This is a genomic window from Rufibacter ruber (assembly GCF_001647275.1).
Lineage (GTDB): Bacteria > Bacteroidota > Bacteroidia > Cytophagales > Hymenobacteraceae > Nibribacter > Nibribacter ruber_C.
The window spans coordinates 1-57,671 of record NZ_LRMM01000018.1 but is presented as its reverse complement, the minus strand read 5'-3'; the positions used below and the strand labels follow the sequence as shown (position 1 = coordinate 57,671).

At 44.6% G+C, this 57,671-nt stretch carries 51 protein-coding genes and 1 pseudogene (1 of these 52 running past the window's edge); 35 read left to right on the top strand and 17 right to left on the bottom strand.

The window, feature by feature from the left end; all coding sequences use genetic code 11:
• Nucleotides 1-258, top strand: partial view of a hypothetical protein gene (locus A8O25_RS09240; protein ID WP_066833940.1) — the 3' portion only. The gene continues 123 nt to the left of window position 1, outside the view; the window shows 258 of its 381 coding nt (coding positions 124-381); its start codon lies off the left edge, out of view; it ends in the stop codon at nt 256-258.
• A gap of 85 nt (nt 259-343) precedes the next feature.
• Nucleotides 344-2,305, top strand: coding sequence for a toprim domain-containing protein (locus A8O25_RS09235; RefSeq protein ID WP_066833938.1), 1,962 nt, complete (start codon nt 344-346; stop codon nt 2,303-2,305).
• 779 nt (nt 2,306-3,084) lie between these two features.
• Here A8O25_RS09235 and A8O25_RS09230 read toward each other — a convergent pair.
• From A8O25_RS09230 to A8O25_RS09215, 4 genes are all read right to left on the bottom strand, one after another.
• Nucleotides 3,085-4,071, bottom strand: coding sequence for a hypothetical protein (locus A8O25_RS09230; RefSeq protein WP_066833936.1), 987 nt, complete (start codon nt 4,069-4,071; stop codon nt 3,085-3,087).
• 332 nt (nt 4,072-4,403) lie between these two features.
• Nucleotides 4,404-5,345: a replication initiation protein gene (locus tag A8O25_RS09225; protein WP_066834033.1), complete on the bottom strand. Its 942-nt coding sequence runs from the start codon at nt 5,343-5,345 to the stop codon at nt 4,404-4,406.
• A 616-nt stretch (nt 5,346-5,961) separates the two neighbouring features.
• The gene (locus tag A8O25_RS09220) at nt 5,962-6,525 is read right to left on the bottom strand and encodes a hypothetical protein (protein ID WP_066833935.1); all 564 of its coding nucleotides are present in this window, start codon (nt 6,523-6,525) and stop codon (nt 5,962-5,964) included.
• Between the two features lie 4 nt (nt 6,526-6,529).
• A complete protein-coding gene (locus tag A8O25_RS09215; RefSeq protein WP_066833933.1) occupies nt 6,530-7,255 on the bottom strand; it encodes a ParA family protein in 726 nt (241 codons plus the stop codon).
• A 742-nt stretch (nt 7,256-7,997) separates the two neighbouring features.
• On the opposite strand from A8O25_RS09215, the gene A8O25_RS09210 reads away from it, so the two are divergent.
• The 5 genes from A8O25_RS09210 (at nt 7,998) to A8O25_RS09190 (ending at nt 13,806) form a co-directional block, all read left to right on the top strand.
• The gene (locus A8O25_RS09210) at nt 7,998-8,495 is read left to right on the top strand and encodes a BfmA/BtgA family mobilization protein (RefSeq protein ID WP_153042673.1); all 498 of its coding nucleotides are present in this window, start codon (nt 7,998-8,000) and stop codon (nt 8,493-8,495) included.
• Nucleotides 8,496-8,507: 12 nt separating this feature from the next.
• Nucleotides 8,508-9,530, top strand: a complete 1,023-nt coding sequence (locus A8O25_RS09205; RefSeq protein WP_066833929.1) for a DUF5712 family protein — start codon at nt 8,508-8,510, stop codon at nt 9,528-9,530.
• Nucleotides 9,531-9,755: 225 nt separating this feature from the next.
• Entirely contained in the window at nt 9,756-11,897 is a 2,142-nt protein-coding gene (locus tag A8O25_RS09200; RefSeq protein ID WP_161947725.1) for a TraM recognition domain-containing protein, read from the top strand.
• Nucleotides 11,898-11,962: 65 nt separating this feature from the next.
• Entirely contained in the window at nt 11,963-12,319 is a 357-nt protein-coding gene (locus tag A8O25_RS09195; RefSeq protein WP_153042672.1) for an antitoxin VbhA family protein, read from the top strand.
• Nucleotides 12,320-12,459: 140 nt separating this feature from the next.
• Nucleotides 12,460-13,806 (top strand): Fic/DOC family protein, encoded by a 1,347-nt coding sequence (locus tag A8O25_RS09190; RefSeq protein ID WP_066833919.1) that lies wholly within the window; start codon nt 12,460-12,462, stop codon nt 13,804-13,806.
• A 13-nt stretch (nt 13,807-13,819) separates the two neighbouring features.
• On the opposite strand, the gene A8O25_RS09185 is transcribed toward A8O25_RS09190, so the two are convergent.
• Both A8O25_RS09185 and A8O25_RS09180 read right to left on the bottom strand, forming a co-directional pair.
• Entirely contained in the window at nt 13,820-14,290 is a 471-nt protein-coding gene (locus A8O25_RS09185; RefSeq protein WP_153042671.1) for a beta-barrel fold lipoprotein, read from the bottom strand.
• A 69-nt stretch (nt 14,291-14,359) separates the two neighbouring features.
• The gene (locus tag A8O25_RS09180; protein ID WP_153042670.1) at nt 14,360-14,722 is read right to left on the bottom strand and encodes a hypothetical protein; all 363 of its coding nucleotides are present in this window, start codon (nt 14,720-14,722) and stop codon (nt 14,360-14,362) included.
• A 356-nt stretch (nt 14,723-15,078) separates the two neighbouring features.
• On the opposite strand from A8O25_RS09180, the gene A8O25_RS22475 reads away from it, so the two are divergent.
• The 13 genes from A8O25_RS22475 to A8O25_RS23500 all read left to right on the top strand — a co-directional run bounded on the left by A8O25_RS22475 (nt 15,079) and on the right by A8O25_RS23500 (nt 30,797).
• Complete coding sequence (locus A8O25_RS22475; RefSeq protein WP_074987959.1) at nt 15,079-15,402, top strand: four-helix bundle copper-binding protein; 324 nt, start codon at nt 15,079-15,081, stop codon at nt 15,400-15,402.
• A 476-nt stretch (nt 15,403-15,878) separates the two neighbouring features.
• Complete coding sequence (locus A8O25_RS09175; protein ID WP_066833912.1) at nt 15,879-16,127, top strand: hypothetical protein; 249 nt, start codon at nt 15,879-15,881, stop codon at nt 16,125-16,127.
• 193 nt (nt 16,128-16,320) lie between these two features.
• Nucleotides 16,321-17,211, top strand: a complete 891-nt coding sequence (locus A8O25_RS09170; RefSeq protein WP_066833910.1) for a cation diffusion facilitator family transporter — start codon at nt 16,321-16,323, stop codon at nt 17,209-17,211.
• Between the two features lie 9 nt (nt 17,212-17,220).
• Nucleotides 17,221-17,568, top strand: coding sequence for an SIS domain-containing protein (locus A8O25_RS24345; RefSeq protein WP_377047745.1), 348 nt, complete (start codon nt 17,221-17,223; stop codon nt 17,566-17,568).
• Nucleotides 17,569-18,259: 691 nt separating this feature from the next.
• Nucleotides 18,260-18,574, top strand: coding sequence for a DUF6660 family protein (locus A8O25_RS24340; protein ID WP_377047742.1), 315 nt, complete (start codon nt 18,260-18,262; stop codon nt 18,572-18,574).
• A 141-nt stretch (nt 18,575-18,715) separates the two neighbouring features.
• On the top strand, nt 18,716-23,125 hold the full coding sequence (locus A8O25_RS09165; protein ID WP_066833908.1) for a CusA/CzcA family heavy metal efflux RND transporter: 4,410 nt from the start codon (nt 18,716-18,718) through the stop codon (nt 23,123-23,125).
• 48 nt (nt 23,126-23,173) lie between these two features.
• The gene (locus A8O25_RS09160) at nt 23,174-24,352 is read left to right on the top strand and encodes an efflux RND transporter periplasmic adaptor subunit (RefSeq protein ID WP_161947724.1); all 1,179 of its coding nucleotides are present in this window, start codon (nt 23,174-23,176) and stop codon (nt 24,350-24,352) included.
• A 74-nt stretch (nt 24,353-24,426) separates the two neighbouring features.
• Nucleotides 24,427-24,642: a helix-turn-helix domain-containing protein gene (locus tag A8O25_RS23785; RefSeq protein ID WP_066833901.1), complete on the top strand. Its 216-nt coding sequence runs from the start codon at nt 24,427-24,429 to the stop codon at nt 24,640-24,642.
• Nucleotides 24,643-25,149: 507 nt separating this feature from the next.
• Nucleotides 25,150-27,174 (top strand): heavy metal translocating P-type ATPase, encoded by a 2,025-nt coding sequence (locus A8O25_RS09145; protein WP_066833894.1) that lies wholly within the window; start codon nt 25,150-25,152, stop codon nt 27,172-27,174.
• 53 nt (nt 27,175-27,227) lie between these two features.
• Entirely contained in the window at nt 27,228-27,560 is a 333-nt protein-coding gene (locus A8O25_RS09140; protein WP_066833891.1) for a hypothetical protein, read from the top strand.
• 198 nt (nt 27,561-27,758) lie between these two features.
• A complete protein-coding gene (lpdA, locus tag A8O25_RS09135) occupies nt 27,759-29,153 on the top strand; it encodes a dihydrolipoyl dehydrogenase (protein WP_066834030.1) in 1,395 nt (464 codons plus the stop codon).
• Between the two features lie 312 nt (nt 29,154-29,465).
• The gene (locus tag A8O25_RS22465) at nt 29,466-29,738 is read left to right on the top strand and encodes a hypothetical protein (protein WP_074987958.1); all 273 of its coding nucleotides are present in this window, start codon (nt 29,466-29,468) and stop codon (nt 29,736-29,738) included.
• Between the two features lie 702 nt (nt 29,739-30,440).
• Nucleotides 30,441-30,797, top strand: coding sequence for a cation efflux transmembrane domain-containing protein (locus tag A8O25_RS23500; protein WP_206598671.1), 357 nt, complete (start codon nt 30,441-30,443; stop codon nt 30,795-30,797).
• Nucleotides 30,798-30,911: 114 nt separating this feature from the next.
• Here A8O25_RS23500 and A8O25_RS09125 read toward each other — a convergent pair whose 3' ends face one another.
• Complete coding sequence (locus tag A8O25_RS09125) at nt 30,912-31,778, bottom strand: phosphatase PAP2 family protein (protein WP_153042669.1); 867 nt, start codon at nt 31,776-31,778, stop codon at nt 30,912-30,914.
• 601 nt (nt 31,779-32,379) lie between these two features.
• On the bottom strand, nt 32,380-33,210 hold the full coding sequence (locus A8O25_RS09120; protein WP_241498974.1) for a histidine phosphatase family protein: 831 nt from the start codon (nt 33,208-33,210) through the stop codon (nt 32,380-32,382).
• A 128-nt stretch (nt 33,211-33,338) separates the two neighbouring features.
• Here A8O25_RS09120 and A8O25_RS09115 point away from each other — a divergent pair, with 128 nt between their 5' ends.
• Nucleotides 33,339-33,701 (top strand): cation efflux transmembrane domain-containing protein, encoded by a 363-nt coding sequence (locus tag A8O25_RS09115; protein ID WP_066833883.1) that lies wholly within the window; start codon nt 33,339-33,341, stop codon nt 33,699-33,701.
• A gap of 220 nt (nt 33,702-33,921) precedes the next feature.
• Here the strand turns inward: A8O25_RS09115 and A8O25_RS09110 are convergent, their stop codons facing one another.
• The gene (locus A8O25_RS09110; protein ID WP_066833880.1) at nt 33,922-34,251 is read right to left on the bottom strand and encodes a YnfA family protein; all 330 of its coding nucleotides are present in this window, start codon (nt 34,249-34,251) and stop codon (nt 33,922-33,924) included.
• 126 nt (nt 34,252-34,377) lie between these two features.
• Here A8O25_RS09110 and A8O25_RS09105 point away from each other — a divergent pair, with 126 nt between their 5' ends.
• On the top strand, nt 34,378-35,259 hold the full coding sequence (locus A8O25_RS09105; protein ID WP_066833877.1) for a nucleotidyl transferase AbiEii/AbiGii toxin family protein: 882 nt from the start codon (nt 34,378-34,380) through the stop codon (nt 35,257-35,259).
• On the opposite strand, the gene A8O25_RS09100 is transcribed toward A8O25_RS09105, so the two are convergent.
• Complete coding sequence (locus tag A8O25_RS09100) at nt 35,246-36,112, bottom strand: type IV toxin-antitoxin system AbiEi family antitoxin domain-containing protein (RefSeq protein WP_066833875.1); 867 nt, start codon at nt 36,110-36,112, stop codon at nt 35,246-35,248. The two genes, A8O25_RS09105 and A8O25_RS09100, sit on opposite strands and share 14 nt — an antisense overlap.
• Before the next feature lie 432 nt (nt 36,113-36,544).
• Here A8O25_RS09100 and A8O25_RS09095 point away from each other — a divergent pair, with 432 nt between their 5' ends.
• Complete coding sequence (locus tag A8O25_RS09095) at nt 36,545-37,360, top strand: toll/interleukin-1 receptor domain-containing protein (protein WP_066833872.1); 816 nt, start codon at nt 36,545-36,547, stop codon at nt 37,358-37,360.
• Nucleotides 37,361-37,713: 353 nt separating this feature from the next.
• On the opposite strand, the gene A8O25_RS24095 is transcribed toward A8O25_RS09095, so the two are convergent.
• Nucleotides 37,714-37,845: a hypothetical protein gene (locus A8O25_RS24095; protein ID WP_277620012.1), complete on the bottom strand. Its 132-nt coding sequence runs from the start codon at nt 37,843-37,845 to the stop codon at nt 37,714-37,716.
• Between the two features lie 752 nt (nt 37,846-38,597).
• Between A8O25_RS24095 and A8O25_RS23205 the strand changes: the two genes are divergently transcribed.
• Entirely contained in the window at nt 38,598-38,747 is a 150-nt protein-coding gene (locus A8O25_RS23205) for a hypothetical protein (RefSeq protein ID WP_161947723.1), read from the top strand.
• A gap of 34 nt (nt 38,748-38,781) precedes the next feature.
• On the opposite strand, the gene A8O25_RS09090 is transcribed toward A8O25_RS23205, so the two are convergent.
• The 3 genes from A8O25_RS09090 to A8O25_RS09080 all read right to left on the bottom strand — a co-directional run bounded on the left by A8O25_RS09090 (nt 38,782) and on the right by A8O25_RS09080 (nt 43,678).
• On the bottom strand, nt 38,782-39,507 hold the full coding sequence (locus A8O25_RS09090) for a hypothetical protein (RefSeq protein ID WP_066833870.1): 726 nt from the start codon (nt 39,505-39,507) through the stop codon (nt 38,782-38,784).
• The gene (locus A8O25_RS09085; protein ID WP_066833867.1) at nt 39,507-42,500 is read right to left on the bottom strand and encodes an Eco57I restriction-modification methylase domain-containing protein; all 2,994 of its coding nucleotides are present in this window, start codon (nt 42,498-42,500) and stop codon (nt 39,507-39,509) included. Before A8O25_RS09085 ends, A8O25_RS09090 begins: the two co-directional genes overlap by 1 nt.
• A 455-nt stretch (nt 42,501-42,955) precedes the next feature.
• Entirely contained in the window at nt 42,956-43,678 is a 723-nt protein-coding gene (locus A8O25_RS09080; RefSeq protein WP_066833864.1) for a recombinase family protein, read from the bottom strand.
• A 271-nt stretch (nt 43,679-43,949) separates the two neighbouring features.
• On the opposite strand from A8O25_RS09080, the gene A8O25_RS09075 reads away from it, so the two are divergent.
• From A8O25_RS09075 to A8O25_RS09025, 11 genes and pseudogenes are all read left to right on the top strand, one after another.
• On the top strand, nt 43,950-44,333 hold the full coding sequence (locus tag A8O25_RS09075) for an ArsR/SmtB family transcription factor (protein ID WP_066833861.1): 384 nt from the start codon (nt 43,950-43,952) through the stop codon (nt 44,331-44,333).
• Nucleotides 44,330-44,980 (top strand): mercuric transport protein MerTP, encoded by a 651-nt coding sequence (merTP, locus tag A8O25_RS09070; protein ID WP_066833859.1) that lies wholly within the window; start codon nt 44,330-44,332, stop codon nt 44,978-44,980. Before A8O25_RS09075 ends, merTP begins: the two co-directional genes overlap by 4 nt.
• A 24-nt stretch (nt 44,981-45,004) precedes the next feature.
• Nucleotides 45,005-45,418, top strand: coding sequence for a heavy-metal-associated domain-containing protein (locus A8O25_RS09065; RefSeq protein ID WP_066833856.1), 414 nt, complete (start codon nt 45,005-45,007; stop codon nt 45,416-45,418).
• 29 nt (nt 45,419-45,447) lie between these two features.
• Nucleotides 45,448-47,103 carry a mercury(II) reductase gene (gene merA / locus A8O25_RS09060; protein ID WP_066833853.1) on the top strand — a complete coding sequence of 552 codons (1,656 nt, stop codon included), beginning with the start codon at nt 45,448-45,450 and terminating at the stop codon, nt 47,101-47,103.
• A gap of 121 nt (nt 47,104-47,224) precedes the next feature.
• Complete coding sequence (locus tag A8O25_RS09055) at nt 47,225-47,557, top strand: ArsR/SmtB family transcription factor (protein ID WP_066833850.1); 333 nt, start codon at nt 47,225-47,227, stop codon at nt 47,555-47,557.
• Between the two features lie 155 nt (nt 47,558-47,712).
• Nucleotides 47,713-48,180, top strand: coding sequence for a DUF6428 family protein (locus A8O25_RS09050; RefSeq protein WP_066833847.1), 468 nt, complete (start codon nt 47,713-47,715; stop codon nt 48,178-48,180).
• A 66-nt stretch (nt 48,181-48,246) separates the two neighbouring features.
• Nucleotides 48,247-48,684: an arsenate reductase ArsC gene (locus A8O25_RS09045; RefSeq protein ID WP_066833844.1), complete on the top strand. Its 438-nt coding sequence runs from the start codon at nt 48,247-48,249 to the stop codon at nt 48,682-48,684.
• 15 nt (nt 48,685-48,699) lie between these two features.
• Nucleotides 48,700-49,479, top strand: a complete 780-nt coding sequence (locus tag A8O25_RS09040; protein ID WP_066833841.1) for a metallophosphoesterase family protein — start codon at nt 48,700-48,702, stop codon at nt 49,477-49,479.
• Nucleotides 49,480-49,505: 26 nt separating this feature from the next.
• Entirely contained in the window at nt 49,506-50,594 is a 1,089-nt protein-coding gene (gene arsB, locus A8O25_RS09035) for an ACR3 family arsenite efflux transporter (RefSeq protein WP_066833838.1), read from the top strand.
• Between the two features lie 21 nt (nt 50,595-50,615).
• Nucleotides 50,616-51,455 carry a universal stress protein gene (locus A8O25_RS09030; RefSeq protein ID WP_066833835.1) on the top strand — a complete coding sequence of 280 codons (840 nt, stop codon included), beginning with the start codon at nt 50,616-50,618 and terminating at the stop codon, nt 51,453-51,455.
• A gap of 429 nt (nt 51,456-51,884) precedes the next feature.
• Nucleotides 51,885-54,067, top strand: a pseudogene (locus A8O25_RS09025) (heavy metal translocating P-type ATPase).
• A 69-nt stretch (nt 54,068-54,136) separates the two neighbouring features.
• Here the strand turns inward: A8O25_RS09025 and A8O25_RS09020 are convergent.
• The 3 genes from A8O25_RS09020 to A8O25_RS09010 all read right to left on the bottom strand — a co-directional run.
• Nucleotides 54,137-56,242 (bottom strand): copper-translocating P-type ATPase, encoded by a 2,106-nt coding sequence (locus A8O25_RS09020; protein ID WP_066833832.1) that lies wholly within the window; start codon nt 56,240-56,242, stop codon nt 54,137-54,139.
• An 81-nt stretch (nt 56,243-56,323) separates the two neighbouring features.
• Entirely contained in the window at nt 56,324-56,536 is a 213-nt protein-coding gene (locus tag A8O25_RS09015) for a heavy-metal-associated domain-containing protein (protein WP_066833829.1), read from the bottom strand.
• Between the two features lie 231 nt (nt 56,537-56,767).
• The coding region (locus A8O25_RS09010) for a multicopper oxidase domain-containing protein (RefSeq protein WP_153042667.1) at nt 56,768-57,671 on the bottom strand (904 nt) is incomplete at its 5' end.

Here is a 57,671-nt window from a genome sequence, read left to right as displayed (position 1 = left end):
AAGGCTTTCTGTAAGCAATATTTATTTCCCTATACCACCGTCGTGAATCTTAAGAACAGTACCCTGAAGAGAAAGGAACACCTTCTCTTGCAAAGGATTTTGGCAGCACTTTCATTTGAAACTACTGCTTCCCGAAACCCTTTATCCAACGGTGAAGAAGACCGTTATCTATTCCTTTTCCCGGGTAAGGAGGAACTAGGTAAGTTTAAAGAGCAGCTTGCCTATATTGATAGCTTGGCTAAGGCCCCGCCCCACTAAAGCCTGGGAAGGGTATTCATATTGGAGAGTATAGCGGGTTTACCCGCTATTTGTATTTTATGGATTATCAAAAGCTCATACAAGCATGGAACGACAAGTTTTGGAGAATGATCCGCAGGAACTGGAGCGGTTTAAGGAACGGATAGACTTAGTGGAATATGCCCTGAGGCAAGGTTATCAAATCAAAGCGCAGGGAAAGCGCGACGATTGGCAGCACCTGGAAAATGGGGGGGAGCATATTATCGTTAGCAGGAAAGACGATAAGCAGGTGTATTTCAACCCAGGTGATGACCGCGATAAAGGTACCATCATCGATTTCGTGAAAACCAGGCAGCATAAAAACCTGGGGGAAGTACGGCAACACCTGCGCGAATACCTGAATGAATACCCAGAGCCACAAAAAGCCTATGCTACAGCTCTTGTTCCAGCCCGGCTGGAGGGAAAGCCAAAGGAGCAGGGGGAAACAGCCACTGAAGCGGAAATAGAGGAAGAAAAAAGAACCAGACTGATTTCAGAGGTATTAGGCGTGAAAAGAGAGTTAACTGATCGGACTTACCTCTATAGCCGCTCCCTCACAGACGAAACCCTGGACAGCCCAGCCTTTCAAGGACGGGTATTCACGACCGAGAAAAACGAACACGGGTTCCGGAATACCGCTTTTCCCCTTTACAATGAGCATGGGCTGGCCAGTGTGGAACAGAAGAACACCGGCTATAAAAACCTGCTGGAGCTACCTAAGGATGGCATTTGGGTTTCCCACCCTACCCAGGGCAAAGGAACTCCTATTGAAAGGCTGGTTTTGAATGAAAGCGCCATCGATTCCATGAGTTACCACCAACTGAAAAATGACGGTAAGAATACCATGTACATTGCCACTGCCGGAACTGTAACCGAAAGACAGACGGCTTTGATCCAACGAGTCATCGATAAGCAAAACCCCCAGGAGGTAATACTGGCCGATGATAGGGATGTGGGGGGAAGAAGGTTCAATATCAATTACCTGAATGATCTGCAGCCTGCCCGACCATTCAAGGAATTGGCCAACCAGGAGGCTTACCGTGAGGCCAGCCGCCCGGTGCAATGGCACGCTACCGCCGGGAGGTACCATGCTAATTTGCGGGTGGAGTACCATCATGAAAACAGCCAGGAAGGGGCCGAACGCGTCAACTATCTAACCCGCCAGGTGGACCGTATCAATTCGGTACAGGAAGAGCCGAGTATTGAAATGAAGGTGCAACGCTCCACCGAAAAGGACACGGTCATAAAGCTTAGCGTAGCTAAGGCCGATACGGCCCAATTGGAAGTAATCAGCCAGGAGCTCTACCGGCAACGCGAGCAGCTTCGCCCGGAGCAGGAACGGCACCCGGTAAATTTCATCCGGGTAGAATATCCAATCGCAAAAGATTACAACCGTGATTTGGAACTAGCTACTCAGGGATTAACCACTTCAGAGATCCAGGCACAGGCCGCGCAAGATGAGCGGGAGCGTGAGGCGCAGCGGCTACAGAAAGAACAGCTTCGAGCGGAATCCCAACGCCTGGAACAAGCCCAGCACCTCCTGCAAGTGCAGCAGCCCAACGACACCCTGGAGAGACGGCAGCAGCCTAAAGAAGGCCAAAAGGGTAAAACAACTCTTGAAACATCAAGTGTGGTTCCGGCCAAAACGGATGCTGGTCAGCTGTTACCGGCTAAGGAACAATTGGCTGGGCCTGGTTCTGAAAAGGAGTTAATCATTAAAGTGGAGGAAAAAGATAAGGGGACGGGTGTGAAAGGCCAGGCAGAGGCTGTGAAAGATACGGTGGAACGGAGTGGGGCAAAGGTGGGCGATATTCAGAGTACGTCCACTAATGGCCTGAGGCACTCAGAAATGAAAGTTGCCTACCGGACGGATGACCCGGAAATAGGCAGGATATCCAAGACTTTGGACGCAATAGGTAACCAAAAAGGGAATGATGTGGTTGAGCATCATTCAGACCGTGCCGAAAGACGGGAGATAGCGGGAAAAGTTGAGAACCATAGGCTCTCCCAGCAAGAAATAACGAGGTAGTAAACCTGGTTAGATTTATTAAGCCGTATCAAATAACGAAAACCATGTCATTCTAAAAGCCTTCTCTAAATCTAGAGAGGCTTTTTAATTTAGGTTCATCGAGATAGTAGAGAGTATCCAAAATTACTTTTCCCTACCGCCCTTTAAAAAAAATGCCTGTCGTGGCAGTTTGAGTATTTTAAGGATTAATCAATATCTTGGGCGTTGCCTGGCGGCCGGGCTACTCCCCTACGGCGGCCACCTATAAAACTGGCTGAAAAATCCAGTTTTATGCGGACAAGTGGCCGGTATCCCTAACGCGGGTTCTTCCGGAAAACCGGGGAGCACCGTGTAAGTTAGGGCTGCTGGTGAAGGTTAACGGAGCCAGCAGCCCTAACTTACACCGTACTCCCCTACCCTATACCCAGGAGCCTTGTAAATGGAGTATGGCCGGTTCGCAGAAAAGGCGAACCCACCATACGGATGGAACACCGGCTAAGGCCGGAAGGGGGTTATTGAAGAAGCCGGGTACGCTGTATGCAGCGGGATGCGGAACCATTCCGTTTTACTCCATGGACCCGCATCCCGCTGCATACAGCGTCCCTCCCCCACTTCCAGAAAGGAAGAAGAAAGCAAATGGTGGGTTCGCAGATAAAGCGAACCCACCATTTGCAAAGAGTTGGGCGGTAGGGAAAAAATGGTTTGAAAAATCTTGCGATTGCAAAAGCGCCCTTCCCAATTAGGCAAAAAAATAGGTGAGGATTTCTTGGCCCCACCTATTTCTGTGAATTTCTTTTTAGTTATAAAGCCATTGCCGCAATATTATTAAAAGCCTTCTGGTCAGCTTTGAAGCGTTCGTTTATGGTTAAGGCAGATTTTCCGTTAAAAAGGGCAAAGTTCGCAGCATTGTAAACCAACCATAGATTCGCTTCGGTTTCCAATTCCTTTTCCTCAAACCTTAACCGCTCCACGGCCAGGGCGGCCAGCTTCTTTGGTAAACCGGCTTCGGTAATAACTTTTTGAATGTCGGCATCGGTAGGCATGGCCACCCCTACCAGTTTATTGTATACCGTGCCGGTAACTGAATCTTTCTGCGCTATGAAGTTCCGCAGAATTTTAGTTAAATGTTCCCTGAATATTTCCAGGTTCAGCCCTTTGTGATGGAATGTTTCCGCTAGGATTCTTTCTTCTTTTCTAATCCTCTCAATGTTCACGTGTTCTACTTTTTCCTTTAAAGCATCCAGGTATTTCTTAGGTTGACCATTGGCCAGCCAGCTAAAATATTCTTCAAAGGACATAAATTCATCTGCCCAGCCCATCAGGCCATTGGAACATATTTGCCGATAATAGGAAACCTTTACTTTTTCTTCGTTCGTTGATTCAATGGACGAACCTTGGATATTGAAAGGGCTTTTGCCAGTATATGAATTGTTTATAATTAAGTTCTTATATATCCGCTCATTGCCCACCTTCAGGCTGTCAGGAAGGATAACATTAATGCTGAAATCCCCACGGGTTGAATATCGGGCATCAACCGTGTAATCTTTTGCCACACTGTCCACCACCGAGCGCAGAAGCTGATTAGGAATCAGCGTATATTCATCGCTTTGCAGGGCAAATATATGCTGTGTACCGTCCGGCATAGTACCGACGATAGCCCGTTGCCTGTCCGACGGCAGCAGATTGTAGTTGTCAGGCAAAAGGCTTTGCAATTTTTCTTCTTTTACCGGAAAACAGATGTTGTCCCATGAAGTAGCTTTATCGAGGTTTGTGCTTTGAGTTGACATGGTTTCCTAGGTTTAAAGGTGAATGATGATTTGCAATTGCTATTCTATGTATATTATATTATACGTTAATGTATATTAACAGATACATAAAATAACAAAAAATACCCCCTTTTTTGGCCTTCTTTTACATCCAGTAAAACCTATGTTTATTTTGTGAGAAACAATTTCTCATTTTTTGGCCTTGGCAGTCTGCAATTGCAAAAAGCAGCTGCCATTGACCGCCCGGAGGGCGGGACGGTCAAAATTTATAATTCCTGTACTTTGTAAATTCTGTACCCTGGCCGTTGCTAATTTACCAATGCGCATATTTTTTGACTGATGAAACCTAGCTTTTAGACCAAACCAGCAATTTTTAGGAATAATCCCCCGGGATTGGATGTGGCTTTAATTTTGTCAGTTTTCAATTTATAGTTGAACTGGAAAAGCTTGTTCAGTAAATTCTCGTCCTGCAAGATTCTATTAACCAGTTTCTCTTCGATAATATTTAAATCGTCCAGGATAGTCCGGGCATTCTGTCTCCTTACATCTTCGGTTGGCAAATCGAAAGCTAACGGTAATTGCTGAATCGTCTGTTTGTTCACGTAGAACCGGATATGCGTGAAAACCCGGCCTCTTTTCGTCAACACATAGCTTATTCTCAGGTCGGTGAATTTATTGATTTGCTCCACAGCAATATCGAGAACGTTCTTTTTAAACAAGGAGATGGATGAATATTGCTCCTTTTCCTTGTTTTTGGGGTCTTTTAGGTGCAAGATTACCTTTAAATCATCTATGGAGTATATCTTGGTTTCTCCGATGTCCTTCCATTGACTTGCAATCTGATAGATGCGTTTAGCCCACTTGCTGGGTAGCATAAAGGCCGCCTGGAGCTGAAAGCTGGTAAAGTTGTTCTTTAAGTCTATCAGGTACGGCCTTATGTTCTCAGAGATTTCAAGTTCAATCAACCCCTCCCCTTTTCTATGCAAGGCAGAAGCTAATAACCCCACCTGTAAAACGGTTTTATTATCCTCAAAGACATATTCCCGGCTCCTAAGTGCAGATGTCGCCTCCAGAAATTGGCCATGGTGCCATTGTCTTCCAGTGACTTCCTGCAATTCCCTCACAGAAATTTGGTATTTTGTACCAGGTTTGTCATCGGCACGCAGTTTGGAAAGAAGGAAAAACGAAATATCCATCTCTATAGCTGACATCTCATAACGCGCCGTTGTAATAGCGTTATGTTGCCTAATTTCCAATTTATGCGGTTCTTTTGCCTCTGTTACCCCTTTTGCCATTGTCCACCAACTAGTAATTGCACAACTTTCGGTCAAATATAGAAAATTTATAAGGAAAAGCAAGTTTCTAAAACTCTACTAGCTTTTGACTGATGAAACCTTGCTTTTCCGCTTATCAAACCTTGCTTCTCACCTATCAAACCTAGCTTTTGACTGATGAAACCTTGCTTTAAACGGATAAAACCTAGCTTTAAGTACGCTTAATGAGCAGGGAACCAATCTCTTATGGCTCCTGCAAATACTAAACAAATAACATAAATACTACAAACTTGTAGTTAAAAAAAATAGGCTTTTAGAGGTTTGGTTTGGAGCAGATGTAAAAAAAGTGGGAAAGAAAGCAACAAAAAAATCCAATAAAGTAGGAGGTTTGGGCGCGCAGATTGTACTTTAAGCATAAAAAATATAAATAATAACATTAAAAGCTAGGTTTCATCAGTAGAGAGACCTTCTATTATACTAGATGCTAAAACAATTAGCATTAGGAAGGGAAAAGCCCGGTTTTACTGATAGAACCTAGCTTTTGGCTGATGAAACCTAGCTTTAACTTAATTAAGTTATAGAATAAGGGCATTAATTGGATAAAAGTGCAGGTTTGGTAACTACTTATAACCGCAGATTATTTATCTGTTCGAGATCTGTTGATCTTACCTGTTTTAAGAAGGTGTTTTTCATACAATCTGAATGCCTCTTCAGCATAATCTGTCAGATTGGATGGGCCACCACTTCCATTCAACTGCACCAGGTTGAATTTTGCGTCCAACCATAGAGAACTCAGCAGCCTGACATTCTTGGTTTCCTCTGGCTGATTTTCAGCACTTGGGGCTGCTTTCCTTGCAGCGGCGCGAGCTTTCTTTCCTTCTGGAGCGGGAGAGGCAGACTTCCCGGCATCCACCGGCTCACGGGCTGAATTATTTTCAGCCCGCTCTTCCCCCCTACTCTCACCCTTGGCACCCATGTCAACTAATGGCGTAATTTCCAATGCCGGTGTATCCGGTTCAGCAACTGGAGCCGTTTCCGTCTTCATGCTTTTTACCATCGCCTCCCCGGCCATGTTTGAACGGGCTGCTTCGCGTGAAGCTTGGGGAACCACGATGCGTGCTTTCCCGAATTTTGGCGCACCTTGCTTTTTAACCTCTTTTTTCTCGCTTTGGCTATTGCCGTTATTTTCTTGTTCTGCCATTTTCCTATTCTGTTACAGATTTTACGGGTAATTCCATGCGTTCAATTAATTCATTGCAGACCGCATGTATTTCTTCGGAGACATTTTTATCTCCACCTACATAGCGCAGATAAGCGGGTGTTGTCAGGCTGTACAGAGTAGATGCGCGCTTGTAAGCTGCCCGGTAGCTAAGGGAGGATTTAAAACGTGCTAATCCCAAAGCATCTACATAATCATCCATTTCCTGTTCCTCCTTATTGTTTGAGCGCTTAGTGGAAATGCCAAAATACTCAAAAGGTATTTCCGCCTTATCCGCCTCTGTTTTAATCGTTTGCAGGATGTGCATGAATTCAGCCGTACTTGCCCTATCCAGATAATCAGCAACTAGTGGAACTATGACCGCATCACAGGCAGTAAGCGCATTAAAAACATCATCGCCATCGGCCCGGCCCGGTACATCAATGAATACTAAGTCGTAATCATTGTCCGGATTATCCACAAAATCAAAAATTCCATTTAAGTCAATTGAAAAAATATCAAAGGGGTATGTAGCATCCGGGTTGGACTCTTTTAGCAATTGCAAACTTTCCTCATCTATCTGAACACGGGTTTTAACAATGCTTTGCTGGTAGTCACAGTCCAGAACCGCCACTTTAAGTTTATAGTCTACTGCCAACGCTGCTGCCAGGACTAGGGTCAACGTGGATTTACCTGACCCTCCTTTTTGGGTCGCAAAACTTATAATTTTCATAACTAACTTTTTTCTAAATCACTTAGCTTCTTTTTACAAAGTTATAATTATATAGGTTTATAGCTTTATCAAAGCGTAAAATTATATTTAAATAACTTTATAATGTTATTGTTTTATAAACACATAATATTATAAAAAAATAACATTGCAAACTTATAATATTATATTTCTATTATACAATAATCTTATAATAATATAAAACACAATTATTATATTTTTATACTAATATAGGCGAATGCAACAATAACATTATTGTTTTATTGTCTTATACAAATATGTTTTTATAAAATTATACTACTATAAGAATGTAAAAATATTAAACTATAATATTATAATAATAGTCCAGTCAATTTTAGAGGATAAGTTATAACAATATAATTTTATATTGTTATAACTTATCCTCTAACTACTAATTTTATTAAGGATACATTTTATAATCTTATAATATTATAAAATAATTAAAGTGTTTAGTGAGTAGTGGTAAGACCTGCAATACATTAATATTTGGTAACCATCACTTCCAAGTTCACCTCACTAAACAACTAATTATTAAGAACCTAAGTCCGATGCGTGGTAGTTTTTTCTTTTAGCAAGAAGAGCATTATAAATGCAATGCTAAGGCATTGATTTATAAACACTTATTTTTAAGCAGAGCTTAAAAATGTAGAGAATGAAACATAAGTGCTTAGTAATCAGTAATATTTTGTAGATGTATAGTAGAGATACTGGGATTTTCAATAGTATGAGCAAACTCGAAAAAACAAGCACTACCAGTGCACGCCTTAATGCAGTGACACATCATTTATTAGCCAAAGAAGCTAAACGCCTGGGCTTGTCTGCGATTGATTACCTAGATGCTGCCGTAAATTATTTCGGTACAAGAGGATTGAATCCAGTTGAAATTGAGGCAAGGGAAGGTGCTTTGATAATGCAGGATATTAAACGTTTAGGCGACCGGATATTTGGTTATATGCAAGAGCAAGAAAGAGGATTATTATCGGTGATGTTAGAAGAATTGATACGTTCAAGGGTAACTATTGACCGTGTTTTACGCATGGAGGAGATTGTGTTGAGCACGTATAAAGATGAAGAGTTGAGAAACGGAAAAAGTAAACTTAAAGCCTTGAGAGAACAGAACGAGGGTGCTATTACCAATCAACTTAAGCTAATATTTGATTCAACGAAAGAGATTGCACCTGGTAAAAAGAAGAAATCGGAGCAACCGAAAGCAGATACCTAACAGGAGAATGTCATGTATATAAAACTGATAAACCCTAAATCGCACGGTCTTGCAGCCTATGACAATAATGGCAGCAGTCTGCAAACGCTCAACTATTTGGTTCATGAAGCAAAGAGGGAGAGAGAGGATTTAGGGATTTTTTTTAATCAGGACAGCGATGGTTTAAAGCCTGAACGGGTACAACAGGATATTGACTCCAATGTGAAAGGACTTACTGCGAAAGATTCTAAATTCTATTCCCTTATCATAAGTCCCAGTGCAGATGAGCTCACGCACATCAAAAATGATGAACAACTATTGAAAGCCTATACCCGGCAGGTCATGGAATTATACGCCCAAAATTTTAACCTGAAAGGGGACGAGCGCCTTGCCTCCAAAGACCTGGTATGGGCTGCTACTATCCACCAAGACCGGAGCTACCGGGGTACAGATAAGGAGGTATTAGCTGGAGAGGCAAAGGTGGGCGATAAGCGTCCAGGCTTGCAGACGCATGTGCATATAATTGTCAGTGCGCGGGACAGGAGCCAAAAGATAACCTTGAACCCCAATGGGCGCAAGAGCAGGTTTGACCTGATAGACTGGCAGCGGAAGTCAGGGCAGCAGTTTGAGCATCAATTCAGATATACCGCTAAAGAGAAGGAGAAAATTAAGGTCAAGCAACGTGATGCAAGCCGGGATGCCACCAGGTCCATACGAATAGGGGAGCGGGTAGAAGATGTTAATAGAAATGTGCCCAAAAGCCAGAGGCTAGATGGCGAACGCGTAAAGGAAATCGCCGTTAGCAGAAATTTTGACAAAACTTTTTACCGCTCCTTGAAAAGGATTGAAACGAAGGCGCAACAGGGAAAGCCAATTGATAATGCATATTATCTACTGCAGACGGGAAGAGAGCAACCCACGGCAAGCAAGGCACCGGTCAGAAACTTGCTGCACGCCTTCCAGCGAGCAGTGAACTCAGGCGCAGGTAAGGATACTAAAACGGAAGAAATAGGAGAACGGAAAAGACATAAGAATGGGGAAATTGAAATTGACTAGAGCCGCTATGTCTGTTACATTTTGCAATTGTAAAATATTCACGCATAAAGTGGGAAAAGGGTAGGTGATACCAGTTAAAATAACGAGACAACTTTTAAAGAAACATTTCCGGAGCAGAGGCGACTTTGTTCTAGACTGCCTAGGGTAGGCAATAGGAGTCATATTTTATTTTAAGAAGGGATAATTATGCAGGTACCTACACCGGGTAAGAGTCAAAACCTAGCCTTGGTTATTGGATTAGTGGTTTTGGCAATAGCTTTTGGGGATTATTATGTTTTACTCCATCAAACAGAAATACACCAGGCACGTGCCTGGGTGAAAGCAAATCCCGAACTCACGCCACAACAAAAGAGAATTGCCCGGCAGATGGAGCTGAGGAGGCGGCAAGCCGACCGTATGAGGACAGGGTCAGGTAAGAATACTGAATCCGTCATTGAGGTGGCAGGTTTAGACAGCACCAGTACCGTAGAGGGGACAGGTGGTAAATTGGGAAGTTCCGGAAGTGGCATTAGGAGAAGGCTTCTCTTGAAAGCAGATAGCATATACAGTAAAGCCGGGATTTACTTCCGGCTTTCCCTTTTGGCTGCTTCGCTTGCGTTGCTTTTCATCCAGAGAGCCCCGGAAAGGAAATTAGGGCAGCCCAAACTTAAACCGATACCTGGAAAAAGCAGAACGGTTATTTTCCTGCTTTGCGGTGGATTTTTCCTGATAAGTGGCTATGTGCTTTTAACAATTGCAAAGTTTTCTCCAAGTTTTATTCTGTACGGCTACCCCATGGCCAGCCTATTAGGAATTCTCTGCACCTTCGTCGCCGGTTTGGTTATCGCCCGCAGCAAACGGCCAGAATTCGGATTAACCACTGAACGAAAGAAGCTGAATTCGGAAAACGGTTTCAGCTTGCCCACCATGGACGGAGGATATATAAACGTGCCAAACGCTTTTCGGGGGAATCTGGTGTTAGGGGGTGCAGGAGCGGGGAAGTCATTCAGTATTGGGGAACCGGTAATTGAGCAATTTGCCGGTAAAAACTGGGCAGGCTTGATTTATGATTTTAAATTCCCTGTGCTAACAGAAGTCGCGCAGCGTGCCTTAACCCTTGCTGCCGAAAAAGCGGAAGCCAAAGGCGAACCTGAGCCCAGTGTACAACTCCATGTCATCAATTTCCGGGATTTATCACGCACGGAGCGACTTAACCCCTTAAGGCCAGAGGAAATGCCCGTAGTTGCCTTTGCCGAAGAATACAGCCGGGCGATAATCAATAACCTGAATACAAATACCATTAAGAATCCAGGAGAGTTTTTCAGTACGTCCGCAATTGCTTATTTAACGGGCATCATTTGGTTTTACCGCAAGAACTTTCCAGCATACTGCACCATTCCCCATGTAGTTGCAACGGCCCTGTATAAGGATTTTAGGTACGTTTTATCAATGCTGGATACAGACATTGAATGCGGGGATATGGTCCGAAGCCTCATCACCGCAGTAGAACAGAAGGCCGAGAAACAAATTGCCGGGGTCGTGGCCACCTTGCAAATTATCCTAAGCCGCATAAACAGCCCGGAAATTGTCTGGGTGCTTACCCCGGATGAAAGTAGGGGAGAAGGATTCTCGTTAAACCTGAATGACCCGAACAATCCTAAGTTATTGTGTATCGGTAATGACCCCACCCTAAAAGATACCTTTTCACCGGTTATCAGCTGTATAATAACCGTGGCGCTCAAACTGATGAACCAGCAGCGGAAGCACCCAAGCTATGTTTTTCTGGATGAGGCAGCGACTATCTACGTGCCTGGACTGGAGGTAATCCCCGCGACGGCCAGGAGTAATAAAATAGCTACTATTTACATGAGCCAGGATTTGAGTCAGATGGTTGATTCATACGGACGGGATAAAATGCAGGTAATGATTAGTAACCTCAATAATTGGTTTATCGGGAAAGTAAACAACATGGAGACTGCTGAACTCATTTCTAAAATCGTCGGTCGGGAAGATAAGTCAATGGTATCAACAAGCAGTGGCAGCAGCACCGGCGGTGCTGGCCACCGGAACCGGAGCCAGAATCAAAGCGTAAGTCTTCAGGAACGCAGTTTGGTCCGTGTCCAAGATGCCGTTGGGTTAGAGCAGGGAGAATTCATCGGTCAGACTGTTGAAACAGAATCTACCTTTTTCCAAGGGCGGATAGACCGCAGCGATGCACAAACGGAAATACATGAACTGGAACCGTTCGCGCTCTTTGCAGACGAAGGTGAAACCGATTCCCAGGAGGCGCAGAGAATAATAGTTCAGGCGAATTACCAAAAAGTGCGCGATGAGGTAAAAGAAACAGTAGAAATGTATCCTAACACGCTGGTTCCCGGAGAGGAGTAGCAGCACTTTCCCCCCCCTGTTTATCCTGGCTTTTTTGGCCATTTTTGCGTATATTGTATAGAAGATTGAGTGAAAAACAAAGTATGGAAAATAGCAATTGGAAACCCGGAGGCACCTTTTTCAAGCCTGCCCCCGCAGGATTAAGCATTGAGGAACTGGCAAAGAGAGCAGAGCGTGAAAGCATCGCAAATCACGGATTTGCACTTGTTATGAGCAATGGCCCGATGCCAAGCGAAGAAGCCATAGCATTCATGCAAAAATACGTGGATGGGGAGTGCTCTTTGGAGCAGGCGTTGGCCATGTTGCTAAAACATCATGGGTTGGATAATTTCAATCTTGAACAGGAAAGCATGACATTGGCCGGTTCAGTAGGAACGGCCACTTTTGTACCAGAGGAACCCGGTGCTGATGAAAAATATTAGAATGACCGGTCGCCACTAAAACCAAGCATCCAAAGTAAGCCAGAGAATACAGAATTATATACTCAAAATATGCCAGGGCTATTTGATGAAAGGCAGAATGGCAATAATGAAAATGTAAGTTAATTTTTACAATTGTAAAAATGGCGCAGAACGATGGATTTACCTACGAGAATGGTACCCTGATAAACCATATTGGTATTCAGAATAAAAGTTTGCTGGCCAAAATTGAAAATGATGTCGCCGGTTTCAATGCTGCTATATTAAAAGAGAGAGGAGGGATACCCGGTAATTTTAACTTGGAACATTTACAGAAAATACATAAACAGCTTTTCCAAAGCGTTTATCCGTGGGCAGGGGAAAGCAGGGCCGAAAGGGGAGGGTTCCAGGGTGTTAAAGAAACGGAGGTCAACCATATTCCGCAGGAAATGAGATACGCACCTTTCAAGGAGATAGAAACGCGGCTGGAGACTATCAGCAAGCAGCTCCAGCAAGAAAACAATTTAAATGGATTAGAGCCGGAGAAGTTTATTGACCGTGCTGCCTATTATTTAGACCAGTACAACCATGTACATGCTTTTCGGGAGGGTAACGGTAGAACTTTGCAAGCTGCCTTTACCCAATTAGGAAGAGAAGCAGGTTATAATATTGACTTTAGCCGGGCAGACCCGGCTAAATATAACGATGCCAGGAATTTTGCAATTGTAAAACCATACGCTCCCCAGGAAGCATCTAAAAACTTAGCTCCGCTAAAAGCTTTTCTGAATGAAATCACTACTCCATTGCCCGGAATCGAAGCTGAGAGAGCCAGGACAGAAGGTGCTTCCAAAACACCGGAGCCATCGGCTGCTATGAAGCGTATAGAAGCCCTGCGGGAGTTGGAGGTGACCGGTGGCCGGATAGCTGACCGGTGGGATATTGCGGTAAAGCAGCAGGTGAAAAACATTGTGGAAGAACCTAAAAATCTGAAAACTCACGACAGGGACTTGCGCACTGTCAGTAAAGCCATCCTAGAGGGAGGGGTGAAACCAGACCATTATCTTTATCAGGATGCCGAGCGGTTCACAAAGGCCTTGGACCATGTGAAATATGTTTCCGCCGGTAAGGATATTCCTGCTCTAAAGGCACCTTCGCGAGCGCAACAACTACAGAGTGGCCAGCCGAAGAACCACACGGAAGCAAAAGAGCTTTTTATTAAAGCTTCAGCCATTGTAAGCTTGGAGTTGAAAGCCCATGGGAAAGTGACGGAAGGGGAGCGGTTGCAAGACGTGGCAAAATTCGTTTCCAAAGTCCCTTTTGTCGGAGGGGTGAACAAAGCGCACGTCAATAACGCGCTCGATGCTTCGGCTACAGTTCCCGGCTTAAAAGAAGAAGGCTCTGTTATTGATATTAAAAATGCCGTCAGTATTTTAGAAAAGCCGGAGAGGGCCCACAGTCAGGGTACTGCCACTAAAGTGTTACACCAGGGTAGGGGAGGGGTAGAGCGATAAGTGGGTAGGGTGTTTATTTGAATTTTAAGCTTTCCTGTTTCACATCAAAATTACCTATGTATTGAAAAGACTTTTCACCAATAGACTTTCCGTCTTTATAGAAAGTGAATTTTATTGCCATCGGCCCGGCAGTAGCGGGGGCCAAGAGGATAGGACTAACGATAAAATTAAATTCAATTTCTTTGGAAGGTTTCTGAGAAACCAATGTGATTTTTGAACCTGCTAAATCAGCGTTTTCTAAATAGTTATCCGTTGTTTGGTTTTTCTCAACGCTGTTGAACTTCAACGTTTGACCGTCCATATCAGGAGTAACTGCAATCAACGATTTATTGTAATTGGTATAATCCCCGGACTGTTCAATAACTACTTTGTAGGTGCTGCCGTCGGGATTTATCTCTTTATCCTCACTGCAAGAAAATAAGAGAATAAGGGCTAGGAAAAGACAGTAATTCCTCATTTCATCAGTTTTTAAGAAGTTAGACAAAAGTTATAAAAAACTTATACGCCGAAAACTTAAAACTAGGCTTAGAAAAATCAGGAAGTTATTTTAAGTTTATTTCATGCAGATTTGTAAATATTCATCATAAATTGCCTTACCAACCAGGTTTCGGACGAATTCTTCTTGTCCTATATCATTTTTCTCCATCACGTAGCGGGTAAAGGATAAGATGCTCCTGCATTCTTTAAAACCTTTTTCCTCCATCCCTGCCCTAACCTTTTCAGGCAGTCCTCCCAGCCATTCCAAATAATCCGCTTCATAAGGCTCAAAGTCCTTTGCCCTATTGTGGTAAATTATAGTTGCATTTCCAATTGTAAAAAATAGCTCATGAAAGCGCCTCTCTTCTACCGGAGCAGAAGTAACGAAGCTTTCTTGTGAAGCATTACACTTAGCCTCTGGGTGTTTGATGTGTATCATAGGGGCAATTAAAGGCATCATTGTTTAAAATGAAATTTGCTTGATATATTATATTCTTAATGTGTTAAAACTATTATATTGAAAATCTGCATTTATCTTACCACTATAATATCTTTTACTATGGTAGTATAACAAGGCGTATCATAGTCCTGTTTCCTATTACAAGTCCTTTCCTATACCGTGTAGCCTAAAGTAACAGGTGGCTTTTAATATGCACAGGAAGTGTCTGTACCTTCTGTCCTTGACTCTGTTTTCTATTTAGTCCACTACTGAATTGCCTCTGTGTTTGTTAAGGAACTTAACAGAGATCAGTGCGTAGATATTAAGTAATTGTAAACCGAATAACTTAAAAAATTATGGAAAACAACGATCATCAGCAGCTTATCGAAAAATTATTAACATGTGCCAGCACCTGCGAAATGTGCTTCACGCATTGCCTTTCCGAGGGCGGGAAGATGGCCAATTGTGCAAAACTAGACCGGGACTGCGCCGATTCCTGCCGACATGCTATTGCGCTTTTACAAAGTGGCTCAGCTATAGGGCATCAGTATCTGGTATTATGCGAAGAAATCTGCCGCAAGTGTGGAGGAGAGTGCGCCCAGCACCAGGATGACCATTGTCAGCGATGTGCCCAGGCTTGCTTGGAATGCGCCGAGGCATGTCATAGCCACCACGAATAAATTACCCAGCGCTAAGCTTATATTTCAAAGTAGCCAAGCTTACAGTTTAGAACTGATAGGGTTGGCTACTTATGTTTTATTACTAAATATTTTGGGATGCGGTTGTAGGCAAGGTGTTCTAGGGTCGGCGGCAGTTCCGGCATTGGCGGACAACTTCTACTTGTTTGCCGCTGAAGGCGGACATTTAAACCGTACAGAAATGAATAGGGAGCGATGTGTTGGCCATGGCGACCATTCTGGAAGTACAGCCCATGCGACCTTCATCCAGAGTGAGTCAACGGAGTGTTCTCTCGCCAGAAAGCCTTAGGCAGAATTTTAAATTAGAAACGCTTATATCCCTGAATTCAAACCTATGGGTACCCAGTTAATGTAACCATATGTAACCATATATAAATACCTGCTTCAGAATGGAATGACTGAGGGGGAATACGCTTGGTTTGCCAACCAGAACGTTAAAGTCAAGTGCATTATAGGTAATGATTATTATGTATGAACACATGGTGCATGAAGACCACACCACCAGCGCCTCCGGAGAAATATTCGGATATTACGTGATTTCTCATCAATATTTCAGCCGCTACCGGCTGCCTGTCATGCATACCGAAACCAACCTAAGGAAACCCGGTTCGGCAGATTGGCTCCGGCGGCAATTGGCCAGCGCCTACCGCCTGAAACAAGACGGTATTCCCCTCGTAGGTTTTACCTGGTACAGCTTAATAGACTAAGTAGATTGGATTATGCCTTGCGCGAAGATGCTGGGTGCTTAAACCGATTAGGTTTGTATGATATTAACCGCAGCATCCGGCACGGTATTGCCTGCCATAATCTGATTAGCGAGTGGAAAGATCTCCTCGCTGATGAAAGCTATGGCATCTATATTTCGTATTAAGAATATCAATCCTCTAAACATTAACTAGAATGTCACAAGGCCACACCGTTTCGCCCGGCAGCCAGAATAAAAAGAAACTGCAACTAGTACTGGGCTTTACCTTATTATATTTAGTTGCCGAAGTAGTGGGCGGCATCTGGACCAAGAGCCTGGCCTTGTTAGCTGACGCCGGGCACATGCTCACGGATGTGGGTGGGTTGGCCTTTGCCCTTATTGCGATTAACTTGGCCGAAAGAAAAGCCACTCCGGAAAAAACCTTTGGCTATTACCGCGCTGAAATATTAGCAGCCCTGGCCAATGCCGTTATCTTAATTTGTATATCCCTCTATATTTTATACGAAGCATATCTCCGGTTTAAAAACCCGCCCGAAGTAGAAAGTAAATTCATGCTGGTAATTGCCGGAATTGGTTTGGTCGTAAACTTAATTGGTATGTATATTCTGCGCAAAAGCTCCACCGAGAGTTTAAATATGAAAGGGGCTTACTTCGAAGTTTTATCGGATATGCTGACTTCCATTGGGGTAATTATAGCCGGTATTATTATGTGGACGACCGGCTGGTACTATGCCGATCCAATTCTATCGGCGGGGATTGGCTTATTTATTCTGCCGCGCACCTGGATTCTGCTAAAAGATGCTGTCAGCATTTTGCTGGAAGGTACCCCGGCCGATGTGAACTTGGCTACGCTACGGGAAAAAATAGGGCAAATGCCGGGTGTAGTAAGTGTGCATGACCTGCATGTTTGGGCTTTAACCTCTGGCGTAAATGCCATGAGTGCGCACATCGTGATGCAGGAGGCAGTTAAACCCAATGATTTGCTAAAAGCCATCAATAACCAGGTAAAAGAGCCTTTCAAAATAAGCCACACCACCATACAATTGGAGACAGCGGGTTATCAGGAACAGGAAGTGCATTTATAAATACCATGAATTCAATTTTCAGGAAGAAATTCGAGGCTCCTCAAAAAATACAAAGTTATTTTTTTAGACGAAGAAAAGAATATCCATGATATTGCCCGAGCGGCGGAGATTTTTAGCCGGACCTTACAGGCCGGGAATAAAATTATATTCTGCGGCAACGGCGGTTCGCATTGCGATGCCATGCACTTTGCCGAAGAGCTAACCGGTAGGTTTCGCGAAAACCGACCGCCTTTGGCGGCCATTGCTATTTCTGATGCCAGCCATCTTACCTGTACCGGCAATGGTTACGGTTCCGAATTTGTTTTCTCCCGGTTCATGGAGGGTCTAGGTCGGCCGGGAGATATTGCTGGCCATTAGTACCAATGGAACTCCCGGAATATTATTAAGGCTGCCCTGGCTGCCCGGAGGCGGGGCATGCAAGAGTAGCCTTAACCGGGAAAGACGGCGGGTAGTTAGGCCCACTGGCTGATGTAGAAATTCGGGTGGCTCATAGCGGTTATGCGGGCCGCATTCAGGAGGTTCATATTCAAATATTCATATCCTGGTCCTTTTAAATAGAACAACAAGTCAATATTCCTCCGGTTTAGAATACTTGCTTTCAACTGCTTAAAACAAAGAAAGGTTATAGATGATATTGAAAAAATATTTCTGGGCTTAGGGGTAGGACAGTAATGCACGATGGAATATCAGTGGCTTAAATAGTCAATTGGATTCAGGATTGGGTTAAAGAATCCCAGAAGCATAAATTTTTTATAACTGTTAAACAAACCTCTTTAACAAGAGGAGTTAAGCAAGGAAGCTTGAATTAGCTTGGTTTCTCTTTGAACTTGTTTAGAGTTTTCATAAAAAGGTTATAGCTGCCGCCATTGGTGGTGTTATCACCACCAATTATTTAGCCTTTTCCTTACTTCTTGACTTTAAAAACACGTAACAAGGTCTGATTTAAAACTCTAAACAAGTTCTTTTATATCAAAATATGATTTAAAACGTTTAGCTTTTTAAAAAAATATTATTGAATTGCATTTAATTTGTATTAGTTTTGCAAAGGATGAAATGGAATGCTATTCTTCTGAGCGTTTTCATGATAGTGATATCATGTGTTCCTTGTGCTGATGCAGCGCCAAGGGTAGGCACGCTTGCACAAACCACCATCAACCCAAACACGGATTCCGAGGACCATTCCCCGGCTGCGGATTTATGCTCCCCGCTGTGTACCTGTAATTGCTGCGCCGGTTTCGCTTTGCAGACAATTTCACAAAAAGCAAGTACCGCAGCTATCAAAGTAACCATCCCAACACCAGTTCACCAGGTAGCTGGTGTATCCAAGCCTTCTTTTTCTATCTGGCAACCGCCAAGGCTTTAAATCAAATTTATTTTTGCCTGCTCTGTGAAGCTCCTTTAAGGAAGCTTTACGGCTTTGCCTACATTCAGCTTAATGGCTGTTTACAGGTATCGGTTTCGGCTGGCAGGAGAATTTCTGAATTTTGATTTAAAGACTTTCATTATGCTTGACCGCATTATCCATTTTTCAATTTACAACAAGCTCATCATCGGCATTTTTACCCTTGCGCTTGTTATCTGGGGTAGCTATTCTGTTACGCAGCTGCCCATCGATGCCGTGCCTGACATCACCAACAACCAGGTACAGGTCATCACCACCAGCCCATCGCTGGCCGCACAGGAAGTAGAGCGACTTATCAGCTTTCCGGTGGAGCAGACCATGTCCACCATCGCTGACATAGAGGAAGTGCGCTCTATCTCCCGCTTCGGGCTATCAGTGGTAACCGTGGTGTTTGATGACAATGTGGATATCTATTGGGCGCGCCAACAGGTGAGCGAACGTCTGGTGGAGGCCAAAAACATCATACCAACAGAAATAGGCAGTCCCGAAATGTCGCCTATTTCCACGGGCCTGGGAGAGATTTACCAGTATGTTGTGCATCCCAAACCTGGCTATGAAAAGCAGTATGACGCGATGGAGCTGCGCACCATACAGGACTGGATTATCAGGCGGCAGCTGCTGGGTACTCCCGGCGTGGCGGAGGTAAACAGCTTCGGCGGCTTTCTGAAACAATATGAAGTGGCTATAGAGCCCGCCCGGCTCCGCAGCTATAACCTAAGTATAAGCGATGTACTGGACGCACTGGAGCGCAACAACCAGAATACGGGCGGTGCTTATATCGACAAGAAACCCAACGCCTACTTCATCCGCAGCGAAGGACTTATCGGCAGCCTGGAGGAAATAGGCAAGGTAGTGGTCAGCAACACCACCAACGGTACGCCTGTACTTATCAACGACATCGCCAGTGTGCAGTTCGGCAGCGCTAACCGTTACGGCGCGCTTACCACCTCTTCCGGAGAGGCAGTAGGCGGCATTGTGATGCTTCTCAAAGGCGAGAACACCAATCAGGTAGTGGAGCGGGTAAAAGAGCGGCTAGACCAGATTAGAAAATCATTGCCTGAAGGCGTGGAAGTGGAAGCCTTTCTGGACCGAAGCGAGCTGATAGGCCGCGCCATCGGCACTGTGGAAAAGAACCTGATAGAAGGTGCCCTTATTGTTATTTTCGTGCTGGTGCTCTTCCTGGGCAATTGGCGGGCAGGGCTGGTAGTGGCCTCTGTTATTCCGCTGGCTATGCTCTTTGCCATCATCCTGATGAACCTGTTTGGCGTAACGGGCAACCTGATGAGCCTCGGGGCTATTGACTTTGGCCTTATAGTGGATGGAGCCGTAATCATAGTAGAAGCCACCATGCACCACCTGGGGCTGCGTGGCAAAGGGCGGCTCACGCAAAAGCAAATGGATGCGGAAGTTTATGACTCTGCCCGGAAGATCCGTTCAGCAGCTGCCTTCGGGGAAATTATCATATTGATTGTGTACCTGCCGATTCTTGTGTTAGTGGGTATCGAAGGCAAAATGTTCCGTCCGATGGCGCTTACGGTGTCCTTTGCCATTCTGGGTGCTTTCATTCTCTCGCTCACGTATGTGCCGATGATGTCGGCGCTGCTGCTGAGTAAAAACATTACCCACAAACGTACTATCTCCGACCGTATGATGGATTTCTTTCAACGAATTTATACTCCCATCATACACGGTGCCCTACGGTTCAAGGCATCGGTGCTGGCAGTAGCAGTGGGTTTATTTGCGTTGAGTCTGTTTATGTTTTCGAGAATGGGCAGCGAGTTTATACCTACGCTTGAGGAAGGTGATTTTGCCCTGGAAACCAGGCTGCTGACCGGAAGCTCCCTTTCAGAAACAGTAGAGAAAGTAACCTTGGCTTCCCGGATGCTAAAAGAGCAGTTTCCGGAGGTAAAGGAGGTGATAAGCAAAGTCGGGGCAGCAGAAATCCCGACAGACCCGATGCCGATGGAGTCTGCCGACGTAACCATAACCCTGAAAGACAAGGACGAATGGACCAGTGCTGAAACACGCGAAGAGTTGGCAAATAAAATGACAGAGGCGCTGGAGGCTATTCCCGGCGTTACGTTCGGGGTGTCGCAGCCCATCCAGCTGCGCTCCAACGAACTGATTTCAGGGGTGCGTCAGGATGTAGGTATTAAAATATTTGGCGAAGATTTGCAGCAGCTGACCAGGTTGTCGCAGGAGGTAGGCGGAATTGTTTCGACTGTGGATGGAGCGGAGGATTTATACTTAGAACAAGTTTCAGGCTTGCCTCAGATTGTCGTTTCCATCAAACGCGACCAGGTAGCCAGGTTCGGAATGGATGTGGAGACAATCAACCAGGCCATCAACGCCGCCTTTGCCGGGCAAAGCGCCGGGCTGGTGTACGAGGGCGACAGGCGATTTGACCTCGTGGTGCGGCTTGCCCAGGAGAACCGCCAAAGCATTGAAGCAGTACGGCAGCTTTTCGTAACCACTCCCACAGGCGAGCAGGTACCTTTGCAACAGGTAGCCGATATAGCGTTTCAGCAGGGCCCAAATCAGATTCAGCGCGAGGATGCCAAGCGCCGCATCATCGTAGGCTTTAACGTACGTGGCCGTGATATTGCCAGCGTGGTAGAAGAAGTGCAGCAGAAAATCGACCAGCAGGTACAGCTCCCGACCGGGTATTTTGTAACCTATGGTGGGCAGTTCGAGAACCTGCAGGAGGCAAACAAGCGCTTATCGGTGGCTGTTCCGGCCGCACTGGCGCTGATCTTTTTGCTGCTGTTTTTCACCTTCGGATCTGTCCGGCACTCGCTCCTTATCTTTACAGCTATTCCGCTCTCGGCAATAGGCGGCGTACTGGCGCTCTGGATCCGGGGCATGCCTTTCAGTATTTCCGCCGGGGTGGGCTTTATCGCCTTGTTTGGCGTAGCGGTACTGAATGGGATTGTGCTGATTGCTGAGTTTAACAGGCAGCGAAAAGAGAACAGTAGCCTGAGCCTAAGAGAAGTTATACTTAACGGCACCTCCTTGCGACTGCGCCCGGTACTGATGACGGCCACAGTGGCCTCGCTGGGCTTTTTGCCGATGGCACTTTCTAATACAGCCGGAGCCGAGGTACAAAAACCGCTCGCAACGGTTGTAATTGGTGGCCTGATTACCTCTACGATGCTCACGTTGGTGGTGCTTCCTGTGCTTTACATTTTAATAGAGGGCTATTTGCTAAAAAGAATGCAGAAGGGTAATTCATCCGGACGCGGGCTTTCCGCTTCGGCTGTTGCCCTCATCGCTACCACATCGGCAGTAGGTCTTTCATTCCTGCCTACCTCCAAAGCACTTGCACAAGGGCAGGCCACACAAGTTTACACGGTACAAAGCGCCGTTGATCGGGCGTTAAGCCAGAACCCGGGGTTAGAGGCTGCCAGAATCAATATACAACGAAATGAAAAGCTTAGGGGTGCTGCCTGGGACATAGGCAAGACAGACGTGGACGTTACCTACGGGCAGTCGAACACCCTTGAGAAAGACAATAACATTTCCATTTCCCAATCGCTGGCTTTTCCAACGGTATATGCCAGACAGGCTAAGCTTTTAAAAGAGCAGGTACAGGAAAGTAAGTTTTCATTTGGCCTGCGGGCCAGGGAGCTTGTCCGGGATGTGCGGCTCGGTTACTACGGCCTGGTGTATGTGCGTTCTAAAATAGACCTGCTAAGTTATCAGGACAGCCTGTACGCACAGTTTCTGAGAGCCGCCGAAGTGCGTCTGAGAACAGGGGAAACCAACCTACTGGAACAGGTAACAGCCCAGGCGCAGCAATCAGAAGTACAGAACAACATTCGCCAGTCGCTTGCCGACCAGGCCGTGCTCCAAAAACAGCTACAGGTGCTGCTGGTCACTGACAGTTCCGTAACCACAGCCGACACGGCATTGGCACGCCTGCCTTTACCTGTTGTGTCTTCGGATGCCCTGGAACAGAACCCACAGCTGGCGCTAGCTCGCCAGCAGGTAGCGTTACGGCAAGCTGAGACCGGGGTGGAACGCGCCAGGCTCTTGCCCGACATCCGCCTAGGCTACTTCAACCAATCCATTATTGGCACGCAAAATGTCAACGGCGTGGAAAGAACCTTCTCGGCAGGAGACCGCTTCACGGGGGTGTCTGTAGGAGTGGGAATCCCTATTTGGGCAAAGCCGCAAACCAGCCGGATACAGGCAGCCAGGCTGCATGAGCAGCTCGCCCAGAAAAACCTGCAAAGCAGCCAAAATCAGCTGGAAGGTAATCTGGTAGCTGCCCGACAGCAGGTCCTGAAATTACAGGGCAGTCTGAACTACTATGAGCAGACCGCCCTGCCACAGGCGGAACTCATTATCAACCATGCCTCCCGAGCCTATCAAGTGGGGGAAATCACTTACCAAGACTACCTCCTAAGCCTGAACAGGGCCTTGGCTATCAAGACCAATTACCTGGATACGCTTTACGAGTATGATAAAGCTGTTATCGAGCTAAATTTCCTGATAGAAAATCAACAATAAAACTTAAAGCTGAATTTATCCATTATGAAAAGGATTTTGAATATAAACATGTTTTTTCTCGCAGGAATTATGCTTTTCTCCTCGTGCAAGGAGGAATCTGCTCCGGCACAGGGAGCAGAACAGGAAGCAGGCCACGGCGAAGAGGAAAACCCGAATATGGCAGAGCTGACCGAGCAGCAGTACCGTGTGGCAGGCATTACGCTCGGCAAGCCCGAAATGCGCAACCTGAGCAATACGCTCACTGTGACAGGCGAGCTGGACGTACCGCCGCAGAACATGGCCTCTGTAAGTGCCCCACTGGGTGGTTTTGTCAAAAACACGGAACTGCTCGAAGGTATGCGCGTAAAAAAAGGACAGTTGATTGTAAGGATTGAAAACGCTGATTTTGTAACACTGCAGCAGGATTACCTGGAAGCCAGAAGCCGCCTAGATTTCCTGGAGCTGGAGTATGAGCGGCAAAAGGAACTGTCCGAGGAACAGGTTACCGCAGCCAAGACTTTCCAGCAGGTAACTGCCGAGTTCAGGTCTGTCAGGTCGCAGGTGGAGGGCTTGGCTGAAAGGCTGCGGATCATCGGAGTTAACCCCGCTTCCTTGCGGGAAGGGAAAATCAGCCGCATCCTGCCCATCTTTGCTCCCATAGACGGGTATGTCACCTACATTAATGCCAATGTCGGCCAGTATGTGAACCCGACGGATGTGCTGTTCAGGATAGCAGATACGGACCACCTGCACGTGGAGCTGACGGTGTTTGAGAAAGACGTGGCGGCCCTGAAAAAGGGGCAGCAGGTGCGTTTCGCTTTGCCGGGTGAGAGCGGGGCGGAGCATGAGGCCACTATTTACCTTATCGGCAGGGAGATCAGCGAGGAGCGCACCGTGCAGGTACACGCGCACTTAAAGGAGGAAGACAAAGAATTGGTACCCGGTATGTATGTGCAGGCACAGGTATCGCTGGGCGGGCAGCAGGTGCTGGCGCTGCCGGAAGCCGCCGTGGTGCAAGATGCCGGAAATGACTTTATCTTCCTTTACATGGGCGAAGAGAAAGAAGGCGATGCAGTGATGAAGCGGTTCCGGATGGTACCGGTGGAGAGCGGCGCGGCCGAAGGCGGCTTTGTGCAGGTGGCGCTCCCTGCCGGCGTCGATACCGCTAACACAAACTTTGTGACTAAAGGTGCTTATTCGCTGCTATCCAGAATGCGAAACTCTGAGGAAGAAGGTGGTCATCATTAAACGTTAAGCCATGCTGCAAAACTTAGACTGTATCCTGCAAGAGAAAGGAATCGGCCGCCGTTAGCCTGAGCGAAATGGAAGTAGATTTTGAGCAAGCGGACTGTGTCACTTTGTATCGCACGCTTAAAACCTTCGAGGAAAAAGGGCTGATGCAACAGGTTATCGACGGAGCGGAACCAACCAAGTACGCCTTGTGTCAGGAGGACTGCACTTGCGCGATGGAGGACCTGTATGTGCATTTAACTGCAACGCCTGCAAAGAAACCTACTGCCTTCCAAAGGCAAACTTGACTAGTGTACAGCTTCCCAACAGATTTCGCCTTTATGAGGTGAACATGTTGGTAAAAGGTGTTTGTGACCGGTGCGCCACTTGAATGCGTAGCAGCCTGCGCACAGGTAGAAACAATAGCGCTTAGTTGGAAATGGGGGTATTCCAATTTAATAGGCATGAGCGTTGCCAGGCATGTATAGGCAAAAAGCAACCCAGGAAGACTTGTTTCCCCTAATGCTTTTCATAGGCAGTATTGAGGCGCAACACCAGGAGATGTCCTGGCTGGATAAAGCTGTCCTGATGTTGAAAAGGAGCTTCTCGTTCCAAGAATCAGAGCAGTGCCTAATCTGGGTAGTAGTTGGACTGCTGATAGTAGCGTTCATCCTAAGAGTTGTGGTCGGCAATAAAAACTTCAGAAAATGATTATGCCATACGCCAAAAAGAGCAGCCCCAATAGAATAAGCTGCATGAGCACCCCACTTAAAATAGATTTATAAGAGTTAATGCTGACTATTAATCCATGAATCATGAATAAGAAACAGAATAAAAGCAAGAATATAGAAGAGGACTTCAAGCCCTTGGAGATCACTTCTCCCAGAACAGCAGAGGCCCCAGGACCGAATGTAGGCGATAGTTGCTGCTCCATAGATGGTAAAACCAAACGGCCAGGAGCCGAGGAGCACGGGGAGGCAGCGGAAGAGGCAAAGTCCTCTTACATACCCACGGCCATCAGCCTTTTCCTGTTGCTGGCTGGCATCCTGCTCGACTACTTGGACACCCCCTGGTTCACGGGCTATGTGCGGCTAATTGTGTTTGGCATTGCCTATGTGCTGGTGGGCTGGCGCGTGGTGTGGCACGCTGTTAAGAGTTTGAGAAGTAGCTTCTTCAATGAATTCTTTCTGATGAGCATTGCCACGCTGGGAGCCTTCTACATCGGCGAGTACGCCGAGGGCGTGGCCGTGATGCTCTTCTACGTGATTGGGGAGCATTTTCAGGAGGCCGCTGTGCTGCGGTCACGGCGCTCCATCAAGGCGCTGATTGATAACAGGCCCGACGAAGTGGGACTGGTAACGGATAAAGGCGTAATCACCGTGAAAGCAAAAGAAGTGCGGGTTGGCGATGTGGTGCAGGTGAAGGCAGGTGAAAAGGTGGCGCTGGATGGTGAACTGCTTTCTGACAGGTCCTCCTTCAACACAGCAGCGCTCACAGGCGAGTCGAAACCTGATACCAAAAAGCAGGGTGAAACTGTGTTGGCAGGAATGATCAACCTGGACCGTGTGGTTCAACTGAAGGTGACCTCTGCCTACGAAAACAGTGCCTTATCTAAAATCCTAAAGCTGGTGGAAGAGGCCGGCAGCCGCAAGGCCAAGACGCAGCAGCTCATTACCAGGTTAGCCAAAGTATACACGCCCATTGTGTTCTTCCTGGCCGTGGGGCTCACCTTCATTCCCTACTTTGTTGTAGATGCCTATGACTTCAATGTATGGCTCTACCGGGCGTTGGTCTTCCTGGTGATCTCCTGCCCGTGCGCGCTGGTGATTTCTATTCCGCTCGGCTACTTCGGTGGTATCGGGGCAGCCTCACAGAATGGCCTGCTCTTTAAGGGAGCTAACTTCCTGGACCTGATGACGCAGGTGGATACAGTGGTGATGGACAAGACCGGCACCCTGACCGAAGGTGTCTTCAAAGTGCAGCGGGTAGAGGTATTACTGGAGGATAAAGCATGGTTTATGTCCGCTGTTGCCGCCATAGAGAATGTGTCCACGCACCCTGTTGCGAAGGCCATTGTGGCAGAGGCAGGCATCGCCTATCAACGGCACTCGGTAAGCAAGGTGGAGGAGATACCTGGCCATGGGCTGAAAGGCACCGTGGACGGCAGAGAGCTGCTGGTGGGTAACGGCAGGCTGCTGGAGAAGTTCAACGTGCTGTATGACCCGAGCCTGAAGGAGATCGTGGAGACGATCGTACTGGTTGCAGTTGATGGCGCTTATGCTGGTTACATCACCATTGCCGACAAGACGAAGGAGGATGCGCCGCTGGCTGTGAGGCGAATGCGGGAGCTGGGCGTCAAAAAGCTGGTGATGCTCTCCGGGGATAAGGACTCCATTGTTCAGAAGGTGGCGGCCGAGTTGCAACTGGACGAGGCATACGGAGGATTGCTTCCGCAGGATAAGGTAAGCAAGGTGGAGGCGTTGAAAGCGGAAGGCAGGATGGTGGCCTTTGTGGGCGACGGCATCAACGACGCGCCTGTCATCACACTGGCTGACGTAGGCATGGCCATGGGTGGGCTTGGCTCGGACGCAGCCATCGAAACGGCGGATGTGGTGATCCAAACAGACCATCCCTCTAAAATAGCCACAGCAATCAATATCGGGAAAAAGACCAAGCAGATCGTGTGGCAGAACATCGCCTTGGCCTTCGGGGTGAAGGCCCTGGTGCTGGCGTTCGGGGCTTTTGGCGTAGCCTCTATGTGGGAAGCCGTGTTTGCCGATGTGGGGGTAGCCTTTCTGGCGATTTTAAACGCCGTAAGAATTCAACGGATGAAGTTTTAAAGGTTATCTTAACTAGAAGCCTGGCTTTTTACCGGTTAAATTGAAAAATTTGTATGGACTCAGTTACGCTTAACAATCTTAATTCTTCCTTCAAAGTGGATGATAAACATGGTCATACTACCTTGCACATCTCATCGTTGGTTTTTGGTTCCCATCAGGAAGGCCAGGCTTTGCCACTGCTACGCCTCCATGTAATTGACCAAGATGAATTAGGCTTATATAGTTCCTTGATTCCGGCTTTAAGATTAGGTGACAACCCGGTAGTACATGTAGATAAACAGTTCGCAATTTTTAACTATTTAAAAGTAGAAGTTATTTCATTAGAGCCAGGGATGGAGTTTGAGGTGGAGGTTTACTTCTCTCTTATGCAGAATGCTGTGGAGTAAGGAGTCTCAGAAATATTTTGAAAGTTTGGATTAAGTTTCGATACCTATAATGCGTTAAGCTTATGACAGAGGAACACAAAGGCATCTTCCTTCTGAACCTTACTGTCACAGCCTCAAGACCAGGCGACTCTTTTGAAGCCTGGTGTGCAACAAAGAACCCTCACATAAATATTAAATTAACTTCAAATGGATAAAAATATGAAGTATGATGTGGTAATAATCGGGTCAGGCCCTGGCGGGTATGTGGCAGCAATCCGTTGTGGACAGCTAGGAATGAAAACCGCCCTTGTTGAAAAATACGATACCCTTGGAGGAACCTGCCTAAATGTGGGATGTATTCCTTCAAAGGCATTACTAGACAGTTCTGAAAGGTACCATGATGCCCAAACGAAGTTTAAAGACCATGGAATTTCTATGGAGAATCTTCAATTAGATTTTACCCAGATGGTTACGCATAAGGCCGGGGTAGTGAAGAACACGGTGGATGGGGTAAATTACCTGATGAAGAAAAACAAGGTAGAGGTCATGCAAGGTGTGGCAAGTTTGCTTAGTGCAACCGCTATCAGCGTAAGCGGCAAGGATGGCGACACAAGCGTTGTTGAAACGAAGAATATTATACTCGCCACAGGTTCAAAGCCTTTCTCCTTACCAGGTATCACCCTTGATAAAGACAGAATTATCTCCTCCACCGAGGCACTGGCACTTGTGGAAGTACCAAAACATCTGATTATAATAGGAGGTGGTGTCATCGGAATGGAGCTTGGGTCTGTTTATGCAAGGTTAGGGTCTAAAATAACCGTTATTGAGTACCTCGATTCCATTATAGGAAGCATGGACAGCACGATGAGCAAAGAGCTGCATAGGTCCCTAAGAAAGCTTGGGTTCGAGTTTCACCTGGGCCATAAAGTGACACTTGCCGAAAATAAAGGAGATACAGTAGTGGTGAGTGCCGAAGATAAAGGCGGGAAGACTGTGGCCGTGGAAGGTGATTATTGCTTGATGGCTGTGGGAAGAAAGCCCTATACAGAAGGTTTAGGGTTGGAGACTGCAGGCATTACTACTGAAAAAGGGAGAATAGTAGTAGATGAGAATTTGCGTACCAATGTTTCCAATATCTATGCCATCGGAGATGTGGTTAGGGGCCCAATGCTGGCTCATAAAGCGTCAGAGGAAGGGGTGTTCGTTGCGGAGCTCTTAGCCGGGCAAAAGCCGCATATCAATTACCTGACGATTCCCGGCATTGTGTATACATGGCCTGAAGTAGCCAGCGTAGGACATACGGAAGAGCAACTGAAGCAAAACGGTCGTGCTTACAAGGTCGGTACATTCCCATTCAAAGCCAACGCCCGGGCTAGGATGAACAATGACACAGATGGTCTGATTAAAGTATTGGCAGACCCGGGAACCGATGAGATTCTCGGCATCCATATGATTGGGCCGAGAGCATCTGATATGATAGGTGAGGCGACCGTGGCCATGGAATACAGAGCCTCAGCAGAGGATATCGCTAGGATGTCACACGGGCATCCTACCTTTTATGAGTCTTTGAAAGAAGCATGTTTGGCGGCTGGAACCGGAGCAATTCATATGTAGGGCGGGTAGTAATTGGTGCCAGGTGTATGTTTGGCTTAAAAGGAAAGGATTATTCTGGTTACTCCCGTAAGCTACGTTAGCCACAAATAAGAGGCCCCTATCTAAGTTAAACATATTCTGTTTTTACTGAAAGAACAGCCGGTTATTTAGTCCTTTGGAATAAATAAAAAGTTTAATATTGGCTTCTTTCCCTACTAGTTTTTTTTTCAGCTTTTGGGCGGGCAACCACTGTAATAACAAATAAATAGAACAAATCAAGCGAATTAGAGGTAAAACAAAGTAGAAAAAATAATTAACCTAAATTTTATTACTATGCAAAATGAACATCCGGAAGAACACAAGAAAAGTGCAGAAAACCATAGAAAAGCTGCGGAATATTTTGAACAAGCCGCAGCCAACCATCGTGCCGCAGCCGAGCATTTAGCCAAAGGAGACCATGAAAAGTCGGCTCATCACGGGTATACGGCCTATGGCCTAAGCTCCCACGGTAGGCACCACGCGGAGGACGCTGCCTTGCACCATTCGCATGAACACAAAAGCAACGAACCTCTGCACGCCCATGAGCAGGGCCAGCAAAATGGCTAATCTTACTGTGTGAATTGCCAGTTTTGTAATACCTTAAAGTAAGTATCAAAAAAGCCCACTTAATAAAGGTGGGCTTTTCTGATCTAGCCATTCAGGGCCTTTTTTTGAAATTATACCAAATTACCCTAAAAGTCTTTTTCCGAATTGCAAAGAGAAGGAGGCTCATGCGATATGAATTTTCCCGTGCCATTGTTGGTGTTATCACCAATAATCCTTTATCAACTCGCTTCTCAAAACTGCCATCAAACTGAACTGATTGGAAGTTGTTGGTGATAACACCAACAACGGCTCGAAAAAACGAGAAAGGACTTTTCAGGGTAATTTGGTATTAGACCCTAAGAGGCGCACCTAAATGTAGCGTAGCAAGTCTGCTTTTAGCATTGTTTTAACAATTAACCAGGTGTACCGTACAAATAACTTAGTATAATTTTTACAGGAAAGCATAGACTATAATATGTCACAGGGCCATACCGTATCTGCAAGCAGTCAAAATAAAGGGCGTCTTAAATTAGTTCTTACTTTTACCTCAATCTACCTTGTAGCTGAAGTGGTGGGTGGCATTTTGACAGGGGCCTTGCCCTGCTTGCCGATGCCGGTCACATGCTAACCGATGTGGGAGGCTTGGCTTTTGCTCTCATTGCCATCATGTTGGCTGAACGGCCAGCTTTCCCTGAGCGTACCTAAGGCTATTACCGTGCAGAAATCCTGGCGGCACTGGCCAATGCGGTAATACTCATCGGCATTTTCCTATATATCCTGTATGAAGCTTACCTGCGGTTCCAAGACCCGCCAGAAGTGGAAAGCAAAGCCATACTGTTTGTGGCCTCTATTGGTTTGGTAGTGAACCTGACGGGTATGTACATCTTGAGCAAAGGCTCAAAGGTGAGCCTGAAAATGAAGGGGGCTTACTTTGAGGGGCTCTCTAACATGCTCACCTCAGTGGGTGTAATTATAAATATTCTAGCTACCTATACTTTTAAACTGCCTAGAGTTTTAAAAAAGGCTAATCCTTCCTTTTTACAAATAACTTATACATCTGTTTTCAGTATTATTTCCTAAAAACAGGCTTAAAACGAGAAGTTTGCACTGGCAAAAATCAACGGTTATTTGGTGTCAAACCGGCATTGAAAGAAACTGTAAACTATTTAAATAATAAGAGTAACCGAATCAATCTTAGTTTAAAAAATTCTTAAAATGGTTGGGGTCTTTCCTCCTATTTTTATAATCATCCAAATTCAAAGAAATTGCGAACCCCGGTACGCCATAGATATAGGTAGGTGACATAGCGATGGATGGTTTCCTTCCCCAGCGGTTGCGGTGTGAAAGATAGGCTAAATGAGACGAAAGCATGCCTATGCCGGCTCCTACAAATACATCAGACTGCCAATGCTTATTGTTCAACATTCGGAAAACCCCCACGCTGGTGGCAATAGTATATGCCCCTACGCCATACCAAGGGCTTTTATGCTTGAGCTCCGTGTTCAGGATAGAAGCTGCCAAAAAGGCTTGGGCCGCATGGCCCGATGGCATGGATTCCCGGTTCTCTCCATTAGGCCGCTCCTGGTCAGTGACCTGCTTTAACCCGTAAACCGTGACGGCAAAAATAGCCTCCGCCTTTAAAATCACTAAACTAGTATTCAGGAAATCATTGTTTGATTTGATATTAATCAGGTTGGCCAAGGCCAACTCCACGTACGGCGCAATGAGCAAAGGATTGTCAATGGTAGTTTTAAAATTAGGGAAGTGCTTCTGAATGTCCCGTTTGGCGTCGTAACTGCTGTAAAAGCCGTTGTCCTTTACTGTGCTCAACCCATATCCAATCAAAATTGCCGGAATAATTGTGGCTTTGAAGGCTTTGGACTTGAAAAAGGGTGCTTTTGCTGTAGGGGCCGTAAGCGAGTCTTGGTACTTTTTTAACGTGTCGGCTGCTACAGTTTCTTGAGAAATCTTAAGAGAGTCAATTACCTGGGCTTGGGACTCAAAACTGACAAGCCCTAGAAATATGGAAAAAACGAAATGTAAGGGTAAAATTCTTTTCATCAGCATTTAAAATAGGTGAGGCTTATAATGACAATACCAAAGGATAGGAAAAAGGTTGCATTGGTATCTTTACGAGTCCAGCTACTTGAAACAATGGATTAATACTTTAGGAAATATGTTGTATATATACTTCACTAATCAATGATATTCAAGCCATTGCGCTTTTTAGAGCAAAAGAATATGTTGGTAAAACTTCCCATTGGCTGGCTTTTGCTATTCAGTCACTTTCTTTTTCGGCCTTGATTTCAGAAATAAGACCGAAACCAGAAGTAAGAATTACACGCTTCTAAGGAGACAACTCCCTGAAGGGGTAACACTAAGCTGTCTCAAAGACAAAATTAAAGCTTAAGTAAAAGCTATAATTGCACCTAAACATAATGGATTATTCTTTGCGCCTATGTTTTCTGTCTAGTTCTGAAAAATGAACCACATAAAAAAGTAGTTTAAGCCAAGAAAATCAAATAGGTGGTGCTAAAATGAAAAGGCAGAACATTCCTAAACATATTTTAGAAATGTTCTGCCTTTTCTAGCTATTCTAAAGGCTTTCCCAAAAACTAGAAGCCCCCTTTGAAAAACTTTAAAACGAATTCTACAAGCCTTATTAACGGACAACTTTAACTAAAATTGTAGTACCTAAGTAGCCGCTGCCCCCGTTCCTGACCACATGCCATCCCTGTTCTTCCAAGTTCTCCTGAACATACCGGTTTAACAACCCGTGGCCCACAAGGGCTACATTGGGGTTTTCTTCGGTGGCACCGGCTAAGGTATCCGCCGCCAGCTGTGCCCGTTTGCGGGCATCGGAAAAACTCTCAGCCCCCTGGCGGTCAATGCCCATCACCCACTTCAAACGTGCGACAGAAGTCCAGACTTTGATAGGAATCCGAAGATTAGGGCTATGGTGTCCCATGGAAGATTCGAATTCCCTAAAAATAGGGGATACGGTCATCTCCCCGTCAACCCCAAAGATGTACTGAGCGGTAGCTTTAGCCCGGTTAATGGAGCTGGAGAATACTTTAACCTGAGCAGGATTTGGGAGATTAAAGAAGGAAGCATCTGGCACCACTATCCCTACGCTGTCATATTCCGCAACAAACCGTTTCGCCTCTTGGTATGAAAATTTACCTGTCTTCCGCAAATCAGGCTCTCCGTGGCGTATAAGCGCAATCTGACGGATTTTAGTGCCAGCCGGAAGTACCAAGTCATTTTCATCAAGGAAGGAGATACGTTGTGCGACAGGTTTTCCTTTGGCTGTCACGTAGGTAGCACTCCTGCTCAATTCCATGAACTTTGCCTCTATACTTTGGACAGTCTGGTGAAGTAGCGAATTACCTTTTGCATTTATAGCGGAGAAGGCAACAAGGACTAGGACAGACATTAAAAAGACCCTTTTAACCATATCATTAACCAAAATAACTGTATGTAAGTATAACATTATGGAAAAGGAGGTAGTTCCCCTTTTTCTTAGTCAAAGGCTCTGTATCTGTAAAGGTTGTTAATCTTTCAAATAGCTGTCTGATTATAGATAGAGCGGCTTAGCCTTCTCCTTGATCTGTATGTAGTATGGCGGAAGAACATAAAGAAAATAACACCAAGGTAGCTTTTTTCTTAAACCTTACTTTTACTGTGCTGGAGCTTATCGGCGGGATAATCTCCGGAAGTGCCGCCATTATATCTGATTCTTTGCATGATTTTGCCGATAGTATTTCATTAGGCCTGGGATGGTATTTTGAGAATGAGGCGGAGAAAGGTAGCAATGAACACTATACCTACGGTTATAAGAGGTTTTCCCTATTGGGTGCAATGATTAATGCCATAGTGTTGCTGTTAGGCGCAGTCTATATTGTTTTAGTCCTGAAAAAGTTAGTTGAAGCCTCTGATTTTTTTTGCAGAGAGTACCCGAAGGAATCAATATCGCCTTGTTAAAACAAAAAGTTCTTTGTTTGGAGGGAGTTGAGAAAGTGGAGCATTTTCATATCTGGGGTTAGATGAGCAAAAGATAGTTGTCTCTATGCATGTAAAAACCCATAATCTCAGACTTGTTGAAGAACACAATGGCTTGAGAGAAAAAATCAGGGGAATCTTTATAGAAATGGATACAGAGCATATCATCATTGATATGAAGTAGCAAACGCATTTGTTATCTTCATCTTCTGGGCATGTACATGATAATGCAAACCCCTAACAAAGCTATTAAAGCGCCCATAATATCGTACCGGTCTGGCTTGAAACCATCTACCTTCCAGGCCCATACCAGGGCCATCACAATGAAAACGCCGCCATAGGCAGCATACACCCTCCCGAAGCTGGCTGTCTGCCAAGTAGCCACTACCCCGTACATAGCCAGAATAATGCTCCCCAGTATACCATACCATAAGGGCTTATCTTCTTTCAGCCAAAGCCAAACCAGATAACCTCCACCGATTTCACAAAGCCCGGCTAGGAAAAAAATACCTAAAGATTTAATGATTTCCACAGTAGGTGAAGGTAGTCATTTCGGATAATTCTTGATGATTAATATTTGAATTCTTAGGCTTCAAATATAGTAATCAAAAGAAATACGGTGGTTTTATCGTACTTTCGTTTTAAAAATATTTCGCTGATGAATATTGATTTAATCAACAAAATCAAACGTTTGGCCATCATTGCCCTGGCTTCAGACGATGAATTAATCGAGAACATCGTTCTGAAAGGCGGCAATGCCATTGATATCGTATACCATGACAGCAATTCTATCTCCAGAACTTCCTATGACCTGGACTTCTCCATTGACCACGGTGATTTTGAAGAGGAAGAGGAAATCATCAGCAAGCGGATAGAAAGAACACTGGTGAAAACCTTCGCGGAAAATGGGCTGGTTGTTTTTGACTATATTTTCCTCCCCAGGCCCAAAGTCGTGAAGGAAGCAGTGGCAGATTTCTGGGGAGGCTACCAAGTTACGTTCAAGGTGCTGGACCAGAAAACCTACGATGCCCATCAGGGGAATTTGGAGCACCAGCGGCGAATCGCTGTTCCGTTGAACGCAGGGCGTTCCACTACTTTTGAGCTTGAATTCAGTAAGTTTGAATATGTAGCTAAGAAAGCCCAGGCGAAGGTGGACGGTTATACGATTTATGTCTATACGCCGGAAATGATTGTCTTCGAGAAGCTGCGGGCCATTTGCCAGCAATTGCCGCAGTACTCGGAAATTATCAAATCGCGTACCGCCCGCGCCAGGGCTCGTGACTTCTATGATATTCACCTGATTATGGAATCGTATGCAGTTGATGCGACGACCGAGGAAAACAAAGAGCTGATTGCGAATATTTTTGAGGCCAAGCGAGTACCTCTGTCTTTTATACAGGAGATAGCCAACTACAAAAGCATCCATAAAGACAACTGGGAAAGCGTGAAAGATACGGTGGCCCGTTCAGAAGAGTTGGAGAGCTTCGATTTTTACTTTGACTACGTAGTCAACAAATTCCAAAGGATTACATTCCCTTAGGGAAATACAGCTGCCAGTCCTCCGAGAAATCTTTTTCCTCCATATCATAGGTGAGATAGAACCGGAACTCTTTCTTCCGGCTACGCAGCTCTTCCAGTTTTTTGCCGGAGTAACCTGCCCGTTCCAGGTAAAACCCAACCGCCTGGTGGTAAGGATAAATGAAATCTATGTTATCTAATGTGGCCACCAATTTATTCAGGGAAATGTTGGGTAGGGCACTCTGGTAAGCCTCCAATACCGAATACACCCCACCGGCGTAGCCTGGGCGGACGGTGATGTCAATCAAGGTTCGCTCCAGGCTGGTTACCGGTACATTCTCAATGGAATGAACCCCGGTTCTTCCCGTGTGCATGCCATTAAGAATAAGGAAGGAGTAATCACCATATATGGCTTCGGTGGCTGCTTTCCGTTGCGGCTTGGAGAAAGCAGCATCAATGGCCTCCTGTTTCAGTTGGCGGTTGCCGTCCGGTTTCCTGCTTTGCTCGAAGGTGACATAAATGGTTTTGGGTACCTGGGTGGTCAGGCCATTCAGGAACATGGCGGTGTAATGGGACAGGTAAGACTTATTGATCAAAGATGCGGCTACCTCCAGCTCATTGGCATCCTCGGTGACATACCGCTCCTTCTTATTAATGTAGCCGTCAAACAGGATTTCAATTTTGGTTAGGATTCCCCTTTTCTGCAGCTGCTCAATAAACCTGAGATCAGTGGTCGTAACAGGTAGATTCCATACAGCTTTTCTTTCCTCGAAGATCCCACTGAGCTGCTCGCGGGAGAAGACTTTGCGGGGATTCTGTTTGAAGTAAGACTTAATACTACTTTCCGCAATAACAAAGCGAGACTTGCTTGGCATAACCGTATGTGTGTTTGTCAGACGGAAAGTATATATACTTTCCGTAAAGTTAATCCTTTGGAAGGATACATGCAATAGGGAGTCATTTAATTTTGAAGGGAAGGACAAAAAATTAATAAGAGCATGGAGTATATAAAGTATATATACTTTATATACGTAAAGTTAACCGTTTTGTTTGACAAAAGCAAGTGAAAAATATGGGATATGAACCAAAATGGATGAACAGTTGGAGGAATATTAAACTATGTAGTATTACATGCGTAAAGTATATATACTTTACGCAAAATTAGATTTGTTTTTGCCCAAAGTCAAGGATCTTACCATAAACCTTGTAAAGTGGGTTTGATATTTTGTCACTAATTAAAAATAAATATCTGATAACTAAAGTATTGTAAATAAAATCATGCTTATCAATCCATTACTATCAAACATATGACCCTCAAAGAAAAAAGCCAACTGGTCGAAGTGATAGGTACTCATTTACAGGGAAAGTTCACAGCTGCCCAAATCAACAGCTTGCTTAAGCGATACAGAATATCCTTTGATAAGCAAACCGTGGTCAGAAACAAAAAGCTCTATGCTACTGGGATAATTGGTCCACAATCAGATGATGTGATTATTAAAATTGCCAAATACCTAAAGCTGGATATACCAGAGGAATATAAAAATAAGCCAAAACAGCCTAAGGTGCCTATAAAAAGCCCACCTAAAAGCGCTAGGCTGCAAAAGTCAGTGTCCCGTCAAATAATTGGCAAGAAGGTTTTCATAAGTCACGCCAGTGCTGACAAAGACATAGTAGAGAAGATCATTGACCTGTTGAAAGTGATGGGGGTTAATTCTGATAAAATCTTCTGCACCTCATTTGATGGCTATGGCATTGACTTAGGAGACAACTTCCTTGACGCTTTGAAACGTGAGTTAAACAAGGATGCGCTAGTTCTATTCGTTTTTTCAAAGAAGTTTTATGAGAGCCCAATTTGTTTATGCGAGATGGGTGCAGCCTGGGTAACAACCAAAGAGCACGTTCCAATATTGATACCACCATTCGGGTTTGCAGATGTAAAAGGGGTGTTCCCTAATACACAGGGGATGATTCTCAATGACAAGGATAAGATCAATTCATTGAAAGAGCGCATAGAGAAGTTCTTCAGCCTTACTCCGGCCAAACATTCAATATGGGAGCGTGAAAGGAACAATATCCTTGAAGAAATAGATCGGCGGCTTAACGCAATGAGGTTTTATTATTAGCCATTAAAATGTAGAGGATTGCTAACTCCGAAGTGCATCTTAAAGACTTTTAATAAAATCTTTGCTAAGATTATGGTATGTCCGCGTGCAAAGACAACTTTTAGAATTTTATTACTTAACATAAGGCAAAAACTGTCTGCCGACAAGCCTATTTATGTTAAGCAAAGTAACGTTTGCGTGCTGGCGAAGGGCAGGGTGAAAAGTTAATGTTCTTTGTAGCGCAAATTAACCTTTTAGTGAGCGTGGTTTTCAAAAACCTATCTCCGCCTTTTGCCAAGACGCTGTTAAATTCAGTTCTCTGTCATCTAAAGCATTTTAACCAAACCGCATAGCACAAAACTTCACTCTATTAATTAATCCCCCTTTTTATGCTTATGTGGTTTTAGTGATGGTATATTTTTAGGAGTTTCCTTATTATCCCGCTGACGCCTGTCTGGTTTTCCCGTTGAATCAGCAATTTTTTTTGGACCTGGTTTAATCGTCATTATATGCTTCTTTTAAAGGTTAAATTCATATTACATCAAAATAGTATAATATGTTTCGATACCTTAAAAGTTTAAGGAATAAATAATTCAAATAATTCTGCCTAAACTAATGATCAGAAATGAGAACATCATATATATCTAGCAGATATGTGTAGGTTGTTACGTTTAGCCGCCTAACCGGTATCTGATAACTGTAGCCGTACAAATATTGGGTATACCCGGTCAAAATAAAGCGTCCAGCTATATTCCAGCGCACCGCTAAATTTCCCAAATCAGACCCTTTGATGCCAGGTTGTGGGATCCGGCTTTCATAGGGCGAACTAAAAATATAGGGCAAGACAGAGAATCAGGCTAAAGAACTAGAGGCTGTGGAGATAGCCCAAAAACATCTAAAGTATCGGTACAATACCCTCAGGTATAGCAGTACCTGAGCGGAAGGTGAACTAAAGCTGGTGGGATGCAGTAGCAGGAGCATAATCGCGACAAAACAGCAGGAAGTTTTGGATATCCGTTCTCATAGAAGAAGGTGGCAATATCTTCTAAGAGCCTTTTGATTACATTTAACGATTAATTAAAAGCTCAATAAAGGTTGTTTAACATAATACAAATGTTAAATTACTATAAATCAATAATATATACATGTCTTATAAATTACATTATGTTAAGTAATGATTTCGTTGTTTGATTTGACATCCGAAACGGCTAGTGAATAATAATTATAAGCTTTTCGGTGCAGAAAACTGGATGTTGAAATGATGGATCATTTTGGAAAACCGGTAAAAGCACGAGAGTGGTTTTTGGTTCAGGTTTCTATCATTGATGAGATAGGAGAGAAAATAAAAGAAGGCGCTATCAGCGATAACTATTACGATCCCGCTTCAATAGAACTAAAGAAGCATTAGGCCAAATTTTAATATAATATGTAGCCTACTACTATTAACCTAAGGTATTATCAATTAGAGTAATCCAAAAATGGTAGAGCCTAATTTTTTCACTCTCTACTTGTGCCGGTGTTCTAATATTATCGGACTCAAATTTAGCAAGTTGCTTATTAACATATCCTGCTGATTTCCTGAGCTTTTCTTCAATCTTCCACTCTTCATTGGAAGATTGAACGAGCTCTTCTATCCAGTCATTGATTTGAAGAAACCAGAAATCGAAATCTTTCTTCTGAACATAGCCAATAATTGCAGCATATTTCAGATTCTTACCGTGGATCCCCTTTTTGAATCTCTCTATTCCTCCATTGGGCCTTTCACTACCTATTAGGTATTCCTTTTCCCTATTTTGACCTGGAGTAGGAAGTCTTTTTGCCTCTATAGAAAAAAAAGAGTCAAACTCATCATAGTTCCTATCCCCAACTGCAATGTGTTCATCCCTTGAAAGAGTTCCTATATCAGTCTGCGGACTCTTGCCAGTACTATGGTCTTCCACATTTTCATGATGAAAGTAGAATGGGTATGAGCCTGCTTTCCGATTAAAGTACTTGCAAAGCTTGTCGGTTAAAGATTTTTCATTTGCTGTAATTTCACCTTTGATCTTGTCTGAGAAGTCCTGGAAATTAGTTTCAATGAATTCTACAACTGCTTGGATTGAAGCATCAGTTTCAATCCCGTAGGATAACATTCCATTGCTAATATTTTCAATGTCTTCTGCTAACATCAATATCCTTGCTTTCTTAAATCGGTAAATGTTTCATCTGCATCACGAAGTGCTATTGACTTTAGCCAATAGCGAAGCTTCTTAGGTTTAATTAGATAAATTATATTCATCTCATACATCCTTATAATTCTGGTAAGCCTTAGGTTTACATTTAGATTTTTTCTTACCAAATATTCTAAACGGCCTTCAGCGTCATCAGAATCAGAAAAGTCGATAGTCGGTTTTGTATCTCCAAAATAAAATGGATAACAGATGTATGAATTGGTTTCAAAATATTCATGGGATCTAATTGACGGATAAACCTTACCAAGTATCTCGCAATAGACTTGCCCAAAACCTTGTAGGTCATCTAATGTTGCGTCTTGGGTGGCGACTTTAGATGTTTCACCATTTCTTCTAAAATCCAACAAAAATTCATTAAATTCATTAATGATTAAAGATTCGTAATGAGAAGTCTCAAGTGCCTCTATGTCCTCTGGATATGGTAAATTTTCAATATCCTGTTTATAAATTGCAGAGGATTTGTTAACAAGATATTGACCACTTGTTGCAGCTATATAAAATGGGTAAATGTCCGTTTTAGATAATCGGTTTTTTAGTTCCTCCAAACTATCCAAATCGTCAATAGGCGCATGAACTCCTATTATCCTTCTCTGGAAACATAATTCATTAATAGATATATCCAGAGGAATAATATTACCAACGATAAGCTCCTTAATCAGTAAATGGGGTGCTTTATAAATTTTTTCTTCTCCTGTACTGTGAAAATACTTAACAGGTGGTTCATTTTCAATTTGAGTTTCATCTATCCCATTAACAGTAAGTGCTTTTGTTGGAAGAAACTTCTTGTCTGAGATAAATGAAGCAAGGAGTTTGTTTTCAAAAAATCTGTATTTCTCTACTTCCTGATTGTCTTTTAAATTTTTTAGTTTTTTGATGTCTCCTTTAGTAGCTGCAGTAAACCCTTCGCTAATTACCCATCCTTTTTCTTTTCGTTCATCAAGATACTCCTTTAAAGAAGTATTTTCGGATAATCTTTTAATAAGCTGATGGACCCTTGAGCCTCCAATAAAATTAGACTTCCATATTAATGGATCATTTAGTGCTAATTGTCTTGGGACATGATGAAAGTCATAAGTGTCTAACTCAAAGTATAATTTTTCTTTATGTGGTTTAGTCCTGCGAACAGTAATATGTAACACTCCATTGTTTTTTGCCTCTTCATTTTTTAAAAATATAGCCGAAGTGGCAACATCTCCATTTTTGCCGAAAAGAATTCTACTAATATGCGTAAAATCTATGATCTGGGGGATGTTGTACTTTTCAAATAAAATCCTCCTGAACTGAGCAGAAGAATTATTATAAAGGAGAGGCCCAGATGGTTGAATAAGGCAAACTAACCCTCTGGGTTTACAGAGTTTAATAGACTGCTCAAGGAAAAGGAGTGATACCTGATTATCAGGCAATTTTATATATTTGGCCCTCCTTTGAAGACTTTCCTTTAAGCCTGGTTCATTTCTTAGAAGAAATGCTCCCTTTTCAACAGACTTTGCTGCAGGCGTTAGACTAGCCTCAAAAGGTGGATTGCCAATGATAAGGTCAAAAGTGTTAAAAAAGGTGTTTGATGTAATTACATTAAAGAAGTCATCATGAAGAATATTTTTTTCATGAAGGTTATCAAATTTTAGATCTTCCCATATTTGCAAAGGTGTTAACTCATCACACAAAGCAAGACTTAAACTAAAGACAGTGAGATCAGCGGCGTCTTTATTCAGCTCAACGCCATAGATGTTTTCTTTAAGAAGCTTCTTGAGTGTTTCAAGAGATGGCCTTTGCCAACTATTATTTCTTCTCCACCTATGAATTAGTCTTCTATATGCACCTACGAGAAAAACGCCCGAACCACAAGCCGGATCTAGAATCTTAAAATCGGTAGACTCAGATTCTAAAGGCATGGCTTCATCAAGCAAGAAGTTTACTAAAAATGGTGGGGTATAGACTACTCCTGGTTGCTTACCTAGAAACTCTTCATAAATATTGCTGATTAATTCAACAGGAAGATCATTGAATGAATACAATTTCCATAAAACACGCTGAAGACCTTCAGCTTTCCCTTCCAAGAATAAGCCAAATCTGCTTAAGTCAGCTGTTTCCAAGAATTCTCTATCGGCTGTATCCGCTTGGAAAATTCCGCCGTTGAAATGTTCAGCTAAAAAATCTAAGAGCTCAAGGTAGGCTCCTTTTCTTTCAAATATATCAGTGAATTTTTGTCCACTCGGAACAAACTTTTGAAAAAAGTCACTTGGGAAAACCTTTCTTCCTCTTTCATCCTCACGTTCTTCAAGATATCTGATCAGGATTGAAGTCACCATAACTTTCCTAGCGATACTAGCAGGGAGGACCTTCAGCTTGATGATATCCCTAAGTGCATGCTTTAACTCGACTAATAACTTCTCGTATGCACTATTACTAAACTTGAAGTACTTGCTATATTTCGAATTTTCCCAAAATGTTCCGTTATCAAAAGACCTAGCTGAGAAGGCTTCAAATTCTTTTTGAGCTTTGTCACTGATAACTTTTGATATATTAGAAGCAAGCTTTATTATTGTTAATGGCTTATATTTTAACTGATTACCATCTGATGGCCTTTCAAAACAATTGAAAATCCTGATGTCCTTTTTTGTGAATACAAAGAACATTGGAACAAGTGCAGAGCTATAGAGCTGCTTGTGCAGCTGTATTAGCTCCTGCTCTTCAACTCCCAGCCTAGCAGTGAAATCGTATATGAAAATCTGAGGAATAGAAGGGCGATTCTCAAATCTTCTAAAGTACACAAAATCAACTTTGTATTTTTTTGCATTCTCCAGGGCGATATATTCCTCTGGTGAGAGTTTGTTTAGAGCGATCTCATGCACAGATACAAGACCTGAGTTATGATTGGAGTCCCCAATCATCTCTAAATTCTCAAGGCCCTGTTTAAGTATCTCTTGCATCAAATTTTAAACAATATTACTAATATATTTAGAATTAATTACTATTTTAATTAGTATATTATAGATTGACTCAAAGATATTCATTTAAACTTCCATTTAATAATAGAATATGGTGAAGTCCCATGGGCTGGTCAGGTATCAGATCTTTTAAGTTTTCAGGATTAGGCTTTGTAGGCAAAACCATGTGCTAAATGTGCGGAAATTTCTACTTCGTGGCATGAAAACTAGCGGCTGCGCATTAAAATTTAGATTGATCTTCCTATCGGTACACTAGAAATATAATTAATATTTAGCCTTCTGCCAGATTGACATTACAGTATAAGGTTATTATGATATTTGGCGCAAGTTCTTGATCTTCATTTATTTGAAAAAATGAGTAACTTGATTCTATAGAAATTAAAGAGAATGTAGAGAAGGAAAAAGAATAGTTGACCGGTATGAGATCTAGTTTCTCCTTATACTGGTACGTTATAAAAAGAGGGCGGCTTTATCAGGTCTTCGGTACAATATCGGTTAAAGATCCGCTGTACCTGGGTTGCTTGGAACTCCCCTCCTCTGCTTGCCTTGAAACCGGATTGGTTCAGTTTCAAAGCAATGGCTAGCCAAGTCAGCCTTTGCTCCCGGTAAAGACGGATTAGCTCGGCTGCCCTCCTGTTATTGTCATTGGCGGCGGCTTTCCTTTTGATGGCCTCTACTCCTAATTCGCGGCCTGTTTCCGTCAGGTTCTCCAGATTACCTAATTCCCTACCACGCTCTTTCAGGGCCTGTAGTGCCACCTTGGTACGCTTGCTGATCTGTTCCCGCTCATGCTGGGCCATGGTGCCCCAGATTCCGATGTTGAGAGTATTCATCTCCGGGATGTCCAGGCACAGCCAGTTGATGTTGTTCTTCTCCACCCGTTTCTTGAGTTGGAACAGAAAGGCCACCTCCCTGCTTAATCGGTCCAGCTTGGCGATGATCAAAGTGGCGCTTTGTTTCTTGGCCGCCAATATCGCCTGCTCCAGGAACGGTCGGTCGTCGTTCTTGCCGGACTCATGCTCGGTGAACTCCCGGATGATACCGTCCGGGTTTTTGGTGAAGGAGATGACGGCGGCGCGCTGGGCCTCCAGACCCAGGCCGCTCCTTCCCTGCTTGGCGGTCGACACCCGGTAGTAGGCGATGTACTTTTGATGCTCCATGTATATTAGGAGTGGTGGCTGGAATTTCAGGGGCTGCTTTGCAATTGCAAAACTTATTACTTTTCTCCCCTGCCGCCCCTTTCTATTATTTTTGGCTAAGTTACGCCCTATTTTACAAATCAGCAACGAACGTTCCTGATTTGTAAAATAGGAGGGTAGTTCTCTTTTTTAATGTAATTTAGTACTTGCTAAAATATTTATTTTAGCATTTGCTTAAATACTACATGGTTTATACCTTTGTATAAATTAAAAAAACATTCGACCGATTATTATGAAAGATGGCACCAATAGTTGCATCCGGGTTTTTGCTGATGCGGACCATATCAACACCTGTAAAAAGAGAATGGAAAATGTAAATGAAACAATCCAGGTTCTAGCCAATGCTCTGAGCCTAGCCGGAAACGAGGTGCGCTTGAAGATTTTATTTCTGCTGTACGAGGAGCAAAACCTGTGTGTCTGTGACCTGAGCGATGTGCTGAACATGAATGTCTCGGCTATTTCGCAGCACCTGCGCAAACTCAAGGATGGGAACATCATCAAATCCAAGAAGACCGGACAAACCATTTTCTATGCCCTTAACCCCGAATTTGGCAAGTTGTTTCAGCCTTACTTTAGCTTAATCGAAAAAAATCAAATAGATAATCTTGTATCATGAAAAATAACACGTTGAACAGCCCCAAAGAAAGCACTTCTAATTCTTTTGTAGGAGCTGGTGTCTTGGCCGCTTTGGCAGCCTCCCTGTGCTGCATTACCCCGGTGCTGGCCTTAATGGGCGGCATCACCGGCGTTGCGGCGACCTTTTCCTGGCTGGAGCCTTTCCGCACCTACCTGGTAGGCGCATCAGTGCTAGTGTTAGGTTTTGCCTGGTACCAGAAACTGAAGCCCCAACCAGCCGCTCAAATGGATTGTGCCTGTGAAACAGAAAAAAAACCATCCTATTTTCAATCCAAAGCATTTTTGGGCATAGTAACCGTAATAGCCGCCTTTCTTCTGACTTTTCCTTATTACTCCGGCGCTTTCTTCCCGAAAGAAAATTCAGCTACTGCGCTTACCGCGCCGGCCACTACCACTACCCGTGCCAACATATATGTATCAGGCATGACGTGCAGCGGTTGCGAACACAGCGTAAACAATGCGCTGCGGCAAACACCTGGGGTGGTAGCAGCCAGTTCTTCCTACAGTACTGGCATAGCCCAGGTTACCTATGATAAAAGTAAAGTAAACCTGCCAAAGCTGGCTCAGCAAGTATCTGCAGAGACGGGTTATGAAGTCACCAGATTTGAAGAAGTAAATCAAAAATAAACAACAGCAAAAAAATCATAAACCATGAAAAAGTTATTTATTCTTTCCTCACTCTTTGTTTTTACCCAAATCTGCGGCTGCGGTACTTATTCTTTATTTGCTAAACCGCTAGGGCTGTCTGATACCGTTGCTGAAGTAAAGAAAGCGAATATTAAAACCATACAGGTGAAAGTTACCGGCCTGACCTGTGCCGGTTGCGCCAGTGGTTTACAAAAAGCCTTAAGCAAGCAGGCTGGTATCTTAACCAATGAAGTACAATACCCTGGTGATGTGGCAATTATTAAATATGATGCCGCGAAAATATCAGAAGTCCAGATTCTGGCCGTGATTGAGAAAACAGGTTATAAAGGTCAGGTGCTGCCTGAGACCAAGAGTGCTGGTAAAACCACCAGCCTGAAAGCAACAGAAAGCTGCTGCGCCAAAAAAGCAATTTTATAAAGTTAAATTTTATACAGCCTTAGAAGACTATGAAAAAAGAACAGGTAGAATTGGCTATTACGGGTATGACGTGCGAGCATTGCGCAGCTTCCATTGCTAAAAGATTTGAAGGAAAACCTGGTATAATAAATGAAGTAATCAGTTATCCGGATGGCAAAGGCAAGTTCTCCTATGACCCGGATGTGATAACAAAGGAAGCTATCATCAATACCATAAATGGGGTTGGTCATTATAAAGTAGCCGGTGAAATAAACTCCCCAGTAAATACATTCGAGTCTCAAACAAATTTTGATTTGATTATTGTTGGGGGCGGTTCAGCGGCTTTTGCTGCGGCCATCTATGCCAATGAACAGAGCCTTTCTACTTTAATAATCAATGCTGGTTTGCCCATTGGCGGAACCTGCGTAAATGTAGGCTGCGTGCCTTCTAAATTTCTGATTCGAGCCGCTGAAAGCATCCATCACGCTAGTCATTCGCCCTTTGCCGGGGTACAACCGGGAAAAGCTACCTGGGATTACGGCAGAATTATCCAGCAGAAGCGGGAGCTTGTAAATGCGATGCGGGAAGAAAAGTATGAGAATATCCTAGAAACGCTGGAGTTTGTAAAAGCCGTGGAGGGCCGGGCTGAATTTCTGGATACTAAGACAGTCCTGGTAGATGGGAAGCAGAAATACACGGGCCTTAAATTTATTATCGCTACCGGTGCTACCACCTTTATCCCCGCCTTGCCAGGATTGGAGCAGGTAAACTATCTTACCAATGAATCCATCTTCGAACTGGATGACCTGCCCGAATCCCTGACCGTTCTGGGGGGTGGCTATATTGCATTGGAAATCGCCCAGGCTTATCACCGTTTTGGCAGCAAGGTCCGGATTATCCAGCGCTCGGAAAGAATATTAAGTTCGCAACCGGCGGAAGTGTCAAATGAATTGGCCCGGCACCTGCGGGAAGAAGGCATAGAAATTATCTCCGGAACCAGTATCCAAAAGGTGACGCAACAAGAAGGAAAGGTTCAGCTCTTTATTAATGTCCAAGGCCAACATCAAGTTATTGAGTCTACCCATTTGCTAATTGCTACCGGAACCAAGGCCAACACCAACAATCTTGGTCTGGATAGAATTAATGTGACGCTGGAAAAGACGGGTCATGTAAAGGTAAACTCGCTGCTGGAGACCTCCGTGCCTAATGTTTATGCCATAGGCGATGTTACGGCGAATCCTGCGTTTGTGTATGCCGCTGCTTATGAAGGTAAACTGGCCGTAAGAAATGCCTTTAACGGGGCACAATTAAATACTGATTTCAGCGCCTTGCCGTGGGTTGTGTTTACTGACCCCCAAATAGCCGGGGTAGGATTGGATGAAAAGGAAGCCGAAGTATTGGGTATTCCATACGAAGTAAGCCGGTTACCGCTAAGCTATGTTCCTCGGAGTATTGCGGCCCTGGATACCCGTGGCTTTATTAAGCTGGTACGGAGTACCGAGACAGACCGTTTTATCGGTGCCCGGATAGTAGCTCCGGAAGGCGGCGAATTGATTTCGCAGATAACGCTGGCCATGCGCTGCGGCATGACTGTGGAAGAAGTTGCCACCACCTTATATCCTTACCTGACCCTTTCGGAAGGCATTAAGCTGGCCGCCATTGGCTTTAGTAAGGACATCGCTAAATTAAGCTGCTGTGCCAGCTAGACTCCGTTATAGTTTAGAAATCGAAAAGCAGGTGAAATTAGACTCGCCTGCTCTTCAATTTCTAAATTGGGATAATTTAAATTTAATCGTAATATTGCGTTATAATAATAAAGCTTAGAGAATGGGGGTTACCAAGACACAGAATTTTACGGAGGAGCAAAACCAGGTAGCTACTTACGCCAAGGCGCTGGCGCACCCGGCTAGGGTAGCAATTTTACAATACCTCCTGAAAAAGCAAACTTGTATCTGCGGGGATTTGGTAGAAGAATTGCCTTTGGCGCAGGCGACAGTATCACAGCATTTGAAAGAGCTAAAGGCGGTAGGGCTTATTAGAGGCACCGTGGAAGGTACCAGTGTATGCTATTGTATCGATAAGCATAAGTGGGAAGAGGTGAGGGATGTTTTTTTCAACATGTTCTCCAGCAATGTAGAATGTCAGGATAAGTGCTGCTAATTTTTTATACCTATTAATCGTAATAATGCAATAATATGTTATAAGTGAAACCCTTGTACACATTGAGTTTTAGGTACGAAGTTTTACTGCAATTGTAATTTACAGACGGAGCACAAACAGTAACCGTCAAGTTTTAACCTTTTAATCTAAATATCATGAAACTATCAGAAATAAAAGACATCCTGAAAAATGCAGAATCGGTTGATTTTGAACTTGAAGATGGAATGAAAGTTCCGGAACACTTCCACGTGACTGAAGTAGGGGTTGTTACCAAGAATTTTATTGATTGTGGCGGCACCGTACGGAGCGAGAAAGTCGCAAATTTTCAGCTTTGGGATGCCAATGACTTTGACCACCGGCTTAAGCCTCAAAAACTATTGAATATTATTGCTTTATCGGAGAAAGCCCTGGGTATGGAAGACTTGGAAGTAGAAGTTGAGTACCAAGGAGACACTATCGGTAAGTATGACCTTTCTCATGACGGCAAAGGCTTCGTTCTGCTACCGAAGAGAACAAATTGCCTGGCACCAGATAAGTGCGGGGTTCCGACGGAAAAGTTTAAAATTAACCTTAATCAGTTAAATACCTCCAATACCTGCGCACCCGGCTCAGGTTGCTGCTGATTCACAATACTGGCTACCCTATAATCAATCGGGGTAGCCGGTATATCAAAAGCTTTACATCTGATTATGAAAAACATACTTGTTCTCTGTACCGGCAATTCCTGCCGCAGCCAATTGGCCGAAGCGTACCTGCGGCATTTTGCCCGAGGTCAGGCCACTATTTACAGCGCCGGCATCGAAACCCACGGCGTAAACCCACGGGCTATTGCCACGATGGCCGAAGATGGCATTGATATTTCAGGCCATACCTCCAATCACATTGATGAATACCAACTCGTTCCCTTTGATTATATCATTACCGTGTGCGACCATGCCCAGGAAAATTGCCCTTATTTCCCATCTAAGGCTACCCGTTTCCATCAGAATTTTACTGACCCGGCTAAGGCCAGCGGAACGGAAGAAGAGGTTAAAGCTGCTTTTGGCCAGGTACGGGACCAAATCAAAGTTTACAGTCAACAGTTCGTGGCTGACCACATTCTGAACAAAACTGCAATTGCAAAATAAAACCCGATAACTACAATGAGAATAGCCTTTTTTAGCGATATACACGCGAATTTACCCGCTTTGGAAGCCGTATTTGCCGATATGGATAAGCGGAACCTGGATTCCATTTATTGTTTAGGAGACCTAGTGGGCTATGCTCCCTGGCCAAATGAAGTAGTAGCTGAAATACGGAAAAGGAGAATCCCGACTATTGCCGGAAATTATGATGAAGGGGTAGGGCTAGCCAGCCCAAACTGTGGCTGCGCCTATAAAACCGATACGGAAAAATCACTTGGTCAACAGTCTATCGATTTTACGAATAGCATCGTGACAGATGGAACCCGGCAATATTTAAGGATGCTGCCACGTCATATCCGGTTGACTCTCATGGATGATTCAAAGGTTGAGAATAAAATAGAAGCCTTGTTAGTACATGGTAGTCCGCGCAAGATAAATGAATACCTATTTGAGGACCGCCCGGAGAAAAGCTTTCTGCATATGTTTGCCGATGCCCAAGCGGACATTATGTTTTTTGGCCATACCCATAAACCATACCACCGGGCCATGCCTTATGAGCACGATGGTCAAATCCGCTACCGGCATGCTATCAATATCGGTTCAGTGGGCAAGCCAAAGGATGGAGACCCCCGCAGCTGCTATGTCATCCTTGAGTTGACCCCGGAGAGTAATTTGTCCGATTCGGAAAGCATCAAGGTAGAGTTTATCCGGGTTGCCTATGATGTGGAGAAATCGGCTCAAGCGGTAGAAGCCAGCCCATTGCCTAACGAGTTTGCCGGTATGCTCCGGACGGCATAATGAATTTCACTTTTATTATATAGATAATGAGTCAGTGTACAGTAGATAAGAGGAAAAAGCTTTCCCGGTTGGACCAATTCCTGACCCTATGGATTTTCTTAGCGATGGCTATCGGGGTCCTAATAGGCTATGTATATCCAGGAACTGAAGACGTGATAAATGCCTTTCAGGTAGGCACAGTTAATGTGCCCATTGCCATCGGTCTCATTTTAATGATGTACCCGCCTTTGGCCAAAGTCAAATATGGGCAGTTAGGGCGGGTATTCAAAAATGTAAAGGTCATCACACTTTCTCTGGTTTTAAACTGGATAATTGGGCCTATTCTGATGTTTCTCCTGGCGATTATTTTCCTGCGGGACTATCCGGAATATATGGTAGGAATCATTCTGATAGGTTTGGCGCGGTGTATTGCAATGGTACTGGTCTGGAATGAACTGGCCGAAGGCGACCGGGAGTATGCTGCCGGTCTGGTGGCTTTCAATAGTATCTTCCAGGTGCTTTTTTACAGTGTTTTCGCTTTCGTCTTTATTACCGTTCTTCCTACTTGGTTTGGCCTGGAAGGTGAGATTGTGGATATAAGCATGGGTGCTATTGCCGAAAGCGTAGGTATATACCTTGGGGTACCTTTTCTGATGGGCTTTCTGTCCAGCTTTTTCTTACGTCGCATGAAAGGGGATATTTGGTATAACACGGTTTTTATTCCGGCAATCAGCCCCATAACCTTAATTGCCTTGCTGTTTACCATTGTGGTGATGTTTAGCCTGAAGGGTAATCTTATCGTGCGCATACCGATGGATGTGATAAGAATTGCCATTCCTCTGGTCATTTACTTTGCCGTTATGTTTGTAGTGAGCATCTATATGGGGAAAGCACTGGGCGCCAATTATGCGCAGAATGCATCTGTAGCCTTTACTGCTACCGGTAACAACTTTGAACTGGCGATTGCCGTGGCCATTGGTGTTTTCGGGCTAAATTCCGGGCAGGCTTTTGCCGGGGTGGTTGGCCCTCTTATTGAAGTTCCTGCTTTGATTGGTTTGGTGAACCTGGCTTTTTGGTTTAGGAAAAAATATTACGGAACGGACGCTTCCTCTGAACCGCTTCCCCAAAGCAATTGATTGAACTGTAACCTCTGGATTATGATTGATTTAGTTGTTTTGACGGATTTCTCTACGGCAGCAGATAACGCTTTGCATTATGCCGTTTTCTTATCAAAGAAAGTACCAGCCACAATAAAATTGGTGCATATCTGGCAACACTCCATTTTAGATGCAAACTATTTTGTAGAGGCAGCCCCTTATTCCAAGTATTTCGATGATAAATTCCCCATCTCCTCCAGTGAGGAGCAGGAGGCTGCTTTGCAGAGGAGATGCGATGAATTCGTTGATGAGCTTTCCATTGAACCGGTTTTGCTTATCGGTTCAATGGCAGGCCGGTTAGAATCTTTTCTACAGACATTAAACAATCCCTTAGTAGTAATTGGGAAATGCGATACAGAGAGTATCCCGGATGAAATGGTGGATAGCACATCTCTTCATCTGTTGAAATTGGAGAAGTTTTCGCTGCTCGTAGTACCGGAAGTTATCAAAATACATGCATTTCCAAAGCAATTAATTGTTGGTTTAGACGGAAAGGAGTTCGCTTTACCATCTACTATTCTGAGTGAGATGATTGAGGCTTTGCAGCCGGTAGTTCAAGTAGTTCATGTGTCTGCGGAAATGAATGAGCACAGGGCTACCCATATTAACCAACTAATAAACAAACAACTTTCCTTTGCCACAGACAAGCTAGAGACGAAATGGGTTTCTGATGCCAATGTGGTTGCCGGGCTTAGCCGCTACCTACAGGAAAATAAGGGCGACATTTTATTGAGTTTGGTTTTAAGGAAGCGCTCTTTCATAGAGAAACTTTTTCATGATAGCACCATTGCTCATTTTATCCGCCATGCCACATACCCACTTTTGATTTTACCAGGGTAAAGCAGGAAAGCAATTAAGCTTTATGTAACATCGGAAAGGTGAGAATCTGATGGGCATATTAACCGGTAGTAGAGTAGTCTCCTGCTTTCGGTAGGCCTGTTCGAAAGAACAGGCTTTTTGCAGTTTATATATTAAGGAAAACTCTGGATACTATCTTCTGTCAGAAGTTTCCTGCTATGGGATTCATTGAATCTTATAGTTAGAAAATCAGCTTCAAGCTAGTTAATATGTTATCCTTTTTAATTAGTTACTAGGCTAAATCTTGTTATTCTTTTCTTTAATTCTGTAATGATATAGAGGGAAGGCAGCTTTAACTTCGTATATAATTAACATGAAATTAAGGATATGAAGAATTATAATGATACCTCCACTATCCCTGAACGAATTGCGGATGAAGCTATTAGCCAAGCTTCCATGCCGGTCACCGGTATGACTTGTGCAGCTTGTGCGGTTAGTGTGGAATCCATGATTGCCAGCACGCCGGGCGTTACCCAGGCCAATGTCAATTTTGCGACCCAGACTTTACAGGTGACTTATCATCCGGAGAAGGTACAGGTAACGGATATGCAAAAGGCGCTTCAATCGGTCGGGTATGACTTGATAATAGACACTGAAAACGCCCAGGAAATCCAAGAGCAAACCCAGCAGAACCATTACCGGGAGCTCAAAAGAAAGACTGTTTTGGCAGGGCTGCTTACACTGCCTGTGGTGGTCATCGGGATGTTCTTTATGGATATGCCTTATGGTAATTGGATAATGATGGCTTTAAGCGCCCCGGTTCTATTTGTATTTGGACGCAATTTCTTTGTTAATGCCTTCAAACAAGCCCGCCATGGCAAGGCCAACATGGATACGCTGGTAGCTCTAAGTACCGGCACTGCCTTTGCTTTTAGTGTTTTTAATACAGTAAATCCTGGATTTTGGCATGCGCGGAACCTGCATCCCCACGTATATTTCGAGGCAGCTGCTGTTGTCATTGTTTTTATCATGCTGGGAAAATTGCTGGAAGAGCGGGCAAAATCCAGTACCTCATCAGCGATTAAAAAACTGATTGGGTTGCAGCCTAAAACAGTTTGGCTTGTTGAGGGAGACCAGGAACGCGAAGTGCCCATTTCAACTATTCAGAAAGGAAATGTTCTTCTCGTCCGTTCCGGCGAAAAAGTACCGGTAGACGGTGAAGTTTCCTCTGGTTCTTCTTATGTTGACGAATCCATGATAAGCGGGGAGCCGGTGCCTGTTTCCAAAAGAATGGGAGACAAAGTGTTTGCCGGAACAATTAACCAAAAAGGCAGCTTTCGGTTTACGGCTGAGAAGGTGGGCAGTGAGACACTTTTAGCTCAAATCATTAAATTAGTGCAGGATGCCCAGGGTTCTAAAGCCCCGGTGCAGAAATTAGTCGATAAAATAGCCGGGATTTTCGTGCCCGTTGTGTTTGTTTTTGCTCTTGTCACTTTGGTTACTTGGCTGTTTTTAGGCGGTGATAACGGCCTTTCACAAGGATTACTGGCTTTTGTAACGGTGTTGGTTATTGCCTGCCCCTGTGCTTTAGGTCTAGCCACCCCCACAGCTATTATGGTAGGGGTAGGGAAGGGAGCCGAACACGGTATCCTGATAAAAGATGCCGAAAGCTTGGAACAGGCACATCGCCTGAATGCTCTCATTCTAGATAAAACCGGTACCATTACCGAAGGCAAGCCAGTAGTAACGGATGTTCTCTGGGCGGAAGAAGTCCGCTCACGTCACAGAGAGCTGCAATCCGTGCTACTCTCCCTGGAACAACTATCTGAGCATCCTTTAGCGGAAGCCGTAGCCCGCCACTTGCGGGAAGGCGCAGTCCCATCTGTGAAGATAGATGGGTTCGATAGCGTAACCGGAAAAGGGGTGAAGGCAAGCTGGCAGGGACGCTTCTACTTAGTGGGCAGCCCTAAGTACATGGCTGCAGAGGAAATATCGGTTTCAAGTGACCTATCCAGTTTGGCTGAAAATTGGGCAGAGGCAGCTAAAACCGTGATTTATTTTGCAGAGGAGGGGAAGGCGGTGGCTATCTTGGCCATTGCCGACAAAGTTAAAGATACATCGGCTAAGGCGATTGAATTACTGCAGCAAAGGGGAATCGAGGTTTATATGCTGACTGGTGATAATGCCCGAACGGCGGCTTCAGTTGCCCGGCAGGTGGGGATTCAGCATTTCCAAGCCGAGGTAATGCCAAGCGAGAAGGCTGATTTTGTGAAGCTTCTTCAAAGCCAAGGCAAAGTCGTAGGGATGGTAGGGGACGGGATTAATGACTCTCAGGCATTGGCGCAGGCAGATGTAAGCATCGCAATGGGGAAAGGTTCGGATATAGCCATTGACGTAGCCAAGATGACTCTCATTACCTCTGATTTGCAATTGTTACCGAAGGCCCTGAAGTTATCCAGGTTGACCGTGAATGCCATCCGGCAGAATTTATTCTGGGCTTTTATCTATAACCTCGTTGGTATTCCGATTGCAGCTGGCGTGCTCTATCCGTTCTATGGGTTCTTATTGGACCCTATGATTGCCGGGGCGGCGAGGCGCTGAGTTCAGTATCAGTAGTTGCTAACAGCCTGCGTTTGAAAGCACAGCAGCTATAATTTTATAATGCATTTTCCAATTGTAAAAGCCTAGTGCTTGTCAGACTTGCAGGCCCTAGGCTTTTAAATCTATTGGTTTTTAATCTGGCTCCGTAACAATTGGGCGTTAATTGCAACAATAACTGTGCTCATGCTCATCAATGCGGCTCCAATTGCCGGTGATACCATAATACCCTGCTTATATAGAACTCCTGCCGCCAAAGGCAGGGCTATGACGTTATAGGCAGTGGCCCAGATGATATTCTGAATCATCTTGCGGTAAGTAGCCTTGCCGAAAAGAATCAAAGAAGCAATATCCTTCGGGTTGCTGTTCACCAGGATAATATCGGCGGTTTCAGCAGCAACATCTGTTCCGGAGCCAACAGCAATACCCACATCCGCTTGCGCCAATGCTGGGGCATCATTTATTCCGTCCCCGGTCATAGCCACAAATTCACCTTTGGCTTGCAATTCCTTAATCTTCTCCTGTTTCTGATGGGGTAATACGTTGGCCAGAAAGCCATCCATCTGCAAGGTGTCGCTCACGCTCCTGGCCACCCGGTCATTATCCCCGGTCAGCAAAAGGTTCTTGATGCCGTTGGCTTTGAGGATCCTTATGGCCTCGGCGGATTCCGGACGAATCTTATCCCTCAGGCTGATAAAGCCAGCTACCGTTCCATCTATCAACACATACACTACTGTTTCTACCCCTTCCTCCGCATCGCTTTCCGGAACCTGGATGCCGAATTCTGAAATATAATTAGGGCCTACTACCTTTACTGACCTGCCCTCTACGGTGCCTTCCAAACCTTTTCCAGGCAGGTAATTGAAGCTTTCGGCAGTGGGAATGGTAATATTTTCCGCCTTTACCTGCTTTAAAATGCCTTGGGAAATATAGTGTTCTGAATTTTGCTCCACCCCAGCGGCAAGTCGCAGCAGCTCTTTTTCCGGATAGGCCGGATGGAAGGAAATAATCCGGGCCAGTTGGTGGGAGCCTTCGGTAAGCGTACCGGTTTTATCGAAGATGATAGTGGTTATCTTGCGGGAGTTTTCAAAGGCCGTCCGGTTCCGGATTAGCAGGCCATTTTTAGCAGATATAGCTGTAGAAATGGCTACTACCAAAGGTACCGCTAAACCGAGCGCATGCGGACAGGAGATTACCATTACCGTCACCATCCGCTCCAGGGCAAAAGCCAATTCGGCCCCAATTATGAGCCAAACGGCAAAGGTGGCAAAACCTGAGAATAGGGCGATATACGTCAACCAACGGGCGGCTTTATCAGCCAGGTGCTGCGTGTCTGATTTAGTTTTCTGGGCTTCCTGCACCAGGCTGATGACTTTGTTCAAGTAACTCTCCTCACCTGTGCCTTGCACTTTTACTTTCAGAGAGCCAGTCCCATTGATGGAGCCCCCAATTACCTTGTCATCTTTTACCTTCTGCGCGGGCTTGCTTTCGCCGGTGAGCATGCTTTCATTCACATAGCTTTCCCCCTCCTCTATAAGGCCATCAGCCGGGATCTTCTCGCCTGGCTTTATCAGTATCAGGTCGTTTTTTTGCAGGGAATCAATCCTGACATCTACCGTTTCCCCCCCTCTTATGACATGCGCTTCGGAGGGCATGAGACTAACCAACAGCTCCAAGGCGCGGGAAGCTCCTAAAACGGATTTCATTTCTATCCAGTGGCCCAAGAGCATGATGACGATGAGGGTGGCCAGCTCCCAGAAAAAATCCATTCCCTCCAGTCCGAAGACAATAGCGGTACTGTAGATGTAAGCTACCGTTATTGCAATTGCAATCAACGTCATCATGCCGGGAGCCCCCTTCTTTACCTCATCCCTGAAGCCGGTCAGGAACGGCCATCCCCCGTAAAAGAAGATGACAGAAGACAGGGCAAAGGCGATGTACATGTTAAAGGGTATTTCCAGCCGGTACCCCAAAATATCCTGTACCATCGGGCTAATGATGATGACCGGTACCGATAGTAGCAGAGAGACCCAAAACCTTTTCCGGAAATCATCGATCATCATGGCATGATGGTCGTGGCCGTGCTCCCCGTGCCCAGAAGGGTGCTGTCCCTCGTTGGGTATCGCCCGGTTATGGGCATGTAAGGTTTTCTCGGCTATTTTCTCCGCTGCCTCTGTGCCTTTAGCATTCCTTTCGTTGTTCGGATGGTGGTTATGATGGGAGTGGTCCATAGTTTACGGGTTTAATTGAGGATGATTCGGAATAAAAAACAAAGGGGTAATTTTGTAGATTACCCCTTTGTTTCTGCTCTTCTATTGAAGTGGCTCAATCTTAAAGCCAGCTTTCTCAACCGCCTCTACTACTTCCTGCTCGCTTACGGTACTTCCTTCGACAGTTAAAATTTTATCAGGGTTATTAGTGTCTACTTGCCACTTCTCCACACTTTTTTCACTGTTGAGGAAGGGCGTAACGGTGGCTACACATCCACCGCATTTGATATTGGTTTTAAATTTCAGAGTTTCCATAATCTTTCAATTATTGTTTAGTTATTAATTAAGACCTATGCATAAGTACTCATTTAGGCACTTAGCTTTCTATCATAAAAATACCCATTGACTTAGGGTATTGTGTGACATAATTTTGAAAAAGCGTTATATAATTTTGTTCATCTGAAAAAACCGATTGATTATTGTTATCTTTTTTTAAAGCAATTATAGTTTCCCTTGAACTGCTGATAGACCCTAATAACTGTCCCTTTAGAACCTGACGGTCAACCCTCCCCCCGCACCAAACCTGTTATCATAGTTTGCCATAAGCGAGAAGGTTTTAGAAATAAGATATTCAGAACCGATTCTCCAGACTATTTCCCTCGTGTAACCATCTCCGCTGCTTACATTGCCTTCTCGCGTATCTTTTACCCAACCAAAGTCAGCTTGGTATTCGAACTCCCCGAACAGGAAAGTCCGGGGGAATACAAGTACCTCCCGGGCTAAGCTTACCTGGGGCCGGAGTTTGTTGTCAATCCGAACGTCCAGGTTAAAAAGGTACGGAGTTAAGTACCTGAAGCCTACAATGGCCGTGGGTTGTATTTCGTCAAGGCTATTGTCCTCTTCGTTTTCCACGTTGACGCCTCCATAAACACTGAGGTAGTCATATAGGAACCGCCCGTAGGTAAATTCTGCTTCCAGGTTCTTATTCCAACCGTATTCTGCGTTTAAAACAAACTGGTTCCTTATGTTGGAGGACACGAGGTTAAGTTCAGTCATATGGGAGGCTGCGTCAACGACACCCCAGGTAAAAAAATGATTGCTTTTGTTTGTGAGGATAGATAGAGGATAGCGTTCCAGCCTTTCGTCCCTGGGGGTACCGTAACTAAAGACCCGTGCCATGCCCGCGTCCATGTGGTACAGGACATGGCAGTGGAAGAACCAGTCGCCGTACTCATTGGCATCAAATTCAATGACTACCTTTTGCATGGGAGCCACGTTTACGGTATGCTTCAAAGGGGAATATTCCCCGTTCCCGTTGATAACCCTGAAAAAATGCCCGTGCAAGTGCATGGGGTGGTGCATCATGGTCAGGTTGTTAAGGGTAATGCGCGTTACTTCGCCTTTGTTGATTTTTATTTTGTCCGCTTCATTTAATGGCACTCCGTTCAGG

Coding starts and splice junctions, on each gene's coding strand:
- A8O25_RS09235 (WP_066833938.1), top strand. CDS start 344: ATGGAACGACAAGTTTTGGAGAATGATCCGCAGGAACTGGAGCGGTTT.
- A8O25_RS09230 (WP_066833936.1), bottom strand. CDS start 4,071: ATGTCAACTCAAAGCACAAACCTCGATAAAGCTACTTCATGGGACAAC.
- A8O25_RS09225 (WP_066834033.1), bottom strand. CDS start 5,345: ATGGCAAAAGGGGTAACAGAGGCAAAAGAACCGCATAAATTGGAAATT.
- A8O25_RS09220 (WP_066833935.1), bottom strand. CDS start 6,525: ATGGCAGAACAAGAAAATAACGGCAATAGCCAAAGCGAGAAAAAAGAG.
- A8O25_RS09215 (WP_066833933.1), bottom strand. CDS start 7,255: ATGAAAATTATAAGTTTTGCGACCCAAAAAGGAGGGTCAGGTAAATCC.
- A8O25_RS09210 (WP_153042673.1), top strand. CDS start 7,998: ATGAGCAAACTCGAAAAAACAAGCACTACCAGTGCACGCCTTAATGCA.
- A8O25_RS09205 (WP_066833929.1), top strand. CDS start 8,508: ATGTATATAAAACTGATAAACCCTAAATCGCACGGTCTTGCAGCCTAT.
- A8O25_RS09190 (WP_066833919.1), top strand. CDS start 12,460: ATGGCGCAGAACGATGGATTTACCTACGAGAATGGTACCCTGATAAAC.
- A8O25_RS09180 (WP_153042670.1), bottom strand. CDS start 14,722: ATGATACACATCAAACACCCAGAGGCTAAGTGTAATGCTTCACAAGAA.
- A8O25_RS22475 (WP_074987959.1), top strand. CDS start 15,079: ATGGAAAACAACGATCATCAGCAGCTTATCGAAAAATTATTAACATGT.
- A8O25_RS09175 (WP_066833912.1), top strand. CDS start 15,879: ATGATTATTATGTATGAACACATGGTGCATGAAGACCACACCACCAGC.
- A8O25_RS09170 (WP_066833910.1), top strand. CDS start 16,321: ATGTCACAAGGCCACACCGTTTCGCCCGGCAGCCAGAATAAAAAGAAA.
- A8O25_RS24340 (WP_377047742.1), top strand. CDS start 18,260: ATGAAATGGAATGCTATTCTTCTGAGCGTTTTCATGATAGTGATATCA.
- A8O25_RS09165 (WP_066833908.1), top strand. CDS start 18,716: ATGCTTGACCGCATTATCCATTTTTCAATTTACAACAAGCTCATCATC.
- A8O25_RS09160 (WP_161947724.1), top strand. CDS start 23,174: ATGTTTTTTCTCGCAGGAATTATGCTTTTCTCCTCGTGCAAGGAGGAA.
- A8O25_RS23785 (WP_066833901.1), top strand. CDS start 24,427: ATGGAAGTAGATTTTGAGCAAGCGGACTGTGTCACTTTGTATCGCACG.
- A8O25_RS09145 (WP_066833894.1), top strand. CDS start 25,150: ATGAATAAGAAACAGAATAAAAGCAAGAATATAGAAGAGGACTTCAAG.
- A8O25_RS09140 (WP_066833891.1), top strand. CDS start 27,228: ATGGACTCAGTTACGCTTAACAATCTTAATTCTTCCTTCAAAGTGGAT.
- lpdA (WP_066834030.1), top strand. CDS start 27,759: ATGAAGTATGATGTGGTAATAATCGGGTCAGGCCCTGGCGGGTATGTG.
- A8O25_RS22465 (WP_074987958.1), top strand. CDS start 29,466: ATGCAAAATGAACATCCGGAAGAACACAAGAAAAGTGCAGAAAACCAT.
- A8O25_RS09125 (WP_153042669.1), bottom strand. CDS start 31,778: ATGAAAAGAATTTTACCCTTACATTTCGTTTTTTCCATATTTCTAGGG.
- A8O25_RS09120 (WP_241498974.1), bottom strand. CDS start 33,210: ATGTTATACTTACATACAGTTATTTTGGTTAATGATATGGTTAAAAGG.
- A8O25_RS09115 (WP_066833883.1), top strand. CDS start 33,339: ATGGCGGAAGAACATAAAGAAAATAACACCAAGGTAGCTTTTTTCTTA.
- A8O25_RS09105 (WP_066833877.1), top strand. CDS start 34,378: ATGAATATTGATTTAATCAACAAAATCAAACGTTTGGCCATCATTGCC.
- A8O25_RS09100 (WP_066833875.1), bottom strand. CDS start 36,112: ATGCCAAGCAAGTCTCGCTTTGTTATTGCGGAAAGTAGTATTAAGTCT.
- A8O25_RS09095 (WP_066833872.1), top strand. CDS start 36,545: ATGACCCTCAAAGAAAAAAGCCAACTGGTCGAAGTGATAGGTACTCAT.
- A8O25_RS24095 (WP_277620012.1), bottom strand. CDS start 37,845: ATGACGATTAAACCAGGTCCAAAAAAAATTGCTGATTCAACGGGAAAA.
- A8O25_RS23205 (WP_161947723.1), top strand. CDS start 38,598: ATGATGGATCATTTTGGAAAACCGGTAAAAGCACGAGAGTGGTTTTTG.
- A8O25_RS09090 (WP_066833870.1), bottom strand. CDS start 39,507: ATGTTAGCAGAAGACATTGAAAATATTAGCAATGGAATGTTATCCTAC.
- A8O25_RS09085 (WP_066833867.1), bottom strand. CDS start 42,500: ATGCAAGAGATACTTAAACAGGGCCTTGAGAATTTAGAGATGATTGGG.
- A8O25_RS09080 (WP_066833864.1), bottom strand. CDS start 43,678: ATGGAGCATCAAAAGTACATCGCCTACTACCGGGTGTCGACCGCCAAG.
- A8O25_RS09075 (WP_066833861.1), top strand. CDS start 43,950: ATGAAAGATGGCACCAATAGTTGCATCCGGGTTTTTGCTGATGCGGAC.
- merTP (WP_066833859.1), top strand. CDS start 44,330: ATGAAAAATAACACGTTGAACAGCCCCAAAGAAAGCACTTCTAATTCT.
- A8O25_RS09065 (WP_066833856.1), top strand. CDS start 45,005: ATGAAAAAGTTATTTATTCTTTCCTCACTCTTTGTTTTTACCCAAATC.
- merA (WP_066833853.1), top strand. CDS start 45,448: ATGAAAAAAGAACAGGTAGAATTGGCTATTACGGGTATGACGTGCGAG.
- A8O25_RS09055 (WP_066833850.1), top strand. CDS start 47,225: ATGGGGGTTACCAAGACACAGAATTTTACGGAGGAGCAAAACCAGGTA.
- A8O25_RS09050 (WP_066833847.1), top strand. CDS start 47,713: ATGAAACTATCAGAAATAAAAGACATCCTGAAAAATGCAGAATCGGTT.
- A8O25_RS09045 (WP_066833844.1), top strand. CDS start 48,247: ATGAAAAACATACTTGTTCTCTGTACCGGCAATTCCTGCCGCAGCCAA.
- A8O25_RS09040 (WP_066833841.1), top strand. CDS start 48,700: ATGAGAATAGCCTTTTTTAGCGATATACACGCGAATTTACCCGCTTTG.
- arsB (WP_066833838.1), top strand. CDS start 49,506: ATGAGTCAGTGTACAGTAGATAAGAGGAAAAAGCTTTCCCGGTTGGAC.
- A8O25_RS09030 (WP_066833835.1), top strand. CDS start 50,616: ATGATTGATTTAGTTGTTTTGACGGATTTCTCTACGGCAGCAGATAAC.
- A8O25_RS09020 (WP_066833832.1), bottom strand. CDS start 56,242: ATGGACCACTCCCATCATAACCACCATCCGAACAACGAAAGGAATGCT.
- A8O25_RS09015 (WP_066833829.1), bottom strand. CDS start 56,536: ATGGAAACTCTGAAATTTAAAACCAATATCAAATGCGGTGGATGTGTA.